This is a genomic window from Pseudomonas sp. RT4P38, from assembly GCF_054897765.1.
The window spans coordinates 6,165,770-6,222,022 of the sequence record NZ_CM142703.1 but is presented as its reverse complement, the minus strand read 5'-3'; the positions used below and the strand labels follow the sequence as shown (position 1 = coordinate 6,222,022).

The 56,253-nt window shown below is 60.4% G+C and carries 51 protein-coding genes and 1 pseudogene (1 of these 52 running past the window's edge); 26 read left to right on the top strand and 26 right to left on the bottom strand.

Translation table 11 applies throughout. The features are described 5' to 3' along the window. Positions 1-176: 176 nt before the first annotated feature. A complete protein-coding gene (locus tag ACYZT7_RS28950; RefSeq protein ID WP_462039167.1) occupies positions 177-731 on the bottom strand; it encodes a cysteine hydrolase family protein in 555 nt (184 codons plus the stop codon). Positions 732-833: 102 nt separating this feature from the next. On the opposite strand from ACYZT7_RS28950, the gene ACYZT7_RS28945 reads away from it, so the two are divergent. The 3 genes from ACYZT7_RS28945 to ACYZT7_RS28935 all read left to right on the top strand — a co-directional run bounded on the left by ACYZT7_RS28945 (position 834) and on the right by ACYZT7_RS28935 (position 3,855). Further along, positions 834-1,820 (top strand): GlxA family transcriptional regulator, encoded by a 987-nt coding sequence (locus ACYZT7_RS28945; RefSeq protein WP_462039166.1) that lies wholly within the window; start codon positions 834-836, stop codon positions 1,818-1,820. 177 nt (positions 1,821-1,997) lie between these two features. Continuing rightward, on the top strand, positions 1,998-3,107 hold the full coding sequence (locus ACYZT7_RS28940; RefSeq protein ID WP_462039165.1) for a DUF3182 family protein: 1,110 nt from the start codon (positions 1,998-2,000) through the stop codon (positions 3,105-3,107). After that, positions 3,097-3,855: an alpha/beta hydrolase family protein gene (locus ACYZT7_RS28935; protein WP_462039164.1), complete on the top strand. Its 759-nt coding sequence runs from the start codon at positions 3,097-3,099 to the stop codon at positions 3,853-3,855. Before ACYZT7_RS28940 ends, ACYZT7_RS28935 begins: the two co-directional genes overlap by 11 nt. Positions 3,856-3,866: 11 nt before the next feature. Here the strand turns inward: ACYZT7_RS28935 and ACYZT7_RS28930 are convergent, their stop codons facing one another. Genes ACYZT7_RS28930 through ACYZT7_RS28915 form a run of 4 tightly spaced genes read right to left on the bottom strand, consistent with a single transcriptional unit; the run spans position 3,867 to position 7,855 of the window. Beyond that, complete coding sequence (locus ACYZT7_RS28930) at positions 3,867-4,856, bottom strand: lysylphosphatidylglycerol synthase domain-containing protein (protein ID WP_462039163.1); 990 nt, start codon at positions 4,854-4,856, stop codon at positions 3,867-3,869. Next, complete coding sequence (gene clsB, locus ACYZT7_RS28925; RefSeq protein WP_462039162.1) at positions 4,843-6,138, bottom strand: cardiolipin synthase ClsB; 1,296 nt, start codon at positions 6,136-6,138, stop codon at positions 4,843-4,845. The genes ACYZT7_RS28930 and clsB overlap by 14 nt, the downstream gene beginning before the upstream one ends. Then, a complete protein-coding gene (locus ACYZT7_RS28920; protein ID WP_462039161.1) occupies positions 6,135-6,932 on the bottom strand; it encodes an endonuclease/exonuclease/phosphatase family protein in 798 nt (265 codons plus the stop codon). Before ACYZT7_RS28920 ends, clsB begins: the two co-directional genes overlap by 4 nt. Next, entirely contained in the window at positions 6,929-7,855 is a 927-nt protein-coding gene (locus ACYZT7_RS28915; RefSeq protein WP_462039160.1) for a DUF72 domain-containing protein, read from the bottom strand. The genes ACYZT7_RS28920 and ACYZT7_RS28915 overlap by 4 nt, the downstream gene beginning before the upstream one ends. Before the next feature lie 223 nt (positions 7,856-8,078). Here ACYZT7_RS28915 and ACYZT7_RS28910 point away from each other — a divergent pair, with 223 nt between their 5' ends. Then, positions 8,079-10,208 (top strand): mechanosensitive ion channel family protein, encoded by a 2,130-nt coding sequence (locus tag ACYZT7_RS28910; protein WP_462039159.1) that lies wholly within the window; start codon positions 8,079-8,081, stop codon positions 10,206-10,208. A 106-nt stretch (positions 10,209-10,314) separates the two neighbouring features. On the opposite strand, the gene ACYZT7_RS28905 is transcribed toward ACYZT7_RS28910, so the two are convergent. After that, on the bottom strand, positions 10,315-14,631 hold the full coding sequence (locus ACYZT7_RS28905; RefSeq protein ID WP_462039158.1) for an Lhr family helicase: 4,317 nt from the start codon (positions 14,629-14,631) through the stop codon (positions 10,315-10,317). Between the two features lie 297 nt (positions 14,632-14,928). Between ACYZT7_RS28905 and ACYZT7_RS28900 the strand changes: the two genes are divergently transcribed. Both ACYZT7_RS28900 and ACYZT7_RS28895 read left to right on the top strand, forming a co-directional pair. After that, positions 14,929-15,813, top strand: a complete 885-nt coding sequence (locus ACYZT7_RS28900; protein ID WP_462039157.1) for a sugar nucleotide-binding protein — start codon at positions 14,929-14,931, stop codon at positions 15,811-15,813. Continuing rightward, complete coding sequence (locus ACYZT7_RS28895) at positions 15,806-16,735, top strand: NAD-dependent epimerase/dehydratase family protein (RefSeq protein WP_462039156.1); 930 nt, start codon at positions 15,806-15,808, stop codon at positions 16,733-16,735. The genes ACYZT7_RS28900 and ACYZT7_RS28895 overlap by 8 nt, the downstream gene beginning before the upstream one ends. Before the next feature lie 56 nt (positions 16,736-16,791). Here the strand turns inward: ACYZT7_RS28895 and ACYZT7_RS28890 are convergent, their stop codons facing one another. The 5 genes from ACYZT7_RS28890 to ACYZT7_RS28870 all read right to left on the bottom strand — a co-directional run bounded on the left by ACYZT7_RS28890 (position 16,792) and on the right by ACYZT7_RS28870 (position 20,989). Then, complete coding sequence (locus ACYZT7_RS28890; protein ID WP_462039155.1) at positions 16,792-17,490, bottom strand: OmpW/AlkL family protein; 699 nt, start codon at positions 17,488-17,490, stop codon at positions 16,792-16,794. A gap of 234 nt (positions 17,491-17,724) precedes the next feature. Beyond that, positions 17,725-18,243: a DUF3299 domain-containing protein gene (locus ACYZT7_RS28885; RefSeq protein WP_462039154.1), complete on the bottom strand. Its 519-nt coding sequence runs from the start codon at positions 18,241-18,243 to the stop codon at positions 17,725-17,727. An 11-nt stretch (positions 18,244-18,254) separates the two neighbouring features. Then, a complete protein-coding gene (locus ACYZT7_RS28880; protein ID WP_462039153.1) occupies positions 18,255-19,520 on the bottom strand; it encodes an ABC transporter permease in 1,266 nt (421 codons plus the stop codon). A gap of 1 nt (position 19,521) precedes the next feature. Then, positions 19,522-20,232, bottom strand: a complete 711-nt coding sequence (locus ACYZT7_RS28875; protein WP_462039152.1) for an ABC transporter ATP-binding protein — start codon at positions 20,230-20,232, stop codon at positions 19,522-19,524. A gap of 178 nt (positions 20,233-20,410) precedes the next feature. Next, positions 20,411-20,989 (bottom strand): DUF2796 domain-containing protein, encoded by a 579-nt coding sequence (locus tag ACYZT7_RS28870; RefSeq protein ID WP_462039151.1) that lies wholly within the window; start codon positions 20,987-20,989, stop codon positions 20,411-20,413. 135 nt (positions 20,990-21,124) lie between these two features. On the opposite strand from ACYZT7_RS28870, the gene ACYZT7_RS28865 reads away from it, so the two are divergent. Beyond that, complete coding sequence (locus ACYZT7_RS28865) at positions 21,125-21,472, top strand: hypothetical protein (protein WP_462039150.1); 348 nt, start codon at positions 21,125-21,127, stop codon at positions 21,470-21,472. Here ACYZT7_RS28865 and trxA read toward each other — a convergent pair. From trxA to ACYZT7_RS28850, 3 genes are read right to left on the bottom strand one after another with little or no spacing between them, the layout of a single operon-like run. Then, on the bottom strand, positions 21,469-22,341 hold the full coding sequence (gene trxA / locus ACYZT7_RS28860; RefSeq protein WP_129440809.1) for a thioredoxin: 873 nt from the start codon (positions 22,339-22,341) through the stop codon (positions 21,469-21,471). The genes ACYZT7_RS28865 and trxA overlap by 4 nt on opposite strands. Positions 22,342-22,380: 39 nt before the next feature. Next, the gene (locus ACYZT7_RS28855) at positions 22,381-23,037 is read right to left on the bottom strand and encodes a class I SAM-dependent methyltransferase (protein ID WP_462039149.1); all 657 of its coding nucleotides are present in this window, start codon (positions 23,035-23,037) and stop codon (positions 22,381-22,383) included. After that, positions 23,034-23,498, bottom strand: a complete 465-nt coding sequence (locus ACYZT7_RS28850) for a YbaY family lipoprotein (RefSeq protein ID WP_283184638.1) — start codon at positions 23,496-23,498, stop codon at positions 23,034-23,036. Before ACYZT7_RS28850 ends, ACYZT7_RS28855 begins: the two co-directional genes overlap by 4 nt. 128 nt (positions 23,499-23,626) lie before the next feature. On the opposite strand from ACYZT7_RS28850, the gene nrdR reads away from it, so the two are divergent. From nrdR to ACYZT7_RS28790, 12 genes are all read left to right on the top strand, one after another. Then, positions 23,627-24,091 (top strand): transcriptional regulator NrdR, encoded by a 465-nt coding sequence (gene nrdR / locus ACYZT7_RS28845; RefSeq protein WP_003228656.1) that lies wholly within the window; start codon positions 23,627-23,629, stop codon positions 24,089-24,091. After that, the gene (ribD, locus tag ACYZT7_RS28840) at positions 24,088-25,221 is read left to right on the top strand and encodes a bifunctional diaminohydroxyphosphoribosylaminopyrimidine deaminase/5-amino-6-(5-phosphoribosylamino)uracil reductase RibD (protein WP_462039148.1); all 1,134 of its coding nucleotides are present in this window, start codon (positions 24,088-24,090) and stop codon (positions 25,219-25,221) included. The genes nrdR and ribD overlap by 4 nt, the downstream gene beginning before the upstream one ends. Positions 25,222-25,267: 46 nt before the next feature. Continuing rightward, the gene (locus ACYZT7_RS28835; protein ID WP_008033746.1) at positions 25,268-25,930 is read left to right on the top strand and encodes a riboflavin synthase; all 663 of its coding nucleotides are present in this window, start codon (positions 25,268-25,270) and stop codon (positions 25,928-25,930) included. Positions 25,931-25,946: 16 nt separating this feature from the next. Next, positions 25,947-27,038, top strand: a complete 1,092-nt coding sequence (gene ribBA, locus ACYZT7_RS28830; RefSeq protein WP_033059428.1) for a bifunctional 3,4-dihydroxy-2-butanone-4-phosphate synthase/GTP cyclohydrolase II — start codon at positions 25,947-25,949, stop codon at positions 27,036-27,038. A 91-nt stretch (positions 27,039-27,129) separates the two neighbouring features. Then, a complete protein-coding gene (ribH, locus tag ACYZT7_RS28825; protein WP_003185938.1) occupies positions 27,130-27,606 on the top strand; it encodes a 6,7-dimethyl-8-ribityllumazine synthase in 477 nt (158 codons plus the stop codon). After that, positions 27,603-28,103: a transcription antitermination factor NusB gene (gene nusB / locus ACYZT7_RS28820; RefSeq protein WP_149418519.1), complete on the top strand. Its 501-nt coding sequence runs from the start codon at positions 27,603-27,605 to the stop codon at positions 28,101-28,103. Before ribH ends, nusB begins: the two co-directional genes overlap by 4 nt. Before the next feature lie 22 nt (positions 28,104-28,125). Continuing rightward, positions 28,126-29,091: a thiamine-phosphate kinase gene (thiL, locus tag ACYZT7_RS28815; protein WP_462039147.1), complete on the top strand. Its 966-nt coding sequence runs from the start codon at positions 28,126-28,128 to the stop codon at positions 29,089-29,091. Continuing rightward, a complete protein-coding gene (locus tag ACYZT7_RS28810) occupies positions 29,088-29,591 on the top strand; it encodes a phosphatidylglycerophosphatase A family protein (RefSeq protein WP_150782649.1) in 504 nt (167 codons plus the stop codon). Before thiL ends, ACYZT7_RS28810 begins: the two co-directional genes overlap by 4 nt. 22 nt (positions 29,592-29,613) lie before the next feature. Continuing rightward, positions 29,614-30,351, top strand: coding sequence for a substrate-binding periplasmic protein (locus ACYZT7_RS28805; protein WP_462039146.1), 738 nt, complete (start codon positions 29,614-29,616; stop codon positions 30,349-30,351). A gap of 251 nt (positions 30,352-30,602) precedes the next feature. After that, on the top strand, positions 30,603-31,220 hold the full coding sequence (ribA, locus tag ACYZT7_RS28800) for a GTP cyclohydrolase II (protein WP_033059420.1): 618 nt from the start codon (positions 30,603-30,605) through the stop codon (positions 31,218-31,220). After that, complete coding sequence (locus ACYZT7_RS28795; RefSeq protein WP_462039145.1) at positions 31,217-31,636, top strand: MFS transporter; 420 nt, start codon at positions 31,217-31,219, stop codon at positions 31,634-31,636. Before ribA ends, ACYZT7_RS28795 begins: the two co-directional genes overlap by 4 nt. After that, positions 31,636-32,436, top strand: coding sequence for a cobalamin-binding protein (locus ACYZT7_RS28790; RefSeq protein ID WP_462039144.1), 801 nt, complete (start codon positions 31,636-31,638; stop codon positions 32,434-32,436). Before ACYZT7_RS28795 ends, ACYZT7_RS28790 begins: the two co-directional genes overlap by 1 nt. A gap of 119 nt (positions 32,437-32,555) precedes the next feature. Here ACYZT7_RS28790 and ACYZT7_RS28785 read toward each other — a convergent pair whose 3' ends face one another. The 5 genes from ACYZT7_RS28785 to ACYZT7_RS28765 all read right to left on the bottom strand — a co-directional run bounded on the left by ACYZT7_RS28785 (position 32,556) and on the right by ACYZT7_RS28765 (position 39,111). Beyond that, positions 32,556-34,439, bottom strand: coding sequence for a TonB-dependent receptor domain-containing protein (locus tag ACYZT7_RS28785; RefSeq protein ID WP_462039143.1), 1,884 nt, complete (start codon positions 34,437-34,439; stop codon positions 32,556-32,558). A gap of 145 nt (positions 34,440-34,584) precedes the next feature. Further along, positions 34,585-36,483 (bottom strand): 1-deoxy-D-xylulose-5-phosphate synthase, encoded by a 1,899-nt coding sequence (gene dxs / locus ACYZT7_RS28780; protein ID WP_462039142.1) that lies wholly within the window; start codon positions 36,481-36,483, stop codon positions 34,585-34,587. A gap of 92 nt (positions 36,484-36,575) precedes the next feature. Beyond that, the gene (ispA, locus tag ACYZT7_RS28775) at positions 36,576-37,463 is read right to left on the bottom strand and encodes a (2E,6E)-farnesyl diphosphate synthase (protein WP_129440828.1); all 888 of its coding nucleotides are present in this window, start codon (positions 37,461-37,463) and stop codon (positions 36,576-36,578) included. Next, positions 37,460-37,702, bottom strand: a complete 243-nt coding sequence (locus ACYZT7_RS28770; protein WP_056743654.1) for an exodeoxyribonuclease VII small subunit — start codon at positions 37,700-37,702, stop codon at positions 37,460-37,462. Before ACYZT7_RS28770 ends, ispA begins: the two co-directional genes overlap by 4 nt. A gap of 263 nt (positions 37,703-37,965) precedes the next feature. Further along, positions 37,966-39,111, bottom strand: coding sequence for a Fic family protein (locus tag ACYZT7_RS28765; protein ID WP_462039141.1), 1,146 nt, complete (start codon positions 39,109-39,111; stop codon positions 37,966-37,968). A 277-nt stretch (positions 39,112-39,388) separates the two neighbouring features. Between ACYZT7_RS28765 and ACYZT7_RS28760 the strand changes: the two genes are divergently transcribed. Genes ACYZT7_RS28760 through ACYZT7_RS28735 form a run of 6 tightly spaced genes read left to right on the top strand, consistent with a single transcriptional unit; the run spans position 39,389 to position 49,582 of the window. Next, positions 39,389-40,180: a YfaP family protein gene (locus tag ACYZT7_RS28760; protein ID WP_462039140.1), complete on the top strand. Its 792-nt coding sequence runs from the start codon at positions 39,389-39,391 to the stop codon at positions 40,178-40,180. 37 nt (positions 40,181-40,217) lie between these two features. Further along, positions 40,218-41,930, top strand: a complete 1,713-nt coding sequence (locus ACYZT7_RS28755; RefSeq protein WP_462039139.1) for a DUF2138 domain-containing protein — start codon at positions 40,218-40,220, stop codon at positions 41,928-41,930. Further along, positions 41,915-42,580, top strand: coding sequence for a DUF1175 domain-containing protein (locus ACYZT7_RS28750; RefSeq protein ID WP_462039138.1), 666 nt, complete (start codon positions 41,915-41,917; stop codon positions 42,578-42,580). The genes ACYZT7_RS28755 and ACYZT7_RS28750 overlap by 16 nt, the downstream gene beginning before the upstream one ends. Next, positions 42,577-47,142, top strand: a complete 4,566-nt coding sequence (locus tag ACYZT7_RS28745; RefSeq protein WP_462041877.1) for an alpha-2-macroglobulin family protein — start codon at positions 42,577-42,579, stop codon at positions 47,140-47,142. The genes ACYZT7_RS28750 and ACYZT7_RS28745 overlap by 4 nt, the downstream gene beginning before the upstream one ends. Position 47,143: 1 nt before the next feature. Continuing rightward, complete coding sequence (locus tag ACYZT7_RS28740) at positions 47,144-48,763, top strand: DUF2300 domain-containing protein (protein ID WP_462039137.1); 1,620 nt, start codon at positions 47,144-47,146, stop codon at positions 48,761-48,763. A 3-nt stretch (positions 48,764-48,766) separates the two neighbouring features. Continuing rightward, positions 48,767-49,582, top strand: a complete 816-nt coding sequence (locus ACYZT7_RS28735) for a YfaP family protein (protein ID WP_462039136.1) — start codon at positions 48,767-48,769, stop codon at positions 49,580-49,582. Positions 49,583-49,633: 51 nt separating this feature from the next. Here ACYZT7_RS28735 and darG read toward each other — a convergent pair whose 3' ends face one another. The 4 genes from darG to ACYZT7_RS28715 all read right to left on the bottom strand — a co-directional run bounded on the left by darG (position 49,634) and on the right by ACYZT7_RS28715 (position 53,044). Beyond that, on the bottom strand, positions 49,634-50,722 hold the full coding sequence (gene darG / locus ACYZT7_RS28730) for a type II toxin-antitoxin system antitoxin DNA ADP-ribosyl glycohydrolase DarG (protein ID WP_462039135.1): 1,089 nt from the start codon (positions 50,720-50,722) through the stop codon (positions 49,634-49,636). Then, the gene (gene darT / locus ACYZT7_RS28725) at positions 50,719-51,363 is read right to left on the bottom strand and encodes a type II toxin-antitoxin system toxin DNA ADP-ribosyl transferase DarT (RefSeq protein ID WP_462039134.1); all 645 of its coding nucleotides are present in this window, start codon (positions 51,361-51,363) and stop codon (positions 50,719-50,721) included. The genes darG and darT overlap by 4 nt, the downstream gene beginning before the upstream one ends. After that, positions 51,360-51,932, bottom strand: coding sequence for a DarT ssDNA thymidine ADP-ribosyltransferase family protein (locus tag ACYZT7_RS28720; protein WP_462039133.1), 573 nt, complete (start codon positions 51,930-51,932; stop codon positions 51,360-51,362). The genes darT and ACYZT7_RS28720 overlap by 4 nt, the downstream gene beginning before the upstream one ends. Before the next feature lie 191 nt (positions 51,933-52,123). Further along, positions 52,124-53,044, bottom strand: a complete 921-nt coding sequence (locus ACYZT7_RS28715) for a restriction endonuclease (protein ID WP_462039132.1) — start codon at positions 53,042-53,044, stop codon at positions 52,124-52,126. A gap of 199 nt (positions 53,045-53,243) precedes the next feature. Between ACYZT7_RS28715 and ACYZT7_RS28710 the strand changes: the two are divergent. Beyond that, a pseudogene (locus ACYZT7_RS28710) lies at positions 53,244-53,456 on the top strand (PDDEXK nuclease domain-containing protein); the annotation flags it as partial. 407 nt (positions 53,457-53,863) lie between these two features. Here the strand turns inward: ACYZT7_RS28710 and ACYZT7_RS28705 are convergent. The 3 genes from ACYZT7_RS28705 to ACYZT7_RS28695 form a co-directional block, all read right to left on the bottom strand. Further along, positions 53,864-54,616 (bottom strand): S24 family peptidase, encoded by a 753-nt coding sequence (locus ACYZT7_RS28705; protein WP_462039131.1) that lies wholly within the window; start codon positions 54,614-54,616, stop codon positions 53,864-53,866. A 223-nt stretch (positions 54,617-54,839) separates the two neighbouring features. Beyond that, positions 54,840-55,367, bottom strand: a complete 528-nt coding sequence (gene ppa / locus ACYZT7_RS28700; protein ID WP_028620880.1) for an inorganic diphosphatase — start codon at positions 55,365-55,367, stop codon at positions 54,840-54,842. Between the two features lie 113 nt (positions 55,368-55,480). Further along, positions 55,481-56,253 carry the 3' portion of a M90 family metallopeptidase gene (locus ACYZT7_RS28695; protein WP_462039130.1) on the bottom strand. Its footprint extends 40 nt past the window's final position, so 773 of the gene's 813 nt are visible here — the last part of the coding sequence; the start codon falls outside the window, past its right edge; the stop codon is at positions 55,481-55,483.

The following is a 56,253-nucleotide window of genomic DNA, read 5'->3' as shown; positions in this document are numbered from 1 at the left end:
GGCTTTTCATGCTGGTGACTCCGTTGTGACATCTCACGCGTGAGAAACACTACAGTGATTTTTTGAGCCTCTCAATAGCTCACGCGTGAGATTTTTTTAGCGACCGGAAACGCAAAGGCCCGCAATGCGAAAGCGCGGCGGGCCTTTGTTTATCGAGTTGTTTCAGGGTGAGGGCATTAGCGGCTGGCCGCGAGGAATTCGTCGGCGGACACCACACTGGCATAGGCAAAACCCAGGGCCGACATGAAGGCGGCGTGGACATGGGCCGCTGGAACTGTGACACCGTTGAATTCCAGGTCGCGAGTGGCACAGGCGTCATGGATCACCGTGACGGTGTAGCCAAGATCGGCGGCGGCGCGGGTGATGCCATCGACGCACATGTGGCTCATGCTGCCGACGACGACCAGTTCCTTGATGCCTTGTTCGTCGAGGATTGACTGTAGTTCGGTTTCGCGGAATGAGTTGACGAAGTGTTTGAGCACGACCGGTTCATCAGCGCGGTTGAGGACTTTGGGGTGCAGCTTCGCGCCCTCGGAGCCTGGAGTGAAGAAGGGCGCTTCGTCGGAGGTGAATTCGTGGCGGATGTGCACCACCGAATCACCGGCATCGCGGAAGGCTTTGATCAACCGTACGGCGTTGTCCGCGGCGGCGTCGGCACCAACCAGCGGCCACTTGCCTTGGGGGAAGTAGTCGTTTTGGATATCGACTACGATGAGTGCTTGCTTGGCCATGACTGTTTCCTCGAAGTGCTTGTTGGGTGTGGAATGAAGTATTGGGTTTAGCAGGCCGTCCGAGGATTGGCCGCACCGACAATAGAAGGGGGAAAACTGACAATGGACGTAGAAAGGGCAATCGCCGAGCTGGGCGTATTGATCTATCCCGGCGCGCAGATGGCGGCGGTGCATGGATTGACGGACTTGTTCGGGGTGGCGAACCGGATTGCCAGCGAGCATCAGGCCGCGCAATTGCCATTGCTGCGGGTCAGCCATTGGCAGGCCGATGGCGATCAGATGCCCGAGCGGGTCTACGACAGTCATCCCGCTCCTGACGGCGCGTTGGTGGCGGTGTTGATCCCGCCATCGATTGGCGGTTTTTCCCCAGGCCAGGCACCGCAGGGGTTGATCCGTTGGATGCGTCAGCAGCACGCGCATGGCGCGACACTCGGCGGGGTGTGCGTGGGGTCGATTTTGTTGGCCGAAAGCGGCCTGCTCGACGGTCGTAGCGCCACCACCCACTGGACCTCGGCCAACGCTTTCGCCGAGCGTTATCCGGCGATCAAGCTCAAAGCCGACACCCCCATTGTTGACGACGGCGATCTGATCACCACCGCCGGGCTGATGGCCTGGTCCGAACTGGGCTTGCGTCTGGTCAACCGTCTGCTGGGGCCGAGCATCGCCACCGGCACCGCGCGGTTTCTGGTGGTGGAACACAGCGACAGCGCGAGCGAGTGCGGCAGCAACTTTTCGCCGATACTCAGCCATGGCGATGCCTCGATTCTCAAGGTCCAGCATTGGCTGCAAAGCACCGGAGCGACCGACGTTTCGCTGACGATGATGGCCGAGCGGGCAGGGCTGGAAGAGCGCACTTTCCTGCGTCGATTTCGCGCGGCAACCGGGCTCAAACCCACCGAGTATTGTCAGCACCTGCGGGTCGGCAAGGCTCGGGAAATGCTCGAGTTCACCAACGGCACCATCGATTACATTGCCTGGACGGTGGGTTATCAGGATCCGAGTGCGTTTCGGGCGACGTTCAAGAAAATTACCGGGTTGGCACCGAGTGATTACCGGACACGGTTTGGGGTGGGAGCGAGTCAGGGGTGAGCGCAAGTCGTGCAAAATGCTGGAGTTGAAACTCATGTCGTGCAGAATCAAACAGGCACGGCGCCACCATTGTTTTCGCAACTGGCTGATTTGAAAAACGTTTGTCTTCGTTCCTCCTTGGCCTGATCTCTGCAGCCCTTCCACTACATTCATCAAGCGCAGATTGAAGGGGAACGCATGACCCCAACAAATAGCAAGAAACTGGTGGTCGCTCACTCCGTGCGCCCCGAGGCTCCGTTGCACGAAGTGGAGACCAATCGTGCGCTGGCCCGTTGGCTGGCGCAGATCCTGGGGCTTAAATACGGCGGCAGTTACGAACCCGAACTGCACAACGGTCGAGACCTTTATCTGTTGCCGACCCAGACGCTTGTTGGCGTCGCTGCCGCCCGGCAATTGGGGGTCAAAGGGCCGGAGGATTTGTGGGGCGGTTACGTCGACCATGATTTCATCTGCACCAAAGCCATAAGTCACGGGTTATGCAACAAAAATGCTCACGCTCCGGAAGGCTGGTCGCCGTTGTTTTCCGAACGTGTGCGCAGCGTGGTGCTCGATGGCCTCAGCGTGTTTTCCCTGGAGGATGCGCGTCCTGCGGCAGAGCATCTGCTCTACAGCGGCCCGATCCGCATCAAGCCTATTCATGCCTGCGCCGGACGCGGTCAGGAAGTGATCAAAAGCCTCGACCAGTTCGATGCCATCCTCGCCAGACCCGATGCCGAAACGCTGTTCACCGAAGGCGTGGTGCTGGAACAGGACCTGGACCAAGTGATCACCCACAGCGTCGGTCAGAGCTTTATCGGCGACAAGGTGCTGAGTTATTGCGGTGATCAGTACTTGACCAAAGACGGTCAGGGCGAGCAGGTTTATGGAGGCTCCAACCTGCTGGTGGTGCAGGGGTATTACGACGATTTGCTCGAACTGGACCTGCCGGACGATGTGCGGCTGGCGATCCGGCAGGCACAAGTGTTCGACAGCGCCGCGGATGAGGCTTATCCCGGTTTCTACGCCTCGCGGCGCAACTACGACATCGCCCAAGGTGTGGACAGTAATGGCAAACAGCGCAGCGGCGTGCTCGAGCAGTCCTGGCGGATGGGCGGTGCCAGCAGTGCCGAAGTCGCCGCCTTGCAAAGCTTCGTCAACGACCCCGGGATGCGCGCGATTCGCGTGTCGTCGGTCGAGACCTACATCGACCAGCCGCTGCCGGCGGACGCCATCGAGGTGTATCGCGGACCGGCGCAAAACAGTGACTTTCTTCTCAAGTACGTAACGGTTAAATCCTATGACGGCTAGAAGCGAAACCATTCAGATCGACATCGACGATGAACAGATGATCGGGACTTTTCTCAGCCCCAAATCAAAAGTCCCCGGCGTGCTCTTTGTGCACGGTTGGGGCGGCAGTCAGGAGCGGGACCTGGAACGGGCCAAAGGCATCGCGGGTTTGGGTTGCGTGTGCCTGACGTTCGACTTGCGCGGGCACACCGGCGGGACGGGAATTGCGCTGAGTCGAGTGACGCGCGAAGACAACCTGCGCGACCTGCTGGCGGCGTATGACCGCTTGCTCGCGCACCCAGCGCTCGATACATCGGCGATTGCCGTGGTCGGCACCAGTTATGGCGGTTATCTGGCCTCGATCCTGACGTCATTGCGTCCGGTGCGCTGGCTGGCGCTGCGGGTGCCGGCGTTGTATCGCGATGATCAATGGCTCACCCCCAAACGTGACCTGGATAAGCTCGACTTGCGTGATTACCGCCGCACATTAGTCCGCTCCGACAGCAATCGTGCGCTGCATGCCTGTTCGCAGTTCACCGGGGATGTGCTGCTGGTCGAATCAGAGACTGACGACTATGTGCCCCACTCAACCATCATGAGTTACCGCGCGGCCTGTCAGCAGACTCACTCGCTGACCCACCGGATTATCGACGGAGCCGACCACGCCTTGAGCGAATCTGTTTCGCAACAGGCGTACACCTCGATCCTGGTGGGCTGGATCACCGAGATGGTGGTGGGTGAGCGGTTGAGCATCATCCAGTCATCGTAAAATTTCGGCTGTTAATGCCTCGGTTTCTTCTCGATCCGCAACGACTTGGCCTTGGCTTCCACGATCAGGTACATCACCAGGGTAATCAGCAGCGGCAGGATGAAATAGATCGCCCGATAAGCCAGCAATCCGCCCACCAGGCTCCCTCGGGATGCTTCATGTTGCAGCAGCGCCACGAACACCGCTTCCAATACACCGAGCCCGGCGGGAATGTGCGTGATGACCCCCGCAATCGCGCTGATCAACAACACCCCAAGCACCAGCGGATAATCCAGCTTGCTCGGCAGCAAGGTGAAAATCACCGCCGCCATCAGCGACCAATTCAGCGCCCCGAGGGCCAGTTGCAGCACCGCCATGCGCAGGGACGGCAGGTTGATTTCCACCCCGCGTATCGACCATTCCCGACGCTTGGAAAACTGACACGCCACCAGATACCCTGCGCTCACCAGCAACAACAACACGCCCACACCCTGCAATGCGCCTGTGCTCAGCTTCCAGCCTGGTGGCATGCGCACCAGTCCGCTGCTGAACACCGCACCGGCAATCACCATGTAACCGAACCAGTTGGTTGCCAGGCTCAACCCGAGAATTTTCGCGATGTTGCCCTTGCTCACCCCGAGCCGCGAATACAGACGATAACGCATGGCAATGCCGCCGACCCAAGCGCTCAGGTTGAGGTTGAAGGCATAGCTGATAATCCCCACTGGCAGGATCTGCTTCCACGTCAGGTCCTGGCGAATGTAGGTACGACCAATAAGATCGAAACAGGCGTAGACCAGAAAACTCACCAAGGTCAGACCGGACGCGATGATCAGCGTGCGTACCTTGAAATCGGCCAGGGTGTCGAACACTTCGTTCCATTCGATGCGCTGGGCGAGCATCGTAATCAGCACGATCAGCGCCAGGAAAAACAGCATTGTCAGCGGCCGTTTCCAGCGGCTCCAGCGAGATTTGCTCGGGCTGTCGGCGTGGGCCGTCGGGTGTGCGTCAGCGCGGTTCATGGTGGTCGCTCCCGGCCGGATGGATGAACGGCTTCAGGCGCGGTTTATGCGCCGGCAGCCAACCGGCCCAGGCTGGGAAATGCCGCAAAAAGTGAAACACCAGAAAGCCGACGGTCATGTGCCAGATCCGTCCGCGCGGGGTTTTGTCGGCGGACATGGCCTTGCAATGGTTGTTACTCAGGTCTTCGAGGCGTTTGAACAGGTCGCGGTTGAAGGCGCGATCGCGGATCAACACATTGGCTTCCAGGTTCATCGACAGACTCAATGGGTCGAGGTTGCTCGAACCGACCGTGCTCCAATCCTCATCCACCAGTGCGACTTTGCCGTGCAAGGGACGGTCGCAATATTCGTAAATCTGCACGCCGGATTTGAGCAGGTAGTCATAAGTCATGCGCGCGGCGAGTTTGGCCACCAGCATATCGGGCTGACCTTGCAGGATCAGCCGCACATCAACGCCACGGCGCGCCGCGTCGCGGATCTCGCGCAGCAGGCGATAGCCCGGAAAGAAGTAGGCATTGGCGATCACGACTCGGCGCTGGGCACTGCGCAGCACCTGGCGGTAAACCTCTTCGATGTCGGTCGGATGCTCGCCGTTGTCGCGGTACACCAGGCGAACCTGGCCGTCATGATCGCTGAACGCCAGTTCCGAGCGCCGTTGCCTGCGCCGTTGCCACCAGTATTTGGCGCGAGCCGGGCGACCGCTTTGCAGCAGGGCGAAGTGATGAATGTCGGCCACCGCCGGGCCTTGCACTTCAACGGAATAATCCTGCTTGGCCTCAGGGCCGAAGTCAGCCAGATGGTCAGCAGAAAAGTTGATGCCGCCGATGAACGCAATCGTGCCGTCGACCACCACGATCTTGCGGTGCAGGCGGCGGAACCAGTTGGTGCGGATGCCCAGATGTTTGGGCGCTGGGTCGAAAATCTGGATGCGCACGCCGGCCTCACTCAGGGCGGTGAGGTATCCCGTGCTCAGTTCACCGCAGCCAAAGCCATCGAGACTGGCGCTGATCCGCACGCCGCGTTGAGCGGCGGCGATCAGTACTTCCTGCAGCTCATCACCGACCTTGTCCTCGAACACAATGAAGGTTTCCAGCAGGATTTCAGTCTTGGCCTGACGCATGGCCTCGAACACCCTAGGGAAATACGCTTCGCCGTTTTCCAGCAGCTCTACGCGGTTGTTGCCTTGCCAGCCATACTCGACGTCGACCACGCCCGGTTCACGGATCGGCGGGGTTGTGGATAAGTGCTCCACATTGGTTTTATCCATCGATGGGCTGCTCATAGCTCGATCTCCACCGATAGCGGTGCATGGTCGGAAAGGTGTGACCAGGGCCGCGCGGCCAGCACTTGCGGATGACTGGCCTTGAGGTTGCGCACGTAGATGCGGTCAAGACGCAACGCTGGCAATCGCGCTGGAAAACTGCGCGCCGGTTTGCCGTGGAGTTCGGCGAAAACTTCCCGTAAACCGCAGGGTGTGAGCAGTGCGTCGGCACGCTGGCGCCAGTCGTTGAAGTCACCGGCAACGATCACCGGGGCATCGCGCGGCAGTTCTTCGAGGCGCTGGGCCAGCAACTGGAGTTGTTCGGTCCGGTGGGTTTCGCGAAGGCCCAGATGCACACAAATGGCATGCACTTCCTGACCATCACCGGGCAGGCGCAGCACGCAATGCAGGATGCCGCGGTTCTCGTGACCGCTGATGGACACGTCGAGGTTGTCGTGGCGAATGATCTGGAATTTCGACAGCAGCGCATTGCCGTGATCGCCCGCCGGATAGACCGCGTTGCGTCCATAGGCGAACTGCGGCCACAGGGTGTCGGCGAGGAATTCGTATTGCGGTATCGGCGGCCAATTGTTGTAGCGCTGGGGATGATGCTCGTGGGTGCCGTGGACTTCCTGCAAAAACACCACGTCGGCGGACACGCTGCGCACCGCTTCGCGCAACTCGGGCAGGATGAAACGCCGGTTGAGGGCGGTGAAACCCTTATGGGTGTTGACCGTCAGCACGGTGAAACGGCGCACGGCGCTGATGATGGGTTGCTGTTCGTCGGTGGTGCCGACCGGTTCGGGAATGCTCATGACAGCACTCCTTCGGCGGCCAGTTCACCGGGACGGGTGGCGAGGTCTTTATCCAGATGAAAGCGCTCCAGCAGATGACGGGCATCGAAGGGCGCGCGGACTTTGATGTCGTTGTCGAAATAGCAGAACACCTCACGGGACTTGCGTGCCTTGGGCTTCTGCCGGGGCGCGATCAGCTGCGGGTCGCGCGGTTGCTGGCCGTGATGCCAGGCCTCGATCCGGTCACCCCAGCGTTTCAGCGCCTCGGGGGTGTAACCGCTGGCATAGAGTTCTTCGGCACCGTGCAGGCGCAGGTAGACGAAGTCGCTGGTGAGGTCTTCGCGGTACGGCCATTTTCCGGCGGTGTCGGCGATGACGAGCGCAGCGTTGTAGCGTTTGAGCAGGCGGACGAATGCCGGGTCGACGAAGCTCTCGTTTCTGATTTCTACGGCATGGCGCAAAGGCTTTTTCCCGTAGGCCTTCATGCTGGCGCGACCGTTCAGGCGCGATTCGTGTTGATGGGCGAGGGTGGCGGCCTCTTCGGTGTTGTGGGGCAACTGCTCGAGAAAGCTTTCGAACAGCTCGGCATCGAATTTGAAATTGGGCGGAAATTGCCAGAGGATCGGGCCGAGTTTGTCCTTGAGTTCCAGCACGCCGGAGGCGAAGAAATTCGCCAAAGGTTTGTGGATGTCACGCAGACGTCTGATGTGGGTGATAAAACGCGGGGCTTTGACGCTGAAGACGAAGCCCGCCGGGGTTTCTGTGTACCACTGGGCGTAGCGTTCAGGCCGTTGCAGGGCGTAAAACGATCCATTGATTTCAATGCTGTTCACCGCCCGTGAGGCGAATTGCAATTCGCGCTTGTGAGTCAGCCCCTTCGGGTAGAAGTCCCCCCGCCAGGGCGTGTAGCGCCAGCCTGAAATACCGATGTGAATCGCCGCCATATCGCCTCCCGTCTAATGGTCTTCGGACTGCCCCTGTCTTTTGATGACTGCGGAGCGTGCGAGAAAGTTTCGACAGGAGTACGGATGGTTAAAGTCTCTATTAGTGTCCTGCGATCACTTGGGCCGGTTGGGGTGAGGGGTGGCCCTTGATTCAGCCCAAAACCGAACTTGCCTACACTATGCCGATCAGTTCCTTACAGACCCTTTTGCAGGAGCGCCGCGTTTGTTCAAGTTCAAGACCGCGATACTACTGGGGGCGTTGCTGATTCTGGGCAGCAACGAGCTGGAGGCAGCCGCACTACCGGGTGTGCCGGCGGCAGCCACCGCTGCGACACCACTGGCGCACCCCGAACCGCTGGTACAGGGTGGTTTGCTGGGTGCCATCAGTTCGAGCATCGATGAAGTCCAGGGAAAACTCGATCTCAACGAGGACCTGCTCGACGCTTGGCGCCTGCGTGCGGACCGGGCGGCGGTTGAGGTGGATCAACTGGTCAATCATCCATCGGCCGGTTCAAGCTGGAGCGTGGCGGGGGATTTCCTGCTGTTGTCCTGTGTGTGGATGGGCGTCTTTGCGCTGCTCTGGCTGCTGGGGGGGCTGCTCGCCAAACGTCTGTGCCAGAACCGCCTGCTGCTCAGTCGCGAGCGCGGTCAGGCATTACTCGGTTATGTGTTGCCCTACACGATTCCGGCGCTGGTCAGCCTGCCGCTGACACTCTATGTCAGCCACTTCTTGCAAGTGTCCGCCGGTCGGGCGCTGGCATTGTGTTTCGCTTATGCCACCAGCAGCGGCATTTTCGCCGCGTCGTTGCTGTTGTCGCTGGTGGTGCTGTTCAACGCCGGCCACAAACGCCGGGCGGTGCAGTTTATTCGTCAGCTCAGCCCACGACCGCTGTTTTTGATGGGCTTTCTCGTGGCCCTGAGCGACGGCTTGACCAGTCCGCAGATCGCCCGCCTGATCGGCGGCAATCTCACCAGCAGTGTCGCGGTGTTCACCGGGGTGGCAGCCTCGGTCATCTTTGGCTTTTTGGTGATCAAAATGCGCCGTCCGGTCGCTCATCTGATCCGCATTTTGCCGTTGGCCCAGCGCCTCGGTCAGCCGGCCTTGCGTGAAATGCTGCGGATCTTTTCCGGTCTCTGGTACTGGCCGATTCTGTTGATGGTGCTGGTGTCAGTGATCAACCTGATCGGCATTGGCGATGACAACCAGAAAGTGCTGCGCTGTGCGCTGTTTACTACTGTGTTGCTGATTGCGACGGTGTTTCTCAGCACGTCGCTGCATCACCTGTTCAAGTCGCGCAGTCAGTTGGCCGTGCGCCGTAGCAGTGCCTACAAAGAGCGCTTTCTCAGCCTTTCGCACGCGTTGCTGCGGATCGCCCTGGCGATTGTGTTCATTGATGTCCTGGGGCGCATCTGGGGCGTGTCGCTGTTCGAGTTTGCGGTGAGTAATTCGGTCGGCCGGGCGATCAGCGATTCGCTGAGTCGTATTGGTTTGATTTTCCTGGTGACCTGGATGGGCTGGGTGGTGTTGGACACGGCGATTCAGGAAGCCCTGAAACCACCCGTTAACAAACGCTCCACGCGCCAACCCAGTACCCGAACCAAAACCATCTTGCCGCTGCTGCGCAACGCGATCAAAATCATCCTGGTGGTGATCTGCGCCATCACCACCATGGCTAACCTGGGAATCAACGTTGCGCCCTTTTTGGCCGGTGCCGGTGTCGTGGGGCTGGCCATCGGTTTCGGCTCCCAGCAACTGGTGCAGGACGTGATCACCGGGTTGTTCATCATCATCGAAGACACGTTGTCGATTGGTGATTGGGTGGTGCTCGACTCTGGCCACGCCGGCACCGTCGAAGGCCTGACCATCCGCACCTTGCGCCTGCGCGACGGCAAGGGGTTTGTGCACTCGGTGCCATTCGGTCAGATCAAGGCTGTGACCAATCAGTCGAGGCAATTCGCCTATGCGTTTTTCTCGGTGCAGTTCACCTACGACACCGATGTCGACAAGGCCATCGAGTTGATCCGCGAGGCCGGGGATTCCATCCGCGACGATGCGTTCCTCAAGTACAACCTGCAAGGGCCGCTGGATGTGTTTGGTGTCGACAAGATGGACCTCAACGGCGTGGTGCTGACGGCACAGTTCCGCACCGTGTCGGGCGGGCAATACGCAGTGAGTCGGGCGTTCAACCAACGTTTGAAAAAGCTTGTGGATAACAGCCCGTGGGTGCATTTCGCGCAGACTTATCCACAGCAGGTCTTGATGCCCAGGCAGGCTGATGAGCCGCTGCAAAGCGATGGACCTGCAACACAGCATTCATCGGTGCTGCTGCCGGATCAGCCGAGAACCCAATGATTTGTGTTGGGGCTGACGGCCTCATCGCGAGCAAGCTCGCTCCCACATTTGATCGCATTCCCCTGTGGGAGCGAGCTTGCTCGCGATGAGGCCGGTGCCGACAACATCAATGCCGGATCAGTTTGTTGTGTAGCTCGGTAGTGGATTGCTGATCCAACTCCAGCCAAAAAAGCTGCTTGCCGGCAATCTCGGCAGCAGCGGGCAATCCATCGCGATACACCAATCGATTACTCGCCAATGCCGGCACTTTTACCCCCGGCAGTAACGTCCCGGCGAGGTTCAGCGGATCAACCCCGCACACGGCAATCAAACTCCCGTCATGCGGCCGTCGCCGCACCTCGCGCAGTAAAGGAATGGCCTCGGGCAACGCAAACTGTTCGCCCGCCAAGCCACTGACAAACCGCCCGCCGCGAATCTCGCCTTGAGCTTCCAGCCGATGGAAAGTGCGCAACAATTCCCGCCAGCTCGGCAACCAATCCGCTTCACGTTCCAGCAAACGCCAGAACACCACGCCGTAGCGCCGAAGCAAGGTCATGGCGATATGTTCAAGGGTGTCGGTCGGCGTGGGCGCCGGGCGCTTGTTATCCACAACCGGCGCAGGCGCCCCGCGCCGCAACAGCGCCCAGCGCCCGGCATCGTCCATCCCGCCGACAAACGCTCCGCGCCCGCGTCGGCTGCTGCGATTCTGTCGCTTGCTGGCCGGGGTGATCAGCGCTCGCAGGCCGGCGAAGCTGTCGGCATTCACCAACCCGGCGCCGACCAATTCCTGCAAGGCGATTTCCAGTTCCGAGCGCAGCAGATGAGCCTCGTGAATCAGCTCATCGAAAAACAGCGCGCCGTGTTGGCTGAGTGCTTCATACACTTTCTGTGTCTTGGGCGACAGTTCGCTGGCCGGCGTCTGCTCGGTCAACCCGCTCCACAACCCGACCTGACTGCGCGGCAGCAGCAGAATCGGCGTGCTGCGCAGCGCCGTGCTGGCGCTTTTGTTGCGTGCGGTCAGCCGCGTCCAGACCAGTTTTCCGCTGCGGCACAGATCATCCAGCCAACTCGCTGAATAGTCTTTTATTCGCGCCGGCAAAAGATCGCTGTCCCAGGCTGAAGCGGCGGCGGGGTAGCCTTCGAACTGACCGATTATTGCTGGCAACACTGCGCTGCCCTGACCTTGGGTCGCGGCGGACAGATGCTGCCAGTCGAACAGGAAACGCATAAAGTCTTGCAGCGCCACGGGCTCGATTTCCCGCCGCAGACGCTTGACGGTGTAGCGGTGAATCCGCGCCAGCAGATGCCGTTCGCACCATTCTTCCTCACCCGTGCCGGGCGTGAATTGGCCGCGCAGCACATAGCCTTCGCGTTCCAGTTGCGCCAACGCCTGGGTGACTTGAGTCGCCGGTAATCCGAGCGGTTCGGCAATTGATTTCAGCGGCAACGGACCGAAGGCACTGAGCCGCGCACGAAGCACTTCGAGCACCGCTTCGTCCGGCGCCCAGACTTCATCGAACCCGGGCAACGCCTCCAGCGGTGGCTGCAAAATCGCCTGCGGATAAATCGCCTTCAGGCAAGTCAGTCGCTCCAGTGCCAACCACAGCGCTTGCCCGGCATTGACTTGCAAGCGGCTGGCGCGACCGCTGTCGGCCAGGGCGTTCAGCCAATCGAGCCAGTCTGGATGGTCTTGGGCTTCGGCGTCAGTGATGCACGCGAGGCTCATCAGGGCTTCATGCATTTCATCAACGCCAGTCGGCGTTGGCCAGGCTTCCTCGCGCACGGCTTGAATCGCGTCCGCATCCAGCGCACCGAGGTCGTCGGTGGACTGCGGATCGCTCCAGCGGCGGTTGAGTACCGCTTGAGTGCGGCGTTCTTCCAGCGGCGCATCGTCGAGAAAAGTGTAAGGCCGAGCGCTGAGGATTTCTGCTGCCAGCGGTGAGGGCGCTGGTAAATCGCGGCTGATCAGGCGGATGTCGCCACGTTCCATGCGCCGCAACAACGCCAGCCAGCCTTCGCTGTCCATGGCCTCGTGCAGGCAATCGTCGAGGGTTTGTTCCACTAGGGGATGGTCGGGAATTTCCCGTTCGCCGGCGAGGTTTTCCACGCAGGCAATCTGCTCGGGAAACACGCTGGCGATCAGGTCTTCGCTTTTCATCCGCTGGATCTGCGGCGCGACTTTGCGCCCGCCGGTGTAACGCGGCAGCGCCAACGCCACCCCGGCATTCCAGCGCCAGCGCACACCGAACAGCGGCGCATCGAGCACGGCTTGAATCAGGGTGTGTTCGGCGCTTTTGCTGTGCAGATAGCGCCAGACGTCATCGAGTTCAAAACTGTGGCTGGTGGACAGCGACAGAACGATGGCGTCTTCGCTGGCGGCAGCCTGCAACTCGAAGTTGAAGGTGCGGCAGAAACGCTTGCGCAAGGCCAGGCCCCAGGCACGGTTGATGCGGCTGCCGAACGGCGTGTGGATGATCAGTTGCGTGCCGCCGGACTCGTCGAAAAACCGCTCCATCAGCAGCGTGTCTTGTGACGGCAGGGCGCCGAGGGTCAGGCGCGCACGGGCCAGGTAATCGACCAATTGTTCGGCGCAAGCGAGGTTCAGACCGAGGGTGTCGGTCAGCCAGTCGATCGCGGGCTGCAGGTGACCGGGTGTAGCGCCGAGCAGCTCATCGAGTTGCGCTTGCAGGCGGGCCACGGCGAACGACAGTTCAGCACTGCGGCCTGGGGCCTCACCGAGCCAGAATGGAATGGTCGGCGGTTGTCCCTGAGCGTCTTCGACCCGGACCTTGCCGGTTTCAACGCGCAGGATTCGGTAGGAGGTGTTGCCCAACTGGAAGACATCCCCGGCGATGCTTTCAACTGCAAAGTCCTCGTTGACGCTGCCGATGTTCAGCCCTTGGGGTTCCAGCACCACGCTGTAGTCGGCGTTGTCCGGGATCGTCCCGCCGCTGGTCACAGCAGTCAGTTTGGCGCCCCGGCGACCGCGCAGGGTGCGGGTCACGGCGTCGCGGTGCAGGTAAGCGCTACGGATGCCCTGACGACCGTTGTAGCCCTCGGCGAGCATCTGTAGCAGCGCCTGATAATGTTTTTCGTCGAATTGGGCATACGGCGAGGCGTTGCGAAACATCTCCAGCAATGCCTGTTCTTGCCATTCCTGGCAGCTCACCTCGGCGATGATTTGCTGGGCGAGTACGTCCAGTGGCGCCTTCGGAATCTGCAAAGTGTCGAGTTCGCCGCGTCGCACACAATCGAGCAGGGCGGCGCATTCGATCAGGTCGTCGCGGGTGGTGGCGAACAGGCGGCCCTTGGGCGTGCCGCCGACCTGGTGCCCGGAACGGCCGACCCGTTGCAGGAACCCGGCAATCGAGCGCGGCGAGGCAATCTGGCAGACCAGGTCGACATCGCCGATATCGATCCCCAGCTCCAGGGACGCCGTGGCGATCAGCACTTGCAGTTCGCCGCGCTTGAGCCTTTGCTCGGCGTCGAGACGAAATTCCTTGGCCAGACTGCCGTGGTGGGCGGCCACCGCGTCCTTGCCGAGACGCTCGCTCAAGTGTCGACTCAGGCGTTCGGCCAGGCGTCGGGTGTTGACGAAAATCAGGGTGGTGCGGTGTTCGCGGGCGAGGGCGGCGAGGCGGTCGTAGACCAGTTCCCAGACGTCATTGGCCATGACTGCCGACAACGGCGCGGGCGGCACTTCGATGCCCAGATCGCGTGGGCGAGCATGGCCGATATCGATGATTTCGCAGGGGCGGTCGCGGCCGACCAGAAAACGCGACACGGCTTCGATGGGTTTTTGCGTGGCAGACAGGCCAATCCGCATCAGCGGTTGTGCGCACAACGCTTGCAGTCGCTCGAGGCTCAGGGCCAGGTGGCTGCCGCGCTTGCTGGCGGCGATCGCGTGAATTTCGTCGACGATCACCGTGCGGGCGGTACTGAGCATTTGTCGGCCGGAGTCGGAACCGAGCAGCACGTAAAGGGATTCCGGGGTGGTCACCAGGATATGCGGCGCGGTCTTGCGCATCGCCGAGCGGTCTTTTTGCGGTGTGTCGCCGGTGCGCACGGCGGTGTTGATCTGCAATTGCGGCAGGCCCATCGCGCGTAACTGCTCGGTGATGCCGGCCAGCGGGCTTTGCAGGTTGATCTGGATGTCGTTGGACAAGGCTTTTAGCGGCGAAACGTAGACCACCAGGGTTTCATCCGGCAGATGGCCGCCGTTGGCCATTGCGCGGTGGACCAGATCGTCGATGACCGCGAGGAACGCGGTGAGGGTCTTGCCGGAGCCCGTGGGTGCGGCGACCAGGGTCGAACGGTGCCGGCGGATCAACGGCCACGCCCGGGCCTGGGCGGCGGTAACCGTCGGGAAGGTGCTGCTGAACCAGGCGCTGACGGCGGGGTGGAAGCCTGCCAGGGCGCTGTCCGTCGGGATGGGCAGATTCATGGAGCAATTTATGCGGGCGGGGGGCTGAAGATGCAAGTACCGCTCAAGACCTTCGCTGTTGCTGAGGGCCTCTTCGCGGGCAAGCCTCGCTCCAGGTGATCGCATTCCCTTGTAGGAGCGAGGCTTGCCCGCGAAGGGGTCATTAGCCGCACCGCAAAATCCGGCGATCTACACTTTACGGATGACGGTTGCGCAGTAAACCCGCAAAATGCAACGATTCCGGCAACTATCGACGGCATTGCCCGCGAGCGGTGTCGATAAAGCCATTGTTTCAATCAGACTGGGCCTGCTGACTCTATGCGAATGCGCCTTATGTTACTGGGCGGCGGAAATGCCCTTGGGCAGGCGCTGATTCGCCTCGGTGCGGAGGAAGACATCGGCTTCCTCGCCCCCCGCCCACCGCACGACGGCTGGGACGCCGCGACCCTGACGCAACTGCTCGACGACACCCGTCCGGACGCGTTGATCAACCTCGCCTATTATTTCGACTGGTTTCAGGCGGAGACGGTCAGCGAACAACGTCTGGCCGGACAGGAGCGGGCGATCGAGCGTCTGGCCGAACTGTGCCAGCATCACAACATCGTTCTGCTGCAACCGTCGAGTTATCGAGTATTCGACGGCTCCCGGGCGACGGCCTACAGCGAAAAAGACGAACCGGTGCCCCTGGGCCTGCGCGGTCAGGCCTTATGGCGAATCGAACAAAGCGTGCGCGCCACCTGCCCGCAACACGTGTTGCTGCGATTCGGCTGGCTGCTCGATGACAGCCCCGACGGCACCCTCGGGCGTTTCCTCGGTCGCGCCGAACTGCCTGAAGAATTGCTGATGGCCGACGACCGTCGGGGCAATCCGACGCCGGTGGATGATGCCGCCCGGGTGATCATCTCGGTTCTCAAGCAACTCGATTGCTCGGCGCCTCTGTGGGGCACCTACCATTACGCCGGGCATGAGGCGACCACGCCGCTGGCACTTGGGCAGGCGATCCTCACCGAAGCACGCGCGCTGCATCCGCTGGCCATCGAAGCGCCGACCGCCCAGGCTCACGCCGCCCGGCCCGACGCTGCCGAAGAGCCGCAACACGCGGTGCTGGCCTGCAAGAAAATTCTGCACACTTTCGGGATCAAGCCCCGCGCCTGGCGTGCGGCACTCCCGGGCTTACTGGATAGGTTTTATCGCCATGGCTGACGGCCCTGTTTTAATCACCGGCGGTGCCGGTTTCATCGGCTCGCACCTCACCGATGCCTTGCTCGCCAAGGGCCATTCTGTGCGCATTCTTGATGACCTCTCCACGGGCAAACGCAGCAACTTGCCGCTGGACAATCCCGGCGTCGAACTGATCGTCGGCGATGTCGCCGATGCCGCACTGGTGGCTCGGGCGATGGTCGGTTGCAGCGCTGTGGCGCACCTGGCTGCGGTGGCGTCGGTGCAGGCGTCGGTGGATGATCCGGTGAAGACTCACCAGAGCAACTTCATTGGCTCGCTGAATGTCTGCGAAGCCATGCGCCAGACCGGCGTCAAACGGGTGCTGTATGCGTCCAGCGCAGCGGTCTACGGCAACAATGGCGAAGGCGAGTCGATTGACGAAGACACGCCCAAGGCGCCGTTGACGCCTTACGCTTCGGACAAATTGGCGAGTGAGCATTACTTCGATTTTTACCGTCGCCAGCATGGTCTGGAGCCGGTGGTGTTCCGCTTCTTCAACATCTTCGGCCCGCGCCAGGATCCGTCCTCGCCGTACTCCGGGGTGATCAGCATTTTCAGCGAGCGCGCGCAGAAGGGCCTGCCGATCACTGTGTTCGGTGACGGTGAGCAGACTCGCGATTTCGTCTACGTCGAAGACCTGGTCGACTTGCTGGTGCAAGCCATCGAGAAACCGCAGGTCGAAGTCGGCGCGGTCAATGTCGGCTGGAACCAGGCCACGACCCTCAAACAAATGCTTGAAGCCCTTGAAGCGGTGGTTGGTCAATTGCCGCCGGTGAGCTATGGCCCGGCGCGCTCCGGCGACATCCGTCACTCGCGAGCGAACAATCAGCGTTTGCTGGAGCGCTTTACCTACCCAGAGCAGACACCGATGCGTGTCGGCCTGGCGCGGTTGCTGGAGCGCTGAGGTTTACGCAGCCATGAAAAAGGCGCCTTTCGAGGCGCCTTTTTTGTGTGGCGGGTTTAGAACTTGTAACCCAGGCCCACCATGTAGATGAACGGGTCTACGTCCACATCGACCTTGGCGCGAGTGCCTTGTGCTACTGCGTTATTTTGCACCGTCGCGGTGGTGTCGATGTCGATGTAGCGCACCTGGGCGTTGATCATGATGCTGTCGGTCAGCATGTAGTCGGCGCCGACCTGGAACGCCATGCCCCAGGAGTTATCCGCCTTGAAGTTGCTGAAGCCGTTGGCGCTGGCTTCGCTGCCGACGTGCTCGTCGTAGATCCAGGTGTAGTTGATACCGGCACCGACATACGGCTGGAATGCGGACTTCGCGTCCAGTGGGTAGTACACAACGCTCAGCGTCGGTGGCAGGTGTTTCAGGCTGCCGAGTTTGCCGTTGGCCGCGCCCAGGGCGGTGCCTTTGATCTTCACGTCATGCTCGAACGGCGAGGCCGCCAGCAGCTCGATCCCCCAGTGGCTGTTGAGCATGTAAGCGAAGTTAAGACCCAGTTGCGTGTCGCTGCTCATGGTGGCCTTGCCACCCAGATCGGCACCCTTCAGCGGGCCTTGATCAACCTTGACGCTGGAGCTGTCGGCTTCCGGGTTGACGGTGATTGCACCGGCGCGAACGAGGATGTCGCCAGCTTCGTGGGCGTAGGCTAGCGGTGCTGCGAGCGCGAGGGCAAACAGCGAAGCGCAGAGCTTGGACTTGTGCATTGAGGGCTCCAAAGGACGTTAAAAATATTTGATGTCCAATGGTACGGAGGCGTCTGGTACGGTCTTTTGATTCAGCTCAATGAAACAGTGATGGCCCTGATTTTGTTTGCGCCTCTGATGGCCTCATCGCGAGCAAGCTCGCTCCCACATTGGATCTGCGCATCAACACACATCCCCTGTGGGAGCGAGCTTGCTCGCGATAGCTATCGACAAGGCAATACATAACTACCGGATTCACTCCGCCAGCTCATACACATAAATCTTGTCCGCTTCCATCTGATACCCCGCATCGGCCAATTCACTGCTGGATGCCTTGACCTGCAGCGCACCCTCGATCCAGTACGGCTGATACAACTCATCGAGCTTCACACCCACCTCGCTTTTGACGTGCACGATCTGGTTCGATGGCGGTGGCGGCACGTGGATGCAGGCGCCGAAGTAAGGCACCAGCAGAAACTCCGTGGTGCGACCTTCTTCACTCACTTCCAGCGGCACGATGTAGCCCGGCAACCGAATGTTCTGGCCGTTGAGACTTTTCACCACCGGTGCATTCGGCATGTCTTGCTTGGCCGCGGGTGCCGATTCGGCGGCCAACGCGTTGCCCATCTGCGACAGGTCATGCAGCGGCGTCATGTTTGGCACTTCCGGCGCGGCGTCCGGCGGGATCATTTCCGACCAGGTCAGGTCTTTCGGCTCGGCTGCCCACAACGGCAGGGCGACCAGCATCAACAGCGCAAGCACAGCGCGGGGCATGTTCAACGTCCTCATAAACGGATCGACAGGCCATCGGCCAAGGATTGGCGATACGCGCGCCAGGCCGGCACGCTGCCCATCAGCAACGCGGCGATCAGGATGCCACCGAGCAGCGTCCATTCATATTCGCTCGGCCAGGCCAGCGGCAAGTACAAGCCGTAATTCGCCTGCACGTAGCCCTGAGCCACGGCAATGCACACGTAAAGCAGCGCTACACCTGCGATTACCCCGGACAGCGCCAAGGCAAACGCCTCCAGCACCAGCAAAGTCGCAATATGCCACGGCCGGGCACCCACCGAACGCAGAATCGCCATCTCCCGCCGTCGTTCGTTGAGGCTGGTGAGGATCGCCGTGAGCATGCCGATCAACCCGGTCAGCACCACGAACAGCGAGACCACGAACAAGGCTTTTTCCGCCGTGCTCATCAAGCTCCACAGTTCTTGCAGCGCCACGCCCGGCAGGATCGCCAGCATCGGCTCTCCACGGAATTCATTGATCTCACGCTGTAGCGCGAAGGTCGAAATCTTGCTGTTGAGGCCGAGCATGAACGCCGTGATCGCTTGCGGCGTCAGGTCCATGTTGCGTGCCTGATCGGCACTGATCCGACCGTTGCCGCGCGCCGGCACACCGTTGTGCCAATCGACGTGGATCGCTTCCATGCCGCCGAGGCTGATGTGCAACGTGCGGTCCACCGGGGTGCCGGTGCGTTTGAGAATGCCGACCACGGTGAACGGCTTGTCGTCGTGCTTGACCAGGCTGATCACCGCCACGCCGTGGGCCAGCACCAGTTTGTCGCCGAGTTTGTAGTGCAGCGCATCGGCCACTTCGGCACCGAGCACCACTTCGAAAGGGTCGGTGGCGAACGCGCGGCCGTCGGCCAGTTCCAGGTGTTGCTGATGACCGTATTGGTAATGCTCGAAGTACGCCTCGGTGGTGCCCATCACGCGGTATCCGCGATGGGAGTCGCCGAGGGACATCGGGATTGCCCACTTCACTTTCGGGTTGTTGGCGAAGTGCTCGAAGCTGTCCCAACGAATGTTGTTGGTGGCGTTGCCAATGCGGAACACCGAGTACAGCAATAGGTTTACCGAACCGGAGCGGGCGCCGACGATCAGGTCGGTGCCGCTGATGGTGCTGGCGAAACTGGCCTTGGCTTCGGTGCGCACACGTTCTACGGCTAACAGCAGGCAGACCGACAGGGCGATGGCAAACGCGGTGAGGATCGCGGTGAAGCGGCGGTTAGCCAGGCTGGCCATGGCTAGACGAAACAAATACATCTCAGACCTCGGACGGGGTGGCGGCGCGATTGAGATCGGCCAGCGACAAGTGGCGATCGAACAGCGGTGCCAGGCTCTGGTCATGGCTGACGAATAGCAGGCTCGACCCGGCTTCGCGGCATTCGGCGAACAGCAAGCGAAGGAAGTTCTCGCGGGCGTCGTAATCCAGGGCCGAGGTCGGTTCGTCGGCGATCACCAATTCAGGCTGACCGATCAACGCGCGCGCAGCGGCAACCCTTTGCTGCTGGCCGATGGACAGCGAATCGGCGCGACGACTGAGGATGCTTTCATCTTTCAGACCCAAGTGGGCGAGGAGGGTGGCCGCCGCCTGATCGACGCTGCCGTGGCGCTGGATAGCCCGTTCAGCGCGCAGTTTGGAAAAGTGGCAGGGCAGCTCAACGTTCTCGCGCACCGAGAGAAACGGCAGCAAGTTGAACTGCTGGAAGATGTAGCCGGTGTGATCGACCCGGAAGCGGTCGCGAGCGCCGGCCGAGAGTTCGGTCAGCTCCTGGCCCAGCAATCGGATGCTGCCGCAATCAGGCTTCTGTACACCGCCGAGCAGGCCGAGCAGAGTGGTCTTGCCACTGCCGCTGGGGCCCTTGAGGAACAGGGTTTCGCCGGGCATAAGGCGAAACGCCGGGATATCCAGCAGCGGCGGGTGACCGGGCCAGCTGAAGCTCAGGTCGGACAGTTCGATGAGTGCTTGGGTCATAGCGCCGATTTCATGGGTTTTGGGTACTTGTCTCAATATCACATCCAACACAAACCCCTGTGGGAGCGAGCTTGCTCCGGGCGGCGTTCCGACGATAGCGGTTTTACAGTCACATCAGTGTTGAATGTGCTGACGTCATCGCGAGCAAGCTCGCTCCCACAGGGGATCTGCGGTGGGTTTAGAACTTGAGGGCGGCAGCCTTGGCCGTCACTTCGACCCCTTGCTGCCCGCTCGGGCTGATCAGTTGTAGCTGAATCTTCTGGGTCGCCGGGAACGTGTTGAAGATGTTCGCCAGGTCCAGGTTTTTCAGCGCGCCCGGTGCCGAGCAGCTGAACTGGTAATGGGCGTGGATTTCGCTGTGGTCGTGGTGATGACCGTCCTTGGCCTCTTCGTCGTGATCGTCATCGGCATTCGGCTTGTCGCCGAACAGCGGGCTTTCCAGTTCCTGTGTCGCGACCACGCAACCGGCGGCTTTCGGCAGGTTGAACAGCACCAATGGTTTCTCCAGCTGCGCACGAACGGCGGCAACCTTGGCTTTGTCAGCGTCGGTGGTGGCGGCGTGTTCGAAACCCACCAGGTTCATCGCCGGGCTTTCCAGCTCCAGCTCCAGGGTCTGACCGTCCAGCGCTGCGTTCAGGCGACCGACGCCATGTTCGTGGGCGGCGAGGCTGCCGTGCTCATGATCATGTTCATCAGCGGCGTGGGCGACGGCCAGCGGCAACAGGGCAAACGGCAGAGCGAGAAGCAGACGGCGCATGGCGGGTCTCCGGAAAATAAAATGAATGATTTGTTATGTGATCTTATAACGAAAGTGCCGAGAGTTTGACCATCTGCTTGGCGTTGCACAAGTCCCATGGGAGCATGCACGTCGGAAATGTGCAGGAGCAGACTTATGTTGCGAATTCGCGGAAGCATCGGCGAATGGCCGGTGGATTTGACGCTGGAGATGGATGACGGCGACTGGGCACGGCTCGGTGCGCAGTTGCAGGTGGTCAAGCCCGAGGGCAGTGCGGCGCCGGCAAAACCTATCAATCAGGATGATGCGCTGTGGCAGATCGCGAAGGATTTGCTGCGCAAGGCGGGGCAATTGAGCGGACCGGATTTGCTCGATCAGTTGGAAGGATTGACCGGCAGCGCGGCGTCGGGCAAACGCTTGCTGGTGCGTTTGCGCCACTGCTCTGATGTGAAAGTGACGAGCGGCGGAGATACGCCGCTCTACAGCTGGATCGAAAACGCTTAGTACAGCGCAGCAAACAACTTGCGGCGGTACGTGGTCACCAGCGGGTGATCGTTGCCCAGCAGTTCGAACACTTGCAGCAAGGTCTTGTGCGGCAAGCCTTCGCTGTAGCTGCGATTGCGCACGAACAGCTTGAGCAACGCATCCAGTGCCGCGTCGTACTGCTGACGGGCCAACTGCTGGATCGCCAGCTGATAAACCGCTTCATCGTCCTGCGGGTTTTTCGCCAGGCGCGCTTTCAGGTCTGCCGCATCCGGCAAATCCTTGGCCTGACCGAGGAACTGGATCTGCGCCTTGGCGCCGGCCAGGGCGGCCTTGTGCTCATCGCTCTTGACCGCGTCGAGCACGGTTTGCGCTTCACCCAGCTCGCCACGTTCGGTGAGGCAACGGGCGTAGAGGATCAGCGCCTTTGCGTTGGTGTTGTCTTCGCCCAGCAGCACTTTCAGCGTGGCTTCGGCGTCGGCAAAGCGGTTGTCATCAAACAGCGCCTGAGCCTGTTCGAACGGATCGGCAGCCGCCGGCGGTGGCATTTGCACGTGAGGCTCAAGCATCGCGCGCACGGCGGATTCCGGCTGTGCACCGGCAAAACCATCCACCGGCTGACCGTCCTTGAACAGCACCACCGTCGGCAGGCTGCGAATGCCGAAGCGCGAAACGATGTCCGGCTCGACGTCGCAGTTGACCTTGGCCAGCAGCAACTCGCCCTGATAGCTCTCGGCGATGGTTTGCAGCATCGGCATCAACGCCTTGCACGGCGCACACCATTCGGCCCAGAAATCCACCAGCACCGGTTTGTGGAAAGAGTTCTCGATCACCGACTGCTCGAAATCGGCAGTCGTGGCGTCGAAGATGTACGGCGTTTCCTGACTCATGGGGGATCTCGTAAAAGCGTGAATGGGGCAACTATAAGGCTAGCCACGTCGCGCGTGGTAGAGGCTCACATGCCGAAACTCTTCGGGCTCGGCCAGATCGGGCAAGGTCATCGCTTCGAGCATTTCAATGCGCTGATACAGCGGATGGCGAAAATCCCTCACGCGCGAATCGGCCACCAACGCTTCCTGGCCGCGACTCAAGAATTCATCGAGCAACGGCAGATTCGCCCGGTCGTACAGCACATCGGCCACCAGAATCAGATCAAAGCGATCCGCTTCGGCGAAAAAATCCATCGAGTAGTTGAGGTGTACGTCATTGAGTTCGGCATTCGCCCGACACGCGGCAATCGCCAGCGGATCGAGGTCACAGGCCACCACTTCGAGCGCTCCGGCCTTGACTGCCGCAATCCCGGCCACACCGGAACCGGCACCGAAATCCAGCACCCGTTTGCCTTTGACCCACTCAGGGAATTCGGCGAGGTAGCGGGCGACTGCCAGGCCACTGGCCCAGCAGAAGCTCCAATAGGGCGGCTCATGGAGAATCCGCCGGGTTTCTTCGGGGCTGAACGCGCGGTCCATGTTGTCGCCGTCGATCAGCCAAAGCTTCAGATCGGTGTCCGGCAATTCACAGGCAACCAGTTGTGCGTCACCGAGTAGTTCACCCAGCGCCTGTTGCAGGTCGAGCGGTGCAATCATGGCGCTTTGACGAATTGCAGCTGACCCAACACTTGCGTCGTTGGCTGGCTGATGACTTGCGACGGCAGATGCAAAATCAGCTGGCCGGACTGGCTGGCGCGGCCACGCAGTTCAACGCGGGCACCAACCGGGAAGGATTCCGGGTTGAAACGCAGGTGAAACGGCAGAATCTGGTTGGTGCCGATCAGGCTGGAACTGGCGAGCAATTGTTGCGGACGGTCCTTGTCATCGATCACCAGCAGCGCCAGTTCGACTTCGGCGCCGGCCGGCACGCCTTGCAGGGTGCCGCTCAATTCACGCTGATAAGCGGGCAGCGGGCCGAGGTTGGCTGATTCCCTGGCTTTCTTCTGTGCCTGTTGTGGCGCGGGGCCTGGCGTCGGCGGCTGGGGCTTGGGCGCATCGCTGCTGCAGGCCACCAGCAGGCTGAAAAGACTGAGCAAAACCAGCGGTCTTAGGGACATTTTCGGCTCCAGCAAGGTGAAATCCATGGATCTAGCTCTATAGCCCGTCTGTATACCGCAAACCCTATGGCTTGTCTTGCCACGGGGATGCGCTACCATGGCCCTCCCTTTTTTTGTTGCCTGCCACCATGCACTGTCCCTTCTGCGGTGCCAACGACACCAAGGTCATCGACTCGCGTCTGGTCGCCGAGGGCGAACAGGTGCGCCGCCGGCGTGAATGCCTGGCCTGCGGCGAACGTTTCACGACGTTCGAGACCGCCGAACTGGTGTTGCCGCGCCTGATCAAAACCGACGGCAGCCGCCAGCCGTTCGACGAAGAAAAACTCCGCGCCGGCATGCAGCGTGCGCTGGAGAAGCGCCCGGTGAGTGTCGAGCGCCTGGAATCGTCGCTGGTGCACATCAAACACAAACTGCGCGCCACCGGTGAGCGAGAGGTTAAATCCCTTGTCGTCGGTGAACTGGTGATGGCCGAGCTGCAAAAGCTCGACGAAGTCGCCTACATTCGTTTCGCCTCCGTGTATCGGCGCTTCCAGGACCTCAACGAGTTCCGCGAAGAGATCGATCGCCTGGCCCGTGAGCCGGTGAAAGAATGACCACCTCTGTAGAACTTGCCATCCTCGACGCCCATTACATGGCCCGTGCCCTGGAACTGGCGCGTAAAGGTCATTACACGACGCACCCCAACCCTCGGGTGGGCTGTGTGATCGTGCGGGACGGGCAGATTGTCGGCGAAGGTTGGCACGTGCGCACCGGCGAGCCACACGCCGAAGTCCACGCCCTGCGCGCCGCTGGCGATAAGGCGCGAGGCGCCACCGCTTACGTGACCCTCGAACCTTGCAGCCACCACGGACGGACGCCGCCTTGTGCGGATGCGCTGGTACATGCGGGTGTGGCTCGAGTAGTCGCGGCGATGCAAGACCCGAACCCGTCGGTTGCCGGTCGTGGCATGCAGCGTCTGGCCCAGGCTGGCATCGCTACCGAAAGCGGTGTGCTGGAAGGCGAAGCGCGCAAGCTCAATGAAGGCTTCCTGAAACGCATGGAACACGGCTTGCCGTTCGTGCGGGTCAAATTGGCCATGAGCCTCGACGGTCGCACGGCGATGGAAAGCGGCGAAAGCCAATGGATCACCGGTCCGGCGGCGCGTTCGGCGGTACAACGCCTGCGCGCTCAGGCCAGCGTAGTGCTGACCGGCGCCGACACGGTGCTGGCAGACAACGCCCGTCTCACTGTGCGTGCCGATGAGCTAGGCCTGGACCCTGAACAAACGGCCCTGGCCATGAGCCGTCCGCCGCTTCGCGTGCTGATTGACGGCCGCCTGCGCGTGCCGCTGGACGCGCCGTTCTTCAAGGCCGGCCCGGCGCTGGTCGCCACGTGCATGGCGATCGAAGAGCAATACGCCAATGGCCCGGAGTGCTTGATCGTGGCGGGCGAGGATGGTTTGGTCGACCTGCGCAAACTGCTGGTCGAACTTGCCGCCCGTGGGGTCAACGAAGTGTTGGTCGAGGCTGGTCCGCGTCTGGCCGGGGCTTTTGCTCAGCAAGGGCTGGTAGACGAGTTCCAGATTTTCATCGCCGGCAAGTTTCTCGGGTCATCGGCACGGCCGCTGCTGGACTGGCCGCTCGCGCAAATGAAGGATGCGCCCGAGCTCAAAATCACTGAAATTCGCGCGGTTGGCGATGACTGGCGAGTCATCGCCATTCCTTCGCCAACGGCGAGCGTATAATTGCGGGCCTGCGCCACGCGACGGCCCTGTTCTCGAGGAGGACTCCATGTTTACCGGCATCATCGAATCCATCGGCAGTATTCGTGCATTGACCCCAAAAGGCGGAGATGTGCGGGTACACGTAGAAACCGGCAAGCTCGACCTGAGCGACGTCAAACTGGGCGACAGCATCGCGGTCAACGGCGTGTGCCTGACCGCGGTTGAGTTGCCAGGCAACGGCTTTGCGGCGGACGTCAGTCGCGAAACCCTCGACTGCACCGCCATGAATGATCTGAAAAGCGGCAGCCCGGTCAACCTGGAAAAAGCCCTGACCCCGACCACTCGCCTCGGCGGGCATCTGGTCAGCGGCCACGTCGATGGCGTGGGCGAAGTGGTTGCCCGTACCGAGAATGCTCGCGCTGTGGAGTTCCGCATCCGCGCGCCGAAAGAGCTGGCCAAGTACATCGCCCATAAAGGCTCGATCACCGTCGACGGCACCAGCCTGACCGTGAACGCGGTCGATGGCGCCGAGTTCTTGCTGACGATCATTCCGCACACCCTGAGCGAAACCATCATGGCGTCTTACCAGCCAGGTCGCCGGGTGAATCTTGAAGTTGACTTGCTGGCACGTTATCTGGAACGCCTGCTTTTAGGCGATAAAGCCGCAGAGCCAACCTCCAGTAACATCACCGAAAGCTTTCTGGCCGCCAACGGCTACCTCAAATCCTGACCCAAGGGGGTGCCTTGTGGCGCTCAATAGCATCGAAGAACTGGTTGAAGACATCCGCCAAGGCAAGATGGTCATCCTCATGGATGACGAAGACCGCGAGAACGAAGGCGACCTGATCATGGCCGCCGAGTGCTGCCAGCCAGAACACATCAACTTCATGGCCAAGCACGCCCGTGGCCTGATCTGCATGCCGATGAGTCGCGAGCGCTGCGAACTGCTGAAGCTGCCTCTGATGGCCCCGCGTAACGGTTCCGGTTTCGGCACCAAGTTCACCGTGTCCATCGAAGCAGCCACCGGCGTGACCACCGGCATTTCTGCCGCCGACCGTGCGCGTACCGTGCAGGCCGCTGCCGCAAAAGACGCCAAGGCTGAAGACATCGTCAGCCCCGGTCACATCTTCCCGCTGATGGCCCAGGCTGGCGGCACCCTCGCTCGCGCCGGCCACACCGAAGCGGCGTGCGACCTCGCGCGCATGGCCGGTTTCGAGCCGAGCGGCGTGATCTGCGAAGTGATGAACGACGACGGCACCATGTCCCGCCGCGCGGAACTGGAAGCGTTTGCTGCCGAACACAACATCAAGATCGGCACCATCGCCGACCTTATTCACTACCGGATGATCCACGAACGTACCGTTCAGCGGATTGCCGAGCAGCCGCTGGACAGCGAACTGGGCCAATTCAACCTGGTGACCTATCGTGATTCCGTGGAAGGCGACGTGCACATGGCCCTGACTCTGGGCACCGTGTGCGCCGAAGAGCCGACCCTGGTTCGGGTGCATAACATGGACCCGCTGCGCGACCTGTTGATGGTCAAGCAACCCGGCCGCTGGAGCCTGCGCGCCGCGATGGCTGCGGTGGCCGAGGCTGGCAGCGGTGTCGTGCTGTTGCTCGGTCACCCGCTCGATGGCGACGTATTGCTGGCACACATCCGTGAAACCGCGGAGCACGTACCGGCGAAAAAACCGACCACCTACAGCATCGTTGGTGCCGGTTCGCAGATCCTTCGGGACCTGGGCGTGCGCAAAATGCGCCTGATGAGTGCGCCAATGAAATTTAATGCGATATCCGGTTTCGATCTGGAAGTTGTAGAATACGTGCCCTCCGAATAATGACCGGTTGTTTCCAGTCCTTGATTCGCGGTTAACACATCACTGAGGGACGCGTAGAAAACGCGTCCCGGCTCTTTAAGAGATCTAACGAATGACCCTGAAGACCATCGAAGGTACCTTCATCGCCCCTAAAGGCCGCTACGCTTTGGTAGTAGGCCGTTTCAACAGCTTCGTCGTTGAAAGCCTGGTCAGCGGTGCAGTTGATGCCCTGGTTCGCCACGGCGTGAGCGAAAGCGACATCACCATCATCCGCGCGCCTGGCGCCTTCGAAATCCCGCTGGTTGCGCAAAAAGTCGCTCAAAAGGGCGAATACGCAGCAATCATTGCCTTGGGCGCGGTCATTCGTGGCGGTACTCCGCACTTCGAATACGTGGCTGGCGAATGCACCAAGGGCCTGGCCCAGGTGTCCATGGAGTTCGGCGTACCGGTCGCTTTCGGCGTGCTGACCGTTGATTCCATCGAGCAAGCCATCGAACGTTCCGGCACCAAGGCCGGCAACAAAGGTGCTGAAGCTGCCCTGTCCGCTCTGGAAATGGTCAGCCTGCTGGCGCAGTTGGAGGCCAAGTGATTAGCGACGAAAGTGATCGTTTCAACCCGCGCGATCCAAAGCCTGCGGATGCCGGCAAGCCATCGAAAAGCGTCAAGCGTCGCGAAGCCCGTCAGCTCGCGACTCAGGCGCTGTACCAATGGCACATGGCCAAGCAGTCGCTGAACGAGATCGAAGCGCAGTTCCGGGTCGATAACGATTTCAGCGATGTCGATGCCGCTTACTTTCACGACATCCTGCACGGCGTTCCGGCTCACAAGCCTGAGATCGACGCTGTACTGACGCCGTGCCTGGACATCACGATCGAAGAGCTGGACCCGGTTGAACTGGCCGTTCTGCGTCTGTCGACCTGGGAACTGCTCAAGCGCGTCGACGTGCCGTACCGCGTTGTGATCAACGAAGGTATCGAGCTGGCCAAAGTCTTCGGTTCCACCGACGGCCACAAGTTCGTCAACGGTGTGCTCGACAAGCTGGCCCCACGTCTGCGTGAAGCTGAAGTCAAGGCGTTCAAGCGCTGATTGGCGCTTGAACGGCTGCCAAATGGGCGAGTTTGAACTGATCCGCAACTTCTTCGCCGCCGCGCCTTGTGCGCAGGGCGGCGAAGGCGTTGCCCTCGGGATCGGCGATGACTGCGCCTTGCTCGCTGTTCCCCCCGGGGAGCAGTTGGCGATTTCCACCGACACGCTGGTTGCCGGCGTGCATTTCGTAGATCCTTGCGAGCCGTTTCTGCTCGGTCAGCGCTCGCTGGCTGTGGCCGTCAGCGATCTGGCTGCCATGGGCGCCACCCCCATTGCCTTTACCCTTGCCCTGACTTTGCCGACGGTGACTGCCGATTGGCTGGATGCTTACGCGCGTGGTTTGAACGTCATGGCACAGAGCTGCGGTGTGGCGCTGGTGGGTGGTGATACCTCCCGAGGGCCGTTGAGCCTGACCATGAGCGTGTTCGGTCGTGTGCCGGCGGGCAAGGCGTTGACCCGCAGCGGTGCGCAGCCAGGCGACTTGCTGTGCGTTGGCGGTGAGCTTGGCAACGCTGCTGGCGCCTTGCCGTTGGTGCTTGGTCAGCGAACGGCTGAAGCTGCCATCGCCGATCCGCTGTTGGCGCATTACTGGTCGCCGCAGCCGCAGCTTGGGCTGGGAATGGCGCTTCGCGGTAAAGCCACCTCGGCGCTGGACATCTCCGACGGCCTGCTCGCGGACTGCGGGCATATTGCCCTCGCATCGAAGGTCGGCATTCAGATTGAACGGGACACGCTGCCATTGTCGAACGCTTTAGTCGCCTTCCTCGGTCAATCGGGTGCAGAAGTCGCGGCCCTGAGCGGCGGTGATGATTACGTGCTGGCCTTTACCTTGCCGTCCGTGGAGTTAGCGCAATTGTTGAGCGACGGCTGGCCGATCCATGTGGTCGGGCGCGTTGTGACGGGGCAGGGCGTGGTGCTGCTGGACGCCGTTGGGCAAGACATCACCCCGAAAGCCCGGGGCTATCAACATTTTCGGGAGACACCGTGACAGATCATCCCAAACAGGTCCCGGCGGAATTCGTACCACCGTCGGTCTGGCGCAATCCGTGGCATTTCCTGGCGTTCGGCTTCGGCTCGGGCACCCTGCCAAAAGCACCGGGCACCTGGGGTTCGTTAGTTGCGCTACCCTTTATCCCGTTGTGGCAGATGTTGCCCGACTGGGGCTACTGGCTGATGCTCGGCATCACCATGCTGTTTGGTTTCTGGCTGTGTGGCAAAGTGGCCGACGATTTGCGGGTGCACGACCACGAAGGCATCGTCTGGGACGAAATGGTCGGGATGTGGATCACCCTGTGGCTGGTGCCCGAAGGTTGGTACTGGTTGCTGGCCGGGTTTTTGATGTTCCGCTTCTTCGACATCCTCAAGCCGTGGCCGATCCACTGGATCGACCGGCATGTGCATGGCGGCGTCGGGATCATGCTCGATGATGTATTGGCCGGGGTGTTTGCGTGGCTGGCGATGCAGGGGCTGGTATGGATTTTCGCCTGAAGGGCGAAACAGGGGACTAAGGATGGCTCGACGCTGGTTGGCTGTGATGATTTTTGCGATGTTTTGCTCGCTCGCCCAGGCGGGTGACGAGGCGACAACGCCGTCGGTGATTCATCTGGCCAGCGAAGACTGGGAAGACTACACCGCCGCCGATGGCCACGGTCTGGGCTGGGACGTGTTGCGGGAAGTCTTCGAGCCGGCGGGGGTCAAACTAGATATCCGCAGCGAACCTTACGTCCGCTCCATGGGCCTGGCCCAGCGCGGCGAAGTCGACGCCTGTGTCGGTTCCTATCTTGATGAGTCCAGCGATCTGCTCTATCCGCACTGGAACTTCGATACCGATCACATCTATGCCCTGGGGCTGGCCAGCAACCCCGCGCCGACCCCGCAAACCCTCGGCAACTATCGGCTGGCCTGGGTCCGCGGCTACGATTATCAGGATTACCTGCCCAACGTACGCCGCTATAACGAAGTCATGCGGCGTACCGGGATTTTGTCGATGCTGATGCAAAACCGCGCCGACTACTACATCGACGCGCTGACCGAGGTCGACTATGTCCTCAGACGGGCCCAGGATCCGTCGCAGTTCCGTCGTACCCACATCGCGGAATTACCGCTGTATCTGTGCTTTGCCAAGACGCCCAAGGCCCGAAAACTGATGGCGCTGTTCGATCAGCGCATGGACGTGTTGGTGAAAAGCGGTCAGCTGAAACCGATCTTCGAGCGCTGGAAACAACCCTATCCGTTCGACGCGAACTGACCCAAATCTTGTGGCTGGCGACGATCCACTGTGGGAGCGAGCTTGCTCGCGATGACGGTGTGTCAGCCACGTCTCTGCTTGCTGACAGTCCGCCATCGCGAGCAAGCTCGCTCCCACAGGGTGAAGTGGCGCACCAGTGATCTAACTTTTTGATTGTTATGCCCCATAATTCAGCCTAAGCGTCTGTCGGAACGTGCTGTTACAATGCCGCGTCTGCGAATCTCCAGTACTTATTGATCAGGAGCACACCGGTGCCTGTCGTTTTTGTCGCCGCTTCCAAGCTGCCAACGCCTTTTGCGCAATTCACCATGCACGGCTTTCTCGATGAAGAAAACGGGCGCGAGCACGTTGTGCTGAGCCTGGGTGAGTTCGTCGACGGTGCCCCGGTACTCGGCCGGTTGCACTCCGAATGCCTGACCGGCGATGCCTTGTTCAGCCAGCGCTGCGACTGCGGTTCGCAACTCGAGGCCGCGTTGCAGGCCATCGCTCGTGAAGGCCGTGGCGTGTTGCTCTACTTGCGTCAGGAAGGCCGTGGCATTGGTCTGCTGAACAAGATCCGCGCCTATGAATTGCAGGATGGCGGTGCCGATACCGTTGAAGCCAACGAACGTCTGGGCTTTGCCGCTGATCAGCGTGACTATGCCATGTGCCTGCCGATGCTGGAGCACTTGGGCGTGAAGTCCCTGCGTTTGATGACCAACAACCCACGCAAGGTCAAAGCCTTGACCGACATGGGCATCGTGGTCGCCGAACGCGTGCCGCTGCACACCGGCCACAACCCGCACAACAAACTCTACCTGGCCACCAAGGCCAGCAAGCTCGACCACATGATGGGCAACGAGCATCAGGGTGAGGCTGACCGGGCGTGACCCGAGGTCAGGTGCGGCGGCGACTGTCCGTCAACTGGTGGCAATACCTGGCGTTGGCCTTGTTGCCGCTGTTGGTGATCAACGGCGTGTTTGGCCAGAGCGAGGCGATCCTGTCGGTGCTGGCAATGCCGTTGTTCATCGCGGGTGTGGCTTCGATGTTTGTCAGCCTGAAATTCTTTGGCGGCTACAAGCACGCGTTGATCGCCACTCAAAAAGCCCTCGACACCCCTGAAGAACCTGCTGCCTGGATCGCCCTGGCGGCCAAGCGTCGCACAGCGTTCCTGGCTGCCGGCCTGCCGGCCTGGATCGGCGCGCTGGCGGTATTCGTCGGCCTCGAAGCGGTGCCGTTGATGTTGTTGGCGCTGTCGACCCTGGTGCTGTTCTACCTCTATCGTATTCCGCGTCAACTCGGCTGATGCGACCCATCTGGCTAGCGGTTTTGCTGCTGGCCGTCAGTGGCCCGGCGGCTGCAGTCGAACGCGTTGTCAGCCTCGCGCCGTCCCTCTCTGAAATCGTTGTTGAGCTGGGTTCAGCTGACCTGCTGGTGGGTGTGCTGGATGCCGGAGAGCGTCCTGCCGAGCTCAAAGATCTGCCTTCCGTTGGCCGGTACGGCCAGCTGGACATGGAACACCTGCTCAGTCTCAAACCCGATCTGCTGTTGCTCTGGCCCGGCAGCGTTGGCCCGGCCCAGCGTGAGCAGCTCAAGCGGTTGAACATCCCGACCTACGTTGCCGAACCCCACAACCTCGAACAACTCACGTCGCAGATTGAGGCGATTGCCTCACAGCTCGGCCGTCCGGAGCGTGGCGTTTCATTGGCTGAAAAGTTGCGTCAACGACTGGATTCGCTGCGCCAGCGTTATCGCCGGGATGAGCCATTGCGAGTGTTTTATCAGGTCTGGGATCGACCGCTGTACACCGTTGGCGGCGGGCAGATCATCAGCGATGCGCTTGAAGTGTGCGGCGCGCGCAATGTGTTTGCCGACCTGACACTGCCGGCGCCTCAGGTCAGTATTGAGGCGGTATTGCAGCGTAATCCCGAAGTGATTCTGGCCAGCGATCAGGCGCAACTCGATGCGTGGAAAGCCTGGCCGCAAGTGGCGGCAGTGGCGCAGGGGCAATTGCTGTTGGTGACGGATAAAGGCCTGGAGCGGCCGAGCGGGCAGATGATCGAAGCGACGGCCAAGTTGTGCCAAGTGATTGCGCCGGATCACTGATACCGAGGTGCGGCCATCGCGAGCAAGCTCGCTCCCACACTGGATTTGTGAACGACACAAACCCCTGTGGGAGCGAGCTTGCTCGCGATGAGGCCAGCCCAAACACCGCTGGTTTCAGATCAGAGCTCCGGCGTCCAGGTCACCCCAAACATCCACGCCCGACCTTCCTCGCGATACCCATGCTGACTGCCATCATGGCTGTACAGCGCTCGGCTATAACCCTTGTCCAGCACGTTATCGACCTTAAGCTCAAGCTTGACCTCACGATTCAACGCCCAGCTGCTGCGCAACCCCAGCAGTGCATACCCGCCCAACGGCTGCTGATTGTTCTCATCGTCATAACTGCTGCTCACGGCCTGCCAACTGGCGCCGAGCCCCAGGCGATCGAACTGCCGATCCAGATCCAGGCTCAAGGTCCGCCGTGCACGGCGAGCCAGGGTGTGACCGCTGTCGCGATCCCGCGGGTCGATGACCGCCACGCCGAGGTTGCTCTGCCAGCCGACCAGTTCCTGTTTCAATGCCGCTTCGAACCCGTTGATCCGTGCCGAGGCCACGTTCTGCGGACGTGAGTTGCTGCCGAAAATAATCGCGTCTTCCAGGTCCGTACGGTAAAGCGAAGCTTCCAGGCGAGCGGTGTCGGTCAGCTGACTTCGCCATTGCAGCTCGTAGCTTTTCGAGGTCTCGGGTTTCAGATCCGGATTACTGAAATTGGGGTAATACAGATCATTGAACGTCGGCGCGCGGAAGCCTTCGCTGTAGGTCAGCAGCACATCGTTGTCCGGATTCAGCGGCAGGGTGAAGGTGCCGCTCCAGCTGTTCTGGCCGCCGAACTGCTGGTTCTGATCGCGGCGCAGACCCAGTTCGGTGGAGAAACTATCCGACTGATAGTGATGCTGAATGAACGCCGCACGGTTCCAGCGGCTGTCCTCGTCGAATGGCGTGCTGCTGTTGATTCGGTCCTCGTACCAGTCGCCGCCGAGGATCAGGCTGTTGCGCTCGTCGAGGGTCAGGTCGTTCTGCCAGTTCACCGAATCACGGTACGTGTTGAACACGCTGCGTTCGTCACTGAGCTTGTCCAAAGTCTTCTCGCGGTTTTCGCTGTGGCCGAACTCGACGCGGGTTTTCCACAGGTCGTTGATACGCGCATCCGCGTAACTGCTGATGCTGCTGACCGCGAATTCGCTGTAGGGCTGCTGCTGGACTGACTCGAACGTGTCCATGTCGAAGCGGCCGAACGGATTGTCGAACTCACTTTTGCCACGGTTATCCAGCAGGTTGGCGCCGATTTCGATGTCGTCGGTGAGGGCGTGACTCAGGCTCAAACTCATCGATTTGTTGCGGTATTCGTCGTGATCGCCGTCGCTGGGATACGACTTGCGGGTGCGATTGATTCCGGCGGTTTCATCGAAGCTGGCGCCGAGATTGAATCGCGTCTGCTCGTCACCGCCGGACAAACCGAGGCTGCGTTCCCAGGTCTGGTTGCTGCCAAAACCTACGTGCATTCGCGGCTGCAAACCGGGTTCGCCGCCACGGCGGGTGAAGATCTGAATCACCCCACCAATCGCGTCGCTGCCATAAATCACCGAGCGGGAGCCGCGCAGCACTTCCACGCGCTCGACCTGTTCGATGTTGATGTGTTGCAGGTTGCTGTCGCCCGAGGTGGAGTTGCCGATGCGCTGGCCGTCGACCAGCACCAGACTCTGGGCTGATTTAGTGCCGCGAATGTAAATCCCCGGCAGACTGCCGCGCCCGCCGGTTTGCCCGACTTGCACGCCGGGTACACGGCGCAGCAAATCGGTGACGCTGCTCGGTTGCAGGCGGTCGATGTCTTCGCGGGTGAAGACGGTGTTGGCGGCGCTGCTGTCATTGCGCGCTTCGACCTGACGGTTGGCGCTGATCAGCACGTCGGGAAGCTTCAGGGCCTGGTCGCGTTCGAAGGTGTCGGCCAGCAGTTGGCCGGCCGGCAGCAGGGTCAGCGTCAGGGCGAGGGGGAAGAGTTTCATCGGAAGTCCGTGGTCTTTCGGGGTAAGCACAAATCAAATGTGGGAGCGAGCTTGCTCGCGATGGCGGTGTTTCAGCCAACATTTAAGTCAACTGATGGTCCGCTATCGCGAGCAAGCTCGCTCCCACAGGGTTTTGTAGGTGTCTTTAGATGTTCAGCAGTTGCAGACGCTCACGAATCGACGCCTCGATCCCGGCCTCATCCAGCCCGCACTCGGCCAGCATTTGCGCAGGCTTGGCGTGCTCGACGTAACTGTCCGGCAAGCCCAGGTGCAGCATCGACTTGAGGATGTTTTCGCGGGCGAGAAACTCGCTGACGGCGCCACCGGCACCGCCCATGATCGCGTTCTCTTCGATCGTCACCAGCAGCTCATGGCTACCGGAGATTTCGCGAACCAGTGCTTCATCGAGCGGTTTGACGAAGCGCATGTCGACCACGGTTGCATCCAGCGTCTCTGCGACTTTCAGCGCCTCGGCCAGTTGTACGCCGAACACCAGCAGGGCGACTTTGCTGCCCTGACGACGAACCACACCTTTGCCGATTTCGATCGGTTCGAGGTTTTTTTCGATGGTCGCATTCGGACCATTGCCGCGCGGATAACGCACGGCCGCCGGGCCGTTGAACAGGTGACCGGTGGTGAGCATTTTGCGCAGTTCGTTTTCGTCGCTCGGGGTCATCACCAGGATGCCGGGGATGCAGCGCAGGAACGACAGGTCGAAGCTGCCCGCGTGCGTCGGGCCGTCTTCGCCCACTAAACCTGCGCGGTCGATGGCGAACAGCACGTCGAGGTTTTGCACCGCGACGTCATGAATCAGTTGATCGTAACCGCGTTGCAGGAACGTCGAGTAGATCGCCACCACCGGTTTCGCGCCTTCGCACGCCATGCCGGCGGCGAAGGTCACGGCGTGTTGCTCGGCAATCGCCACGTCGAAGTAGCGCAGCGGGAAGCGCTCGCTGAAAGCCACCAGATCGGAGCCTTCTTTCATCGCTGGAGTGATCCCGACAAGACGCGGATCGGACGCGGCCATGTCACACAGCCATTCGCCGAACACGCCGGAATACTTCGGCCCGCCGGCCTTTTTCGGCGCAGCGGCCGGCGCGTCCAGCGGTTCGAGTTTGGTGATCGCGTGGTAACCGATCGGGTCGACTTCTGCCGGGGCGAAGCCTTTGCCTTTCTTGGTGACGACGTGCAGGAACTGCGGACCTTTGAGATCGCGCATGTTGCGCAGAGTGGCGATCAGGGTCGGCAGGTCGTGGCCATCGATCGGGCCAATGTAGTTCCAGCCCAGCTCTTCGAACAGCGTGCCGGGCACCAGCATGCCTTTTGCGTATTCTTCGGTGCGCCGGGCGATTTCCCAGGCGCCGGGCAGGCGCGACAGGACCTTTTTGCTGCCTTCACGCATGCTTGCGTAAGTGCGGCTGGAAAGGATTTTCGCCAGGTAATTCGACAGCCCGCCAACGTTGCGCGAGATCGACATGTCGTTGTCGTTGAGGATCACCAGCATGTTGGCGTTCACTTCCGGCGCGTGGTTCAGCGCCTCGAACGCCATGCCGGCGGTCAGTGCGCCGTCACCGATGACGGCGATGGCCTTGCGATCACTGTTCTGCAGGCGGGCGGCAATCGCCATGCCCAGCGCTGCGCTGATCGAGGTGCTGGAGTGGCCGACGCCAAAGGTGTCGTACTCGCTCTCGGAGCGACGCGGGAAGGCGGCGACGCCGTCCTTCTGGCGCAGGGTGCCCATGCGCTCGCGACGGCCGGTGAGGATTTTGTGCGGATAGGCCTGATGACCCACGTCCCACACCAGCCGGTCGTCCGGGGTGTCGAACACGTAATGCAGCGCGATGGTCAGCTCGATGACGCCCAGGCCGGCACCGAAATGCCCGCCGGTCTGACCGACCGTGTAGAGCAATTCCAGGCGCAACTCATCAGCCAGGGTTTCCAGCTCGGCTTCGCCTAACCGGCGCAGGCCGTCCGGCGTGTTGGCACGGTCGAGCAGGGGCGTGGTCGGGCGCTTGCGGGGAATCTCATGAAACGTCGTGGGCATCAGGCGAATCGTTATAGGTATAAAAGATGCGGCAGTTTACCTGATGCATCGCCCCCTGCCCACGCGTTGGTTTTAACTTGGCGGATACGCCGTCAGCTGCGCCGGTCGACGATATAACGGGCCAGATCGCGCAACGGTTCGGCCGCCGCGTCAAACGGTCGCAGCGCGTGCAGGGCTTGATCGCGCAGTTCCAGCGCGTAGGCCTTGGCCGCGTCGAGACCGAGCAGGGCCGGGTAGGTCGGTTTGTCGCGAGCGATGTCCGCGCCCTGGCGTTTACCGAGGGTTTCGGTATCGCTTTCGACGTCGAGAATGTCGTCCTGGACCTGGAACGCCAGACCGATGGCCTGTGCATAAGTCTGCAAGGACTTCAGTTCGTCTTTCTCGGCCCGGCCACTGGCCAGGGCGCCGAGTTTGACGCTGACCTCGATCAACGCGCCGGTCTTGTGCCGGTGCATGTATTCGAGGGCTTTTTGATCGAGTTTCAGACCGACCGAACCGAGGTCGATGGCCTGACCGCCGACCATGCCCGCCGGTCCTGCCGCCAATGCCAAGGCACTGACCATTTGCAGACGGATCTCAGCGTCCGACGTACTCAGGCGCGGGTCGAGCAGGGCGCTGAAGGCCAGGCTCTGCAAGCCGTCACCGGCGAGGATCGCGCAGGCTTCATCGAATTTCTTGTGAGTCGTCGGCTGGCCGCGACGCAGATCGTCGTCGTCCATGGCCGGCAAATCGTCATGCACCAGGGAATAAGCGTGAATCAGCTCCACCGCGCAAGCTGCGCCGTTGGCTTGCTCAGCCTTGCCGCCCAGCGCTTCGCACGCGGCGTAGGCCAGCAGCGGGCGGACCCGTTTGCCGCCATTCATCACGCTGTAGCGCATGGCCTCGTACAGACGCGCGAGCTCAGGGCTCGGCGCGTTGAACAAGGTTTCCAGTGCAGCATTGACGCGGGCCTGGCTGGTCGCCGAATACGCTGCAATCATTCTGGCTGATCCGCTTCGAAGGGTTCCTCGGCCAGCTCGCCATCACGCTCGAGCAGCACCTGAACCTTTTGCTCGGCCTGGGCCAGCGCCGCCTGGCAATCGCGGGTCAGACCGATGCCCTGCTCGAAAGCCGTCAGCGAATCTTCTAGCGACAATTCGCCGTTCTCCAGACGCTCCACCAGCGTTTGCAGGTCAGCGAGAGATTGTTCGAAATCCAGTGCAGCTTTTTTGCGGGCCATGGCGGCTATTTCCGGTTGACGTTAAACCGGCGCGACACTAGCAGACATGGGGGTTATGGGCAAATGAGCGGGGGATTCATCCGCTGTATTTCCCCAGTAATCCAACCCTGTGGCGAGGGGATTTATCCCCGTTGGGTCGCGAAGCGGCCCCCAGCGTCCGGCCAAACAGACCGAGTTGTCCGGATTGACGACTGCTTCGCAGCCGAACGGGGCGGTGCGACGTGTCGCTAAATCCCCTCGCCACAGTTGTGTGTCGCAGCAGGTTACTGTGTTGAGTCATCGGGATAACTGATCCGGTACCGGGTACTACGCCCTCCGCCGGGCAGGCGTTCCAGGCAGCCCTTCTCCAGCAGTTCGGCCAGGTGACGGGTCGCGGTGGCTTTCGAAACCTTGGCGACTGCCTGGTATTGGGCCGCGCTGATGCCCGCATCGAAACCTCGCTCCCCGCCATCAAGCAAGCGGTTGAGAACCTTCATCTGTTCAGCCGACAATCCGGACTCCCGGTGCGCCTGCCAGAAACGCGCCTTGCCCAGCACGCTCTCGATCCGGCCCATGGCTTGTTGCAAGCTGCGCAGCAGGGTTTGCAGAAACCATTCCAGCCACTCGGTGATATCCAGCGTGGCTTTCTGGCAGGTTTCGAGCACTCGATAATATCCGGACCGATCTTCGAGAATGCTCGCCGACATGGCATAGAAACGGATGGCTTGGTCTTCGCCCTGAGCCAATGCCAGATCGGTGATCGTTCGCGTCAGGCGACCGTTGCCATCGTCGAAAGGGTGCAGAGTGACAAACCAGAAGTGCGCGATGCCGGCCCGCAGCAATGGATCAAGTCCCGCCTGATTTCGGCTGGCGGTAAACCAGGTGAGGAAGGTGTCGAGCTGTCGCTCAAGGCCCTGGCGAGGCGGGGCTTCGAAGTGAACGGTTGGCCTGTCGAGGCGGCCGGACACCACTTGCATCGGATCATCACCACGTAATGCGCCGACACGGATCGGCCGGGCAGCGAGATCGGTCTCTTGCTCGGGAAACAGCCATTCGTGCCAATCGAGTAATCGCTCCAGCGTCAGCGGTTCAGCGAAATGCTGAGTGGCATCGAGCATCAATTGCGCCAGCCCCTCGCTGCGCTGGCTGACATTATTGCCATCGACCAGATCCAGGCCCAGCCGTCGCGCCAAAGAGGAGCGAACCGAGCCGACATTCAGCTGCTCACCCTCAATGGCGGATGAGGTCACGATGTTCTGCAACAGCGCATCCAGTTCGCTCTGAGCGCTCAGCGAACTGCCCACTGAGCTTGCCATGCCCATCAATCGCCCTTGTGCTTGAACACACTCGCGCAACAACGGCCCCAGCCGCTCTGCTTGCCAGTTGAAGTTGGGCCAATCGGGCTGCTGCCAGATCCAGTGAGGTGCCATGTACTCGGTGCTCTTGGAGTGGGTGAGCCGAATAGAAACGTTATTCGGCTCATATAGTGAGCCGAATATGACGCCTATTCGGCTCACCGTCCACCTGCCAACGTGAATCCCACCGCAAATATAGATGTATCCGATTGTTAAAAAACCGCCGAATGGCTAATCTTCGCGCCTTCTACGACCCGATAGTCATGGGTCTTTCTGACGAAACGCAGTTTTGGATCTGTAACGCGCCGAGGATCGGGCGCAAGGTTTCGTTATGCATGGCAGGAGGCGTCACATGCGTTCATTTCTTCTATTGCTGATGGAACTCATCTGCGCGACCTCTGCCTGGGCCGAGCCTTCAGCCGAGGTGTCGGAACCGGTGGGTGGCTGGCGTTATTCCGGCCTGCTGGACCGCAGTGAAAACCCTCAAGTCGCCTATCCCACGCCACCGATCGATCGCGGTGTGCAGCGCAATCGCACCATGATCCAGGGCCAACTCAAGGCCATCGGCACTCAGCGAGGGCCGCACACCCTGGCCGTCAACGGCAATCCTCTGAATCTGTACACCGACGACCAGGGGCGTTTCGCCCGGCCGTATGCGTTCGGCGCCGGCTCCAACAGCGTCGAAGTGCGCAGCTCTGAAGGCAAATCGCTCAAGCGCGTTCAATTCTATGAAGCCAACAACCTGCGCACCCCGGCGCAGATTCGCGTGGTGTTGGGCTGGGATGACCCGAAAGCCGAACTCGATCTGCACATCGTTACCCCCGACGGCCAGCATGCGTTCTGGGCTCACTCGGCGCTGACCAATGGCGGCGGTCTGGACCCGGATGGCGTCGATGGCCCCGGCCCGGAAATGTTCACCATGACCGCGCCGTTGCATGGCACGTATCTGGTTTATGTGAACTATTGGGGCAACTTCGGCAGTGGCGGCTATAACTTCGATGAGACCAGCAACCAGAACGAGGTGATCACCTCGCAGATCAACCTGGTGCTCAACGAAAACACCGTCGACGAAAAACGCGAGACCTTCATCGTGCCCCTGCGGGCCATCGGTGACCTGCTGCTGGTCAAGACTTTCAACTATTAAGCATCCCGCTCCACGGATGACATCGGGTTTTGTGAACATGAGCGATAACACTGTTTCTCCGGCCGCTGACGCACCGGCTGCCAAACCTTCCCGGCGCTGGCCAGCCGTTCTGATCGGGCTGTGCCTGGTGGTCGGCGTTGCGGCCGGGTTGGGCTGGTTCATGCACAAACCCAAGGCACCGCCGGCGGAGTTGGCCAGCGACAAACTGGGCATGAGCCGGCCGGACAGTCTGCTCGAAACCCACTCCTTGAGCCAGTTGCCCAAGGACTTGCTGGCGGTGCCGTTCCTCAAGGAAACCCTGACTGAAGATTTCGTCTTCTATTACGAAACGCATGCGGATCGTCTCGGTTTGATCGGCAGTCTGCGGCGGATTATTTACGAACACGATTTGAAGCTGCAGGACAGCCTGATCGAGCAGCTCTTCGATCAACCGGCGGACGTGGCGCTGTGGCGTGGGGCGGATGGTCGCCTGAAAGACTTTTTGTTGGTGATGGATCGCGGTGGGCTGGCCAAGGTGCTGGAGCCGCTGGCCAAAGTGGCGCTGGATGATTCACAGCTGACCAAGCTCGGCGACGTGAAAGTCGGTGCCGACGATGTGGCGCTTTATCAACTCAACTACAACGCCAGCAAAGCGCTGGTGTTCGCCTCCCATGGCGACAAACTGGTGGTGCTGTCCAATCCGTCCAAGCTCTACGATCCGGGCAGCGGTCCGACCGAGGAGCCGGGTAGCGTTTCGACTCTGGCCATCGCCGCGTTGCTCAACGGCGACAAACTCTTCCCCGAAGCCTTCGGCCTGCCACCCCGCGCGCCCGAGGTGAAACAACGCCTCTCGGTGAATGCCAGCGTCCTGGCCATGGGGTACCAGCGTTTCATCCCGAACTTCGCCGGCCTGCGCTTCGACATGGACGACAAGGGTTGGCACAGCTTCCTCGCCATGGACGAACTGGACAACCAGCCGGACTTCGATTTCAAGCCGATCTGGCAAGCCATGCCGATGGGCGCCAGCGCCTGCGTAGCCTTGCCGCTCGCCGCAGAACAACAGAAACCGCTGCTGGTGAAACTCGGTGCCGAAGAGTCGGTGGCCCAGGCCCTGACCGAACACATGGCCGGTGCCGCCGGCCTGTGCTGGTACGCCGATTCGCGGTTGTACACGCCGTTGCTGGTGGCCAGCCTGAACGATGATGACAGCGCAAAACTCGACGGTGATCTGGGCAATTTGTTCGGCTCGATGGTCGGCGCCTACGAAGGCAACGTCGAAGAGCACGCGTTCCCGGTCATCGAGAAACAGGAAGGCTCAACCCACCAATGGCAGCGTCAGGTCAGCTCCAACTTCGGCCCTTACAAGGCCAAAGACGCCGAGCAACCGGACGCGATCACCGGCAAAGCCTTTATGCGCGTGAGCCTGGCGCGCCACGGCTCGACGCTGCTGTTCTCCCTCGACGACAAGCTGGTGGACAAAGCCCTCGGGACCCTCGACAAACGCTTCCCGCCGATGGCTGATGTGCTGCCAAAAGACCTGCTGATGCCGGTCTACTTCGGCCCGGATTCCATGGCGCAACTGATGCAACAGGAAACCCTCGACAGCCTGCCGCAGGACATGGAGCCGGTGTTTTACAACGCGGCGCAAACCTACCTGATCCCCAAACTGCGCAAGCTCGGCGGTTACGGCAAGTACGCACTGACGCTTCCAGAAGGCAGCGAGCCCGACGGCCACTGGCAGTGGCTGCCGCTGGAATGGAAAGCCCTGTGACAGCACTCATCCGAGGCCTCGGCCTGCTGGCGTTGCTGCTGGGTATCCGGGCATTTGCCGCTGAGGCGCCGCCACTGGACGTGCAGCAATCCCAGGTGTTCCGTGCCTGGTTCGTGCGCATCGCTCAGGAACAACTGACCCAAGGTCCGAGCCCGCGCTGGTATCAGCAGGACTGCGCCGGCCTGGTCCGTTTTGCTGCCAACGAAGCGCTGAAAGTCCATAACGATAAATGGCTGCGCAGCAATGGCCTGTCCAACCGCTACTTGCCGCCGGAGCTGCAATTGAGCGAGTCCCAACGCGGCCTCGCCCAGCAATGGCAGCAGGGCGGCGGCAAGGTCGGGCCGTACGTCAACGCAATCAAACTGATTCAGTTCAACAGCCATTTGGTCGGCCGCGATTTAGCGCAAGCCCGGCCCGGCGACCTGATGTTTTTCGATCAGGGCGACGACCAGCACCTGATGATCTGGATGGGCCGCTACATCGTCTATCACACCGGCTCGACAACGCCCCCCCCATCCCCCCCGACTGACAACGGCATGCGCTCCGCAAGCCTGCAGCAACTCATGACATGGAAGGACACCCGATGGATACCCGACGCAGCCAACCCCAACTTCATCGGCGTCTATCGACTGAACTTTCTCTCCCAATGATCGGTGCCCGCATGCTGCGTTTTCTGCCTCTGCTGTTGGTCTTAGTGTTGCCTTTTTCGGCGGTCAACGCCGAAGACACTGTCGAGCCGAGCGGTTACACACCGGTTGCCGGTGAAAGCTTTTTCCTGCTGGCCGACAGCAGTTTTGCCGCCGACGAACAGGCGATGGTTCGCCTCGAAGCACCGGGTCGCGACTACCGGCGGTTCCGCATGGAGCCTTACGGCGGCGCCGACATTCGCGTGTACCGCATCGACAAGCCGCTGGATTTCCTCAAGCGCCAGAAGAACCTGCACAGGGTGGTCAGTGACGGCCAGTTCAAGGGCGAAGGCCTGTCGAATACGCTCGCATACCTGTGGGACAACTGGTACCGCAAATCCCGTCGGGTAATGCAGCGCGCGTTCTCCTACGAATCGCGTAAACAAGTCACCGAGGAAGTGCCGGAACTGAAGATGGGCACCGCCATCGCCGCGCCAACGCCCTACGACGCCCAGCCGCAATTCGCGTTGATTCCAGGCTTGCCGGTAGTCAGTCAATTCCGTTATCCGCTGTGGCAAGCCAAACCGATCCAGCCGCCTGAGGGCGTGAACCTGGCCGGTTCTTCCAGCGAGTTCGTCAGCGTTGCACCGGGCAACGTGTATATCCCGTTGGGCAATCTGAAGCCGGGTCTGTACCTGGTGGAAGCGCTGATTGGTAAATACCGTGCGACCACCATGGTCTTCGTTTCCAACACCGTGGCCGTGAGCAAGATTGCCGGTGATGAATTGCTGGTGTGGGCCGCGCGCAAACACGAAGGCAGTTCGGTGCCGAAGGTCAATGTTCTATGGACCGATGGGTTGGGCGTGATGAGCAGCGGCGCTACCGATGCCGATGGTTTGCTGCGCCTGAAACATGTCAGCCCGGAGCGTTCGTTCGTGATTGGCGAGGACGAAGAGGGCGGGGTGTTTGTCTCCGAAAACTTCTATTACGACAGCGAAATCTACGACACCAAACTCTATGCCTTCACTGACCGGCCGCTGTATCGGCCGGGGGATTGGGTGTCGCTGAAAATCGTCGGTCGCGAGTTCAAGAATGCCCGCGACTCGGTGCTGCCGACGGCAGCTGACGTCAACGTGACCGTGCTCGATGCCACCGGCACTGCGCTGCAATCGCTGGCGCTGAAACTTGATTCCAAGGCTGGCACTCAAGGCCGTTTCCAGTTGCCGGACAACGCGGTGGCGGGTGGTTATGAGCTGCGTTTCAGCTACAAGGATCAGGCCTACAGCAGCGCCTTCCGCGTTGCGGAATACATCAAGCCGCACTTCGAGATTTCCCTGAACCTGGCCAAGCAGGATTACCGCACCGGCGAGCCCGTGAAAGGCAACCTGGTGCTGCTGTACCCGGACGGAAAACCGGTGGCCAACGCCAAGTTGAGCCTGAGTCTGCGCGCCCAACAACTGTCGATGGTCGACAACGAACTGCAATACCTCGGGCAATTCCCGGTTGAGTTGACCAGCACCGAACTGACCACCGATTCCAAGGGCAACGCGACGCTCGATCTGCCGGCTGCCGAGAAACCGAGTCGCTACATGCTCACTGTGTTCGCCAGCGACGGCGCGGCGTATCGGGTCAAGACCACCAAGGAAATCCTCATCGACCGTGGCGCCGCGAGTTTCAGCCTGCGCGCGCCGCAGCGTTTTAGCGCGGTGGGCGATAAGGTTGCGTTCAGTTATTTGAATGAAGGCGGCAGCGAGCAAAGCAAAGCGGTCACTCCGAGCAGCTACGGCTGGGTAAGACTGGAAGATCAGTCCGCTGGCGAAGGCAAACTCGCCGCGAGCGATAAAGGCTTCACCGTGGCCTTCGACCGTCCGGGCACCTACAACCTGACGTTGAAGGATGACCATGGCCGCGTGGTGGGCGCCACCGGTCATTCGGTCACTGGCGACGGCGTCAAAGCCGTGCCGGGCACCGTGGAAATCGTCCTCGACAAACCCGAGTACAAGGCCGGTGACGAAGCCCTCGCATTGATCACCTTCCCTGAGCCGATCAGCGATGCATTGCTGTCGCTCGAGCGCGACAAGGTCGAGGCCACAGCGCTGCTGTCCAAGGGCGGCGACTGGCTGAAGATGGAAAAACTCAGCGAGACCCAGTACCGCGCGCGGATTGCGGTGAAGGATAATTTCGCGCCGAACCTGACCTTCTCGGTGCTCTACACCAAGGGTGGTCAGTACAGCTTCCAGAACGCCGGCATCAAGGTGATCGCGCCGCAGATCGACGTGGCCATCGCCACCGATAAAGAGTCGTATCAGCCGGGCGATACCGTGTCGGTTGACTTGACCACCGAGTTCGCTGGCAAGCCGATCCCGGCGCACCTGACGGTCAGCGTGGTCGACGAAATGGTCTACGCCCTGCAACCGGAAGTCGCGCCGACCATCGACCAGTTTTTCTACCACCCGCGCCGCAACAATGTGCGCACCAGCGCCAGTCTGTCGTTCATTAGTTACGACGTGGCATTGCCGGGCAGCCCGGGTGCGCCGGGCAAAGCCAACCGCAGTGAGCGGGGCGTGAAAGTGCTGGAGCGGCCGCGTCGTGAAGACGTTGATACCGCAGCGTGGCAGCCGGAACTGGTGACCGACGCCAACGGCAAAACCCGTTTCACCTTCAAGATGCCGGACTCGCTGACCCGCTGGCGCATCACTGCGCGGGCCATTGCTGATGACGGTCAGGTCGGGCAGAAGAAGCAATTCGTACGCTCGGAAAAACCGCTGTACCTGAAGTGGAGCGGGCCAACCAAATTCCGCAACGGCGACAAACCCGATCTCGGCGTGTTCGCTTTCAGTCAGGCCGAACAACCGGTCAAGGCTGAGCTGGTGATTCATTACGCTGGCACCGAACAGCGCGTGCCGGTGACCCTGAACAACGGCATCAACTACATCGCGCTGCCGGCGTTCGCGTTGGCCAGTGGCGAGTGGACGGCTGAGCTGGTGCAAGACGGCCAAACCGCCGATGCGCTGGCCGTGCGCCTGACCGCCACCGGTGAAGGCTGGCAGGTCACGCAAAGCCAAAGCCTGGACGTGGCCAGCGGTGATACGCCGCTGACCTTGCCAGCGGACGCGACGGATGTTCGCCTGCGTCTGGATGACAGTCCGCAAGCGCTGTTCCGTTCCGCCCTCGATGATTTGCTGAGTTATCCGTACGGCGGTGTTGAACAAACCGCTAGCCGCTTGCTGCCGTTAAGCATCGCTTATCCGACCTTGGCGTCGAATCCGCAGATTCGCGACCGCTTGCGCCTGATCATGCAGAACAGCCGCCTGCGTCTGGTGCAAATGGCCGGGCCTTCGGCGAGTTTCACCTGGTGGGGCATGGACGGTGAGCCGGATGCATTCCTCACTGCTTACGCTTACTACGCCGACTGGCACGCCAGCAAAGCGTTGGAGTTGAGCCTGCCGCCGGGGCATTGGCAGCGGGTGCTGGAGGTTTATTCGAAACAGGCCAATAACACGCCGCTGTTGCAGAGAGCGCTGATTCTATCGTTCGCCAAACAGATGCAATTGCCGGTGAACACTTTGCTCAGCGGTTTGATGGATGACCTGTCGAAAGCGGGTGAGGGTAATGCGGCGAACCTAATGGAGGATGGTGAGGACAGCATGGTCATGAGCGATCCGGATTCGGCGCTTGGTTTGGCGGCGGCTCGTGCGTTGACCGCCTCTTTGGCTAAGCAGTCGAAGGTCAATTTGCCGGAGTCTTTCCATCGTCAGTTGGCGGACGCTCAGCAGCGTTTGGCGGTCAGTTCTCAACCGTTTGCCGAAGCGTTGAACCTGTCGCTGCAAGCCTTCGATCAGGCTCACGCGGCAGCGTTGCTGCAACGTCTGCTACCCCAACAATCGACACTGGAACGCGCGTTGGCGCTGACCTGGCTGCAACGCAGTATCGAGCAGGCTTCGCCCGCCGTCGCGCTGACGCCGGGTGAAGGCTGGAAGCAGGAGCAGGGAGCGACCGGTGAGGTTTATTGGACGTGGCAGGGTTCTTCGCCAGTGCCGGCGGTGTTATCACTGATCGGCGCGCAAGAGCGTCCGTTGCGAGCGGCATTGAGCTTCCAGACCCGGCAACCACCGGTAGATCCGATGGCCGTGGCCATCACCCGTCGCCTGTCGCGTCTGGTGCCAGGAGACGAAGCCTTCAACTTCAAACTGGAAGCGGTCGGCAACAAGCCGTTGTCCAGCGACAGCCTGTATCTGGATGAAGTGATCATCACCAGCAAAGCCGCCAAACCGCTGCGCTACGGCATGCTCGAAGTGCCGCTGCCACCGGGCGCCGATGTCGAGCGCACCACGTGGGGCATCAAGCTGATGGGCAAGGCCGGCACCGAGCCGGCAGCGCTGGAGAAGGCCCGTTTCGAACCGGGGCAAATGGCTTACGCGATTCCGGTGGATGCCTTGAGCGGCGAATTGCGTCTGCGTCATCTGGTGCGCTTCTCGCAGAAGGGCCAGTTCAACCTGCCACCGGTGCGCTTCACTCAGGTCTACGCGCCACAGCATCAGGCTCAGGAACAAAAACCGGCCCTCAGCCAAGTCACGGTCAACTGACATGACCCGACCTCTGGTCTGGTGGCTGCTGTGTTTAATCCCTGCGCTGGCAACCGCGCAGGACGAGCCGCTGCGGCTGGCCTTCAAAGGTGAGTTGCTTTCTTTGAGTCGAACTCAGGTGATCGCGCGCGAGCCGTTGCCTGCTGATGTGCAGACGCCTTTGGGCAGTGTGTGGAAGTTGTTTGTGTACGGCTGGCTGGTGGATACCGACGCTCATGAATCGCCTTACGAATGTCGCGGTCAGTCGAAAGACGAAGTTTATTGCTGCACCGCAGGCGGCAAGATTGGTCGCGATCAGGCGTTGGTGAAGTCGTGCGGTTTGTACTTTGAACCGCAGCGGTTGGGCATTGCTGGCGCTGACTGGCGCACGTATTGGCAGGCGCGACAGGCACCGGAGTGGTTGCTGGATTTGCCGTCGTTGCAACCTGCCATCCGGGTTTCGGTGACTGAGTTGCTACGAATGTTGGCCTTGATGCCGGCGCAGGATCAGGCGCGGCGGGTGTTGCTGGATGTGGTGTTGAATGCGGCTGACGGGAATGTTGTGGGCGAGCTCGGTGGCCGGTTGCGGGTGAAAACCTGGAGTTGGTTGGGGGATCAGGATCCTTTGTCGCGTCAGGGTGGGTTTGCTGGGTGGTTGGTGGATGGAACGCCGATCTGGGCGGGTGGGCGAGGGACCAGTCAGGGGGTCTTGCGCAATTATGGCCAGGCGCTGGCGACTGTTCTGCCGTCGTCATGGCCAGCAGAGGCGGGTGTTTGTGTTGAGGTCGGTCTGTTTTCCCGCTATCCGATCGGGCGCGTTCTGGCGGGAGACCGTGTTGTTGAGTCGGGGCCGTTGCAGGGTGACTACCGCGTCGAATTCACCAACGGCAATCAACTCGGTATCCACAGCGACGGCGAACTCTTCTTGCTCAAAGACAAGCTCGTCGCCCGCCTGGACCGCGAAGAATACGTCGCTCGCGTCCTCCAGCGCGAAGCCAAGCCCGAACCCGCCGAAGCCGCCAAAGCCCTGGCCGTCGCCATCCGCACTTACCTGCTGCAAAACGCAACGCGCCATGGTGATTGCCTGAGTATCGACGACAGCAGCAACCGCCAGCGCGTCGCCCCACGCCCGGCCACGGCCGAATCGCGCAACATCGCCGCCTGGACCAGCGACCTGGTCCTCGCCGGAAGCACCGTCACCTACCACTCCGACCAACCCGGCCCGGACAAGCTCTCCTGGCAGCAAGCCGTCGAACAAGCCAACGCCGGCCAACGCTACGACGCCATCCTGCTCCACGCCTATCCGCGCGCCAGCCTCAGCCGTTGGGACAATCCCGTCGCCTCCTGCGAAGCACTCCCCGCCGCGCAAGACTGGCTACTGAACCAACGCCGCGGCTGGCGTCAACGCCTTGAAAGCGAAGTCGGCTACAACGAAGTCAGCACCTTCGCCGTTTGCCGCCTGGCCTTCGGTCGCCCTTATGTCGACCGCGAGCGCCAGCGCATCTACGTGCGCGGTGTGTTGACGCTGCAAGACCGCCTCGACCTGACCCACGAATACCTGCACCTGGCCTTCGAAGCACACCCCAACGGCCAGGATGAAACCTACATCGAAGGGCTCGCCCGCCACCTCTTGCTGGAATAGGCCATGAAACTCCGTTATCCACAGGTCTTCCTGTTCCTTTGTTCTTTTTGCGTACTGCCGACAGTTCTTGCGGCTGAGAGCGCCGTGAAACTTGATACGCCCGTTGGCGGCTGGCGCATCGGCGCGCCTGAAGGCGAAGGCGAAAGCTTCCGCCAAACCGTGAACTACCCGGCCTCTTCGGTGAACACACCGGTGGGCCAAGCCAATACCGCCCGCATCACCGGGCAGATCAAAGCCACGCCCAAGTCCGGTGAGCCGGGCCGGTTGATCGTCAACGGCGTCAGCATGCCGCTGAAGATCGATCCTGCGGGCCGCTTTGATCGGCCGTTCTCGTTTCCCAATGGCAGCAATAGCGTTGAAGTCCGCAGCCCCGATGGTCAACAACGGCACCGCACGCAGTTCCTTAACGCCAGCGGTGGGGCAACTCCGGCCAAATTGCGGGTGCTACTGGCCTGGGACAGCGACGGTACGGACCTGGATTTGCACCTCATCACCCCCGACGGCGCACACATCTGGTACGGCGATCGTGTTGCGCCCAATGGTGCGGCGCTCGATGTCGACGTGACGACGGGATACGGCCCGGAAATCTTCGCCATGCCCGCGCCGATCAAGGGGCAGTATCTGGTTTATGTGAACTACTTCGGGGGCGGGTATCGCAGTGATGAGGAAGGGCAGGAGGATGCTGCTCAGCCGCTGACCACGGCGCAGGTGACGGTGATAACGGAGGAGGGGACGCCGAACGAGAAGATGGAGACTTTTCTGGTGCCGATGCGGGCGGTGGGGGAGTTGACGTTGGTTAAGGGGTTTAGTTATCCGTGATGAAATAATTGTCCAACGGGCTGTTGGACAATTATTCGGGGACAATTGAAGTTAACAGGCAGACATTTCAGGCCTGAAACTACTGGATGTCAGGCGTTTGAGTGCGATATCAAGCGCCGGATCGTCGAACAGCCTGCTCTTGCGAGCTGCAGCACCGGCTCCTCCATCCCAATACTTCAACGCTTCGCGCACGGCAGGAACAGTCGGGGATACCTTTTCCTGACTCAGCAACCAATCGACAGTCGCCAACAGTTCCATACCGAAGGGGGACTCAAAGCCGTCGATTAACTCGGCGGTGCGCTCCAGGGCCTGGGAATACTCCTTGGCCTCTGTTTTTAGATAGGTTTGCAGAAAAGCTTTGCGCTCTTGGTCAAACCAGATCACGTCACTGATACCCGCATCACTGATGCGCTTGTCGCAATGCAGGTAACTGCCATCCAGGTTATTGAGCAGATGCTCCAACCGATTGGCATACGGCCCGTACTTATGAGCAACAAACTTAAGATTCAGCGGGTTTTCGGTGTTCGGTAGCTTCTCGATAGCGCGCTCAAGGAACCAGGCTAGCTTCTGAATCTCTAGCAGGCTGCATTCCATACCCAATACCCAGTAGCGCCGAACCAGTTCGGCAATGAGTGCGCGAGCAGGAGTGAGTTTTTCCACGCCGCTACGTTTGGCGACATTCAGATACTGGTTGGAAGGCTCAAATACCAACACATCGACGTCCAGATCACTCAAGACGTCAACAATCTGCTCGCGGACTTCCGGCCATTTCAAACCGCCGTTACCGGCGCCTAGCGGTGGAACCGCCACGGACTTCACATGGTTTTCAATCAAAAAACGACGCAGATCGTGTAAACCTTCCGTTATCCATGTCATCTGCGACGGTGATCGCCAGTGACGTTTGGTCGGGAAGTTTACGATCCAGCGAGGACCTTCCAGTTCGTTGACCGCCGTTACGTGAACCTTGCCTGTCTCTACCTCGCCAGCCTTGCAGGCCGCCGAGTACAGACGGTAGTTCTCCGAGAAGCGCTCTTTGAACATCAACGCGATACCTTTGCCCATCACGCCCACGGTATTCACCGTGTTGACGAGGGCTTCGGTTTTGGCTTCCAGAAGGTTGCCTTGGGTAAATCTGATCATTGGAAATACCATCCCGGACGTGCATGAACAGTCAACGTCAGGCTTCTAGCGGCGACGTCTTGCTCTATGCGTTCTTTCATTGCATCGGTGTAGCACATGATGCCAAGGAGTCCTGTAATCGGAAGGTGATGGTGAATCAGCGCTTCGGCCTGATAACGCTCCATCTTTCGAGGGTCATCAGGATCACGTTTGAAGTCGCGCCGTTGAAGGATAGACCACTCAATCTCGCCGAGATTCGCCAGATCACTGTAATAGTCTGTCCAATCCGGGTAGGCATGTGCGTTTGTGAAGACAAACGGTAGGCCAAGCTGTTCGACGCGGTACAGGCTGGAGACCAGGATCACAATCTCGTCATTGGTACGCTGCTGAACGCTCCACCCGGAGTGAATGTTTTTCATCATCACAGAGAAGGGCGTGAAGTAGAAGGGCACGTAGTCGGCCAACCCCCCCCCTGGAGCAATAGGCACCTGGCGAGATCGGCGTTTGTCGATCAAGTCGGAGTTGCCAATGTTCACATACTGCGGCGCCTGCACGTCGGAGCTGGCGCAATGCAGACCGTTGTCCAGAATCCAAGGCAGGTTATCGCGGTGGACGATACGCCAAATCAGAGCCTTCTCTGGATTCAGACTGCTGTAAATCATCTAAGAAACATTCCCCGATTCACTCCGATTTGTACAGTAACACCGGCTTCGCGCATTTTGGCCTCGCAGAGGGCCTCAACCTCGGCATTAGAAACAAAAACCTTAAAGAAATCGTCAGGGGAAACAACGTCGGGAGATAGACACTCTGCCATGCAGATGCTCTTGCATTGCGGATCGTGGTAGTCCCTTACATTCATGACGTCCCAATTGATAGCTTCGAAGCCTTCGGCGTAGTCGAGCAGTTGAATGGCATCATTTGCCAATGGATGGTGCGGAATGACCTTCCAACGGTTTCTAATGGCGAAGTTTCGATGAACCGAGACCACGACGAATTGCGAGTCGGGTCTACTACGCTGGACGCTCCCATCGAACGGGTTCGCGGCAAACCAGTGAAAGGGGACGTACCGCTCTAATTGAAGAGTCTGTCGTTTTCTCAGGATTTCGGCATCAGCCACGTCTGCGAACGCAGCGAGTTGCGCTCGTGGCCTCAGGCCGTTCTGAAAAATGCTGCTCAGGTTATCAAGCGAGGTGAGGTGGTAGAGAAGTTTTTGTTCCTTGATGTCCGGCATGTCGGTCTCCTTGACCTATGCATAAGCTGAACTGGCTTCATCCCTGTTAATTCTTCCGTGCCAACAACGACCTTGGAGAAGAGCTCATACATTAGTACGGTTCGGCAGGACGCTTAGGGTGATTCTATTGTGATATTACTCAAGCCCACAAGCGTCATCGGGTGATGTTCTGATCGCCAAATGACTCCTGCTCACTCCTCATCAAAGTAATCACGATCCAGCGCCGGCAGCCGCAACAGTCGCGATGTAACGCCCACCTCATGATCCATCATCAGATGCACCAGTCGCGTGCCATCCACCAACACAATACCGTCCACCGATTTGGCGAAATCCACCGCGTTTGCCGTGAAACCGGAGGTCGTGATGAACACCCCGCGCTTGGCCTTTTGCCCGGCGAGTGCGCCATAGAATGCCTGCAACTCAGGGCGCCCCACTGTGTTCTGCCAGCGCTTGGCTTGGACGTAAACCTTCTCTAATCCCAGCTTGTCGAGCGAGATAATGCCGTCGATGCCGGCATCGCCAGAGCCGCCGACACGCTGAAGGTCATTGCGACTGGCGCCGTACCCTAGGCGATGAAGCACATCCAGCACGATCACTTCGAAGCGATTGGGACTGATCTGTAATAGATTATCCAAGAGGTCAGCGGCGGTGGCTTCGCGCAATTCCTGGAGCGCTTGTTCAAGCCGATCATCCGGGCTGGCGGTGGCAGACGTCACATCAGGTTCAACGGCAGGTTGGTCATCCAGCGGTGCGGCGTCGGCGGCGACTTTCAGTTTCACATGCATATAGCCAATGGCTAAATGCTCCACTTCATCGGCGGCCATGGGGGTGGAATTCTCTTTGGCATAGGCCACCCCCACATCAGTTAGTTTCCAGTAACCGCGTTTTGCGCAGCTGGATAGACCGGCGCGTTTGAGCCGGTCGTGTGCCCAGCCAGCTCGGTTCTTGTAGGTAGCCTGACCACTTGCGGTCAGCTCTTGCCGTTGCTCTTCAGTCAGTTGCAGCGTCGTTGCGGCGGCTTCCTGGGCATCCCGGGTCGGTGCACCGTCGGGTTTGGTGACGAGAAAACGCAGGATGGGTTCGATGAACTGATCGTAAGTTGGAACGGACATGGACGCTTCCCTGTGGTGACTACGTTTTTGTGCTGATCGGCGGGCGAGTATAAATTAACGGTCACTCAGGCAGCCCTCACCGGTGAGGCGTTGGCACCGAGAAAGCGTAAGCCACTGTGTATTCGAGCATTGGCAAAGGGTTTTGTAATACAGAAGATCCCTGCGCAATAAAATCCGCCGTCTGGCATACGCAAGCTTTGAGGCTCTGGACCGCAATATCCGCAAACCGCATGAAAATCCTGCACTGGGGGGGTTGCTGTGTGCTAGCAAAGATAATGAAGTCGTCGATTACGCCCTTAGCCGCTCACTTTCGCCGGCATTGGTCGCGGAAAATCAGACTCAACTGCCGGACAAGAAGCTGTTGCAGGCCAAGCTACAGGAGTTTTATGCCCTGAATACTGAAGAGTCCTGAGCGATTTGCCGGCGTAAATCACTTTCTTATAGGTATTAAAAAGCCGGCTTGTGGCCGGCTTCTCGGGGACTGGCTTGGATCATTTTTGGTAAACCGCGCCAGCCTTCAAAACGTACACCCGGATCTTGCGTCCGGCTGTGGGACTTGGCGAGAAAATCATCTGCCTTGTCGGTGCGATCAGCGCCCCGGGGCGGGGTGATGCGCAAATGTGGGGCGCAGCATACTGATTTTTTTGAGGAATTCCCAGTGCGGTGTGCCGGGTAGAGCTGTCGGGTGATCTCTTGCGAGGGTACTTCGTCTGGACTTTCCGGTGAATGTTCCGCTGCCTTCGCGAGCAAGCCCGCTCCCACTAGGATTGCGCAGTATCTGTGGGAGCGGGCTTGCTCGCGAAGGGGCGCCGCGCGGTGTTACAGAAAAGGTACGGGTGGCCTGCGTTTATTCAGGGTCGACCACCAGAACACCCATCCCAGAACCCTTATGTTTTGTTCTTCGATTTGCGGAGGTCTGAAGACTTCATCCGGGTATTCGGAGCTGTTGTGGCTGCGCATGCGTATCGCGTTGCCTGGTACCCGGCTCAGGTATTTGATGCGCAACATGCCGTCGTGCTCGATTGCGTAAATCTCTCCGTCGACAATTTGCGTGAGCCCGCGGTCGATGGCGACGATGGAGCTGTCTTCAATTTTTTCGGCCATGCTGTTGCCAACCATGCGGGCACAGATGGCATCGGCGTGGTTGATTTCCAGGGAGTCAAGATCGCTGCGCGGCAGGCGGATCGATTCGCTGGGGTCTTTGATGACATGGGTTTTGTCGGAGCCGGGGGCAGTGGCCGCTTCTTTGTAAAAGGGTAATTCGATATCGACTGGCTCGATGACCCGATAGGCGCCCCGGATTGACTGGGCGTCGAAGGTGTTGCCGGATGCGTCGATCAGATGCAATTCCCTGGCGTCTTGCGGTCCTTCGCCGGATTTCAGCCATTCAGTGTTCACGGACAGTCTTCTGGCGACCTCTTCCATGCGGTAGTCAGGAACTCCGCGGGTATACCAGTTATGGACAGTTTGAGGGTCGGAAATACCCAGGAATTCGGCAAATCTCGTTGTCGTGATTTGTAGCTCTTTCAGGAGCATTCTGAATCGTGGGCCGCAGGTTTTGTTCTTTTTCATAAACACGAGTCTAGCCGCGCGGCATAAGGCTTTGATTCAACAAAACGTTCAAATCTGGCGTGAATTTTAAGTCTTGATGTAAGACGTCTTTTGTAAAAATTAAACAAGAAAAAACCGGTTTGCCCGCCAGTTAAATGTGCTGTTGAATGTGATATTCAAACGCCCACAAAAAACCCCGGATCAACCGGGGTTCTTCGTTATAGCCGTTCGTGAGAGGCGGCTATCAGCCTTTATAGGCAGCAACCGACTTCATGATCTCGGTGCGAGCGGCTTCTGCGTCGCCCCAACCTTCGATCTTCACCCATTTGCCTTTTTCGAGGTCTTTGTAGTTCTCGAAGAAGTGTTTGATCTGTTCCAGCAGCAGAGGTGGCAGATCGGTGTATTCCTTCACGTCGACGTACAGCTGGGACAGCTTGTCGTGCGGGACTGCGATGACTTTGGCATCGCCGCCGCCGTCGTCGGTCATGTGCAGGATGCCGACCGGACGGGCGCGGATGACCGAACCTGGAGCAACCGGGTAAGGGGTCACGACCAGCACGTCGAGGGGGTCACCGTCGTCAGCCAGGGTGTTCGGGATGAAACCGTAGTTGGCCGGGTAGAACATCGGGGTGGCCATGAAACGGTCAACGAACAGGCAATCGCTGTCTTTGTCGATTTCGTATTTGATCGGGGCGTGGTTGGCCGGAATCTCGATCGCGACGTAGATGTCGTTCGGCAGGTCTTTGCCAGCCGGAATCTTGCTGTAGCTCATTGGGCGGTGCCCCCGTTAGTTGACCAAAAACACTTGGCCGGATTGACCAAAAAGTGGCGGCGATTATAGGCATATTCCGCCGCCGTTGCTATGTACCAGAGGTCGTAGAGACCTTAGTCGCGTGCCTGATAGACCGGGTCTTCGGCCAGAAGTTGCCGCAGCCGGGCCAGAGGGTCCTGACGATAAAACAGCTTCAGCTGCTCATACACCAGAGGATACGCCTCGTGCAGCAAATCCGGGGCGCTAAAGAAGTATTCGCTGGTGACCGCGAAGAACTCAGCCGGGTTTTCCGCGGCGTACGGGTCGATGGCGGTGTCAGCGTCGGGATTGCGATCCAGTTGTCGATCAAGATCGTCGTAGGCTTCTTGCATGACCTTGGCCCAGTCGCTGACTCGCATGTCAGCGTGTAGCGGCGGCAGGCCGTTGGCGTCGCCATTGAGCATGTCGAGTTTATGCGCGAGTTCGTGGATCACCAGGTTGTAGCCTTCCCAGCCACCACTGGCCATCACGCCGGGCCACGCGAGGATGATCGGGCCTTGTTGCCAGGCTTCGCCGCTGTGTTCGCCGTCCCATTCGTGCTCGACGCCGCTGGCATCGCGATGGCGCTGGGGGCTGAGAAAGTCGTCGGGGTAGAGGACTATTTCGTGGAAACCCTGATACCAGTTCAGATTGCCGAGATGTAGCAACGGCAGTTGCGCCTGGACGGCAAGCAGCAGGCGCTGCTCCTGGTGGAGTTCGACGCCGGGCAGGGCGGTCAGGTGTTTGTCCTGGAGGAACAGCACGCTGGCTTCACGCAGCCACCGGTCTTCAGCGGCGCTGAGGCCATCGAGAAAACTCAGGTGATGACGCACCCGCTGCCACATGTCGTCGGCAATCGGGTGTTTGG

Excerpts from the sequence above, each read along its gene's own strand:
- ACYZT7_RS28950 (WP_462039167.1), bottom strand. The coding sequence starts at position 731 with ATGGCCAAGCAAGCACTCATCGTAGTCGATATCCAAAACGACTACTTC.
- ACYZT7_RS28945 (WP_462039166.1), top strand. The coding sequence starts at position 834 with ATGGACGTAGAAAGGGCAATCGCCGAGCTGGGCGTATTGATCTATCCC.
- ACYZT7_RS28940 (WP_462039165.1), top strand. The coding sequence starts at position 1,998 with ATGACCCCAACAAATAGCAAGAAACTGGTGGTCGCTCACTCCGTGCGC.
- ACYZT7_RS28935 (WP_462039164.1), top strand. The coding sequence starts at position 3,097 with ATGACGGCTAGAAGCGAAACCATTCAGATCGACATCGACGATGAACAG.
- ACYZT7_RS28930 (WP_462039163.1), bottom strand. The coding sequence starts at position 4,856 with ATGAACCGCGCTGACGCACACCCGACGGCCCACGCCGACAGCCCGAGC.
- clsB (WP_462039162.1), bottom strand. The coding sequence starts at position 6,138 with ATGAGCAGCCCATCGATGGATAAAACCAATGTGGAGCACTTATCCACA.
- ACYZT7_RS28920 (WP_462039161.1), bottom strand. The coding sequence starts at position 6,932 with ATGAGCATTCCCGAACCGGTCGGCACCACCGACGAACAGCAACCCATC.
- ACYZT7_RS28915 (WP_462039160.1), bottom strand. The coding sequence starts at position 7,855 with ATGGCGGCGATTCACATCGGTATTTCAGGCTGGCGCTACACGCCCTGG.
- ACYZT7_RS28905 (WP_462039158.1), bottom strand. The coding sequence starts at position 14,631 with ATGAATCTGCCCATCCCGACGGACAGCGCCCTGGCAGGCTTCCACCCC.
- ACYZT7_RS28900 (WP_462039157.1), top strand. The coding sequence starts at position 14,929 with ATGCGAATGCGCCTTATGTTACTGGGCGGCGGAAATGCCCTTGGGCAG.
- ACYZT7_RS28895 (WP_462039156.1), top strand. The coding sequence starts at position 15,806 with ATGGCTGACGGCCCTGTTTTAATCACCGGCGGTGCCGGTTTCATCGGC.
- ACYZT7_RS28890 (WP_462039155.1), bottom strand. The coding sequence starts at position 17,490 with ATGCACAAGTCCAAGCTCTGCGCTTCGCTGTTTGCCCTCGCGCTCGCA.
- ACYZT7_RS28885 (WP_462039154.1), bottom strand. The coding sequence starts at position 18,243 with ATGCCCCGCGCTGTGCTTGCGCTGTTGATGCTGGTCGCCCTGCCGTTG.
- ACYZT7_RS28880 (WP_462039153.1), bottom strand. The coding sequence starts at position 19,520 with ATGTATTTGTTTCGTCTAGCCATGGCCAGCCTGGCTAACCGCCGCTTC.
- ACYZT7_RS28875 (WP_462039152.1), bottom strand. The coding sequence starts at position 20,232 with ATGACCCAAGCACTCATCGAACTGTCCGACCTGAGCTTCAGCTGGCCC.
- ACYZT7_RS28870 (WP_462039151.1), bottom strand. The coding sequence starts at position 20,989 with ATGCGCCGTCTGCTTCTCGCTCTGCCGTTTGCCCTGTTGCCGCTGGCC.
- ACYZT7_RS28865 (WP_462039150.1), top strand. The coding sequence starts at position 21,125 with ATGTTGCGAATTCGCGGAAGCATCGGCGAATGGCCGGTGGATTTGACG.
- trxA (WP_129440809.1), bottom strand. The coding sequence starts at position 22,341 with ATGAGTCAGGAAACGCCGTACATCTTCGACGCCACGACTGCCGATTTC.
- ACYZT7_RS28855 (WP_462039149.1), bottom strand. The coding sequence starts at position 23,037 with ATGATTGCACCGCTCGACCTGCAACAGGCGCTGGGTGAACTACTCGGT.
- ACYZT7_RS28850 (WP_283184638.1), bottom strand. The coding sequence starts at position 23,498 with ATGTCCCTAAGACCGCTGGTTTTGCTCAGTCTTTTCAGCCTGCTGGTG.
- nrdR (WP_003228656.1), top strand. The coding sequence starts at position 23,627 with ATGCACTGTCCCTTCTGCGGTGCCAACGACACCAAGGTCATCGACTCG.
- ribD (WP_462039148.1), top strand. The coding sequence starts at position 24,088 with ATGACCACCTCTGTAGAACTTGCCATCCTCGACGCCCATTACATGGCC.
- ACYZT7_RS28835 (WP_008033746.1), top strand. The coding sequence starts at position 25,268 with ATGTTTACCGGCATCATCGAATCCATCGGCAGTATTCGTGCATTGACC.
- ribH (WP_003185938.1), top strand. The coding sequence starts at position 27,130 with ATGACCCTGAAGACCATCGAAGGTACCTTCATCGCCCCTAAAGGCCGC.
- thiL (WP_462039147.1), top strand. The coding sequence starts at position 28,126 with ATGGGCGAGTTTGAACTGATCCGCAACTTCTTCGCCGCCGCGCCTTGT.
- ACYZT7_RS28805 (WP_462039146.1), top strand. The coding sequence starts at position 29,614 with ATGGCTCGACGCTGGTTGGCTGTGATGATTTTTGCGATGTTTTGCTCG.
- ACYZT7_RS28790 (WP_462039144.1), top strand. The coding sequence starts at position 31,636 with ATGCGACCCATCTGGCTAGCGGTTTTGCTGCTGGCCGTCAGTGGCCCG.
- ACYZT7_RS28785 (WP_462039143.1), bottom strand. The coding sequence starts at position 34,439 with ATGAAACTCTTCCCCCTCGCCCTGACGCTGACCCTGCTGCCGGCCGGC.
- dxs (WP_462039142.1), bottom strand. The coding sequence starts at position 36,483 with ATGCCCACGACGTTTCATGAGATTCCCCGCAAGCGCCCGACCACGCCC.
- ispA (WP_129440828.1), bottom strand. The coding sequence starts at position 37,463 with ATGATTGCAGCGTATTCGGCGACCAGCCAGGCCCGCGTCAATGCTGCA.
- ACYZT7_RS28770 (WP_056743654.1), bottom strand. The coding sequence starts at position 37,702 with ATGGCCCGCAAAAAAGCTGCACTGGATTTCGAACAATCTCTCGCTGAC.
- ACYZT7_RS28765 (WP_462039141.1), bottom strand. The coding sequence starts at position 39,111 with ATGGCACCTCACTGGATCTGGCAGCAGCCCGATTGGCCCAACTTCAAC.
- ACYZT7_RS28760 (WP_462039140.1), top strand. The coding sequence starts at position 39,389 with ATGCGTTCATTTCTTCTATTGCTGATGGAACTCATCTGCGCGACCTCT.
- ACYZT7_RS28755 (WP_462039139.1), top strand. The coding sequence starts at position 40,218 with ATGAGCGATAACACTGTTTCTCCGGCCGCTGACGCACCGGCTGCCAAA.
- ACYZT7_RS28750 (WP_462039138.1), top strand. The coding sequence starts at position 41,915 with ATGGAAAGCCCTGTGACAGCACTCATCCGAGGCCTCGGCCTGCTGGCG.
- ACYZT7_RS28745 (WP_462041877.1), top strand. The coding sequence starts at position 42,577 with ATGATCGGTGCCCGCATGCTGCGTTTTCTGCCTCTGCTGTTGGTCTTA.
- ACYZT7_RS28740 (WP_462039137.1), top strand. The coding sequence starts at position 47,144 with ATGACCCGACCTCTGGTCTGGTGGCTGCTGTGTTTAATCCCTGCGCTG.
- ACYZT7_RS28735 (WP_462039136.1), top strand. The coding sequence starts at position 48,767 with ATGAAACTCCGTTATCCACAGGTCTTCCTGTTCCTTTGTTCTTTTTGC.
- darG (WP_462039135.1), bottom strand. The coding sequence starts at position 50,722 with ATGATCAGATTTACCCAAGGCAACCTTCTGGAAGCCAAAACCGAAGCC.
- darT (WP_462039134.1), bottom strand. The coding sequence starts at position 51,363 with ATGATTTACAGCAGTCTGAATCCAGAGAAGGCTCTGATTTGGCGTATC.
- ACYZT7_RS28720 (WP_462039133.1), bottom strand. The coding sequence starts at position 51,932 with ATGCCGGACATCAAGGAACAAAAACTTCTCTACCACCTCACCTCGCTT.
- ACYZT7_RS28715 (WP_462039132.1), bottom strand. The coding sequence starts at position 53,044 with ATGTCCGTTCCAACTTACGATCAGTTCATCGAACCCATCCTGCGTTTT.
- ACYZT7_RS28705 (WP_462039131.1), bottom strand. The coding sequence starts at position 54,616 with ATGAAAAAGAACAAAACCTGCGGCCCACGATTCAGAATGCTCCTGAAA.
- ppa (WP_028620880.1), bottom strand. The coding sequence starts at position 55,367 with ATGAGCTACAGCAAGATTCCGGCTGGCAAAGACCTGCCGAACGACATC.